Raw genomic sequence first — 57,671 nt, 5'->3', positions numbered from 1 at the left:
CCTTCTCTATCTTGCCTTGATACGTTCCATCCCAATTTTGACCAAAATACCAGCCAATTGATAACTGATCATCAGTGCCTTTGATTTTCAAAATTAAGTCGTATTCTTTCTGAAACACTTCAATTTCATCAGGATTTACCAACATGTTGATTGTATCAATATCTGCTGGCTGGCTATTTCCTTCAACAATCACATCATGTCCATAACCCTTTCCAAAGATATACGTGTCACTGCCTTGATCACCATATAATCTGTCATCTCCAGCACCTCCATCCAATATGTCATCGCCGCTATTTCCAAATAATTGATCATTTCCAGATAAGCCATATATATGATCATTGAATCCTTCAATACCATACAAATAATCATCATCCTGTGTTCCACGAGTAACGACATGTTCCTCTAACTTGGATTGATCCCAATTAGTTCCATCTTCAAATATAATGCGTTCAATCTTGTGTATATATACACCCTGTTCATTTTGCTCAAAGTAAGAACGAATGTTAATCTGATCCGCTGTATCTTTTATTTGGATAATGAGATCACCATATTTTTGAAACACCTCAATATCGGAAGCATTCGCCAATATTTTCAGAGTATCTATATCACCTAGCTGCTTATCATTTTCAAAAATCAGATCCTGTCCATAACCTCTACCAAAAATGTAAGTATCACTTCCAGATCCACCATATAATTGATCAGTCCCTGCACCTCCATCAAGCCAATCAGAACCGTTCTCTCCAGCTAAAATATCATCGCCTGATCCTCCATACAATTGATCATTTCCCAATCCGCCATCCAGAACATCATTACCTTCCGTTCCTTGTAATACATCATCATTTTTTGGGGGAAACTCAATCTGGCTTTGATTCCATATAGTACCATCAGCAAAAATGATCTGGTCAATTTTATGTGAGTACTGATCCTCTATAAAATAAGAATCAATACGTAATATATCCTTAGTGTCTTTTATAGTAATGACAAGATCATTTGAATTGCGCGAAACTTCAATATCTGAAGGATTGACAAACAGTTTTACAGTATCAATCTTACCTGTAGAATCGCCTGATTCGAATATAGTATCATTACCATAGCCACGGGCAAAAATATACGTATCATTTCCAGAACCACCATAAAGATAATCATTGCCTATTCCGCCATCCAGAATATCGTCGTCTGCTCCTCCTTCTAAAATATCATCTCCACTTTCTCCGCTAAGATTATCTTTGCCACTATTTCCAGATAATCTATCATTTCCATTACCTCCATAAAGATAATCATTACCTATTCCGCCGTCAATTTTATCGTTCGCATTTCCGCCAAATAATAACACATCATAATTAACCGCAGACTCAATTTGATTTTGATTCCATATAGTCCCATTTGCAAAAACAATTCGTTCAATTTTATGAGAATACTTATCTTTAGTAAAGTAAGAGGAAATATGCAATATATCTTCAGTATCTTTTATATGAATTATTAGATTATCTGTTTCACGCGTCAATTCAATATCAGCAGGATTTACAGATAATTTTATGGTGTCTGTCTTAGCTGGATCATCATCCGATTCGGATATCACATCTTTCCCATAACCTCTAGCAAAAATATAGGTGTCATTTCCATTTCCACCTATTAGAGTATCATTACCTGATCCACCATCCAGAATATCATCTCCCAATCCACCATACAGAGAGTCATTATCAGCTCCGCCATACAACTTATCTGCACCGGAATTTCCAATCAGACTATCATTTCCTTGCTGACCGTATATTTTATCATCGCCTGCGTAACCGTATAATTCATCATTTTCAGATGTTCCTAAAATAATCACTTGTCGCTCAATTTCATTCTGATCCCAGACTGTACCATCTATAAATATTACTCTTTCAATAATATTACGCTGTGATGAGTCCAAACTGAAATAATTCCCAATTTCAATTTGGTCATTTGTATTCTTGATTCGAAGAGCTATGCCGTTCATACTATCTAATACTTCGATATCTTCCGGATTCACTAGCATTTGAATAGTATCAATATCGGCATCATTATCAAAAATAATATCTTTACCGTATCCTCTACCAAATACATACGTATCAGAACCTGCATACTTACTATCGTAAGCACCCAAACCTTCTAAATTACCGTACAGATTATCATTCCCAGATCCGCCATCTAATATATCATTCCCGGATCCGCCATATAGAAAGTCATTATCAGCTCCGCCATACATTTGATCATTTCCGTCTTCACCTAGCAAAATATCATTCCCAGAGTTACCAAATAAAGTATCATTACCTTTTTTTCCACTCAATAGATCGTTTCCATTTAGTCCTCGAATAGTGTTATTGATTTGATCGACTCCGGATATAGTATCGTCCATATAGGTTCCCCATGTAGTAATAACTTGAGAAAGTAAATCTTCTTGATTCCATATCGTTCCATCTATGAAAGTTATTTTTTCTACTGCATTCTGATAGTAAACTCCTTCGAATGTGTATGGATAAAAATAACCAGATAAGCTAATTTGATCTCCTGTATCTAAAATTCTAAAAATCAAATCTCCTTTTTGCTGTATGATTTCAATATCTTCCGGATCAACTAACAGCTTCAAAGTATCCATATAACGAACGTTATCATAATCGTAAATAATGTCCTGTCCGTAGCCTCGACCGAATACATATGTATCCGCTCCACCCTCATTACCTTCTTTTAAAGAACCATTTCCAAATAATTTATCGTTGCCAGATCCACCATCTAATACATCATCTCCAGCGTAACCATATAATGTGTCATCTCCAGAACCACCGGACAACTCATCATTTTTCTCTTGACCCTTCAAAATATCGTTACCATTGTAACCATAAATATAATTTTGAGCTTGAATACCACCTTGTAAACTATTGTTCTCAGAATCTCCAAATACATTTAAATGTTTCATGAGACTTTCTCGATTCCAAATAATTCCGTCTACAAAAGTAACACGCTCAATAGTATTTTGGTATACTGTATTTCCTATTTTAGAAGAAGAAAAATATTCCGGTATACTAATTTGGTCTTCAGTGTCTTTGATTCTAAGAATTAAATCGTCATAACTTTTTAACACTTCAGCTTCAGAAGAGTTTACTAACATTTTGATGGTATCGACAAATGAAGTTGCATCGTAATCATATATTTGATCTTGACCATACCCACGACCGAATACATACGTATCTTCTCCTGAACCGAGACCTTCATCTGTATAATCTCCATATATTTTGTCGTTCCCGGATCCCCCATCCAATGTATCATTGCCGGCTTTACCATATAATCTATCATTGCCAGATCCACCATACAGATGATCATCTTTGTTATCGCCTAACAAAATGTCGTCATTACTATAACCATACAAATAGTTTTGACTACCAGTAACACCTATTAAATAATCGCCGGAATTACTTCCTTCTTGAATTAAATGATTTTTTAAATTAGTTTGATTCCAAACGGTTCCATCAAGAAAAACAACCTTTTCAATAGATCCTTGATAATTATTGGATTCGATGAAATAATTTTGCACACTAATTTGCTCTTTTGTATCTTTGATTCGAAAAACCAAATCGCCAAATTGTTTTAAAATTTCAACTTCATCAGGATTCAACATTAATTTAAGAGTATCGGTATAGTCAGACCCATCATAATCATAAATAGTATCTTCACCATATCCTCGACCAAATATGTAGGTATCTGCACCGTTATACCTTTTAGAATTGTCAGACAAATCATTTGAATTTCCATATAATATGTCGTTTCCGATACCACCATCCAAAATATCGTTTCCGGCACCGCCAATAAGGCGATCATCACCAGCTTTACCTAATATCCAATCATCACCTTCATTTCCATACAATAAGTCATTATTATCTGTTCCATTTAACTGATCATTCTCATTGGAACCTTCAAAAAATTTTGTATTCGAATAAGGAACTTCTTTATAAGCTCGATTCGTAATATCTGAAGAATTCCAAATTGAACCATCATGAAATTTAAGTGAATAATTAAATTGTTTATCTTTAGCGAAATAGTTTGAAATTATCAGCTTATCATTGGAATTGAGTGAAATCACCAAATTATCGTCGTTGATTAATTTTACATCGCTTATAGTTATTTCATCTGAGAACTCTATTATATTTTCAGTATTTTCACTAAACCAAATATAATCGGTTCCATATCCATATCCAAAACGAATCGTATTATGGCTGGAAGATTCCAAAATAATAACATCGTTTCCATTACCACCATCAATCGTATTCTGTCCGCTTCCAGCTCCAAGAGTATCATTTCCTTTTCCACCGATTAAAGTATCGTTACCAGCACTGCCATAAAGAAAATCATTGCCTGCGCCTCCATCGAGCCAATCATTCCCTATGCCTCCATTTAATGTATCATCACCCGCAAAACCTTTAATTTCATCTCCGTTGTCAGTACCATAGAGTGTATCATCAGATTCTGTACCTAATATAGCGGTATTAAACAGACTGGCAACATATGCTGTATCCCATACTTTACCGTTACCAAAAACAATCTTTTCAATAGTATTGGTATTATTCTTAAAATAGTTAACTATTGAAGTACTACCAGTCTCTCCCTTAATTTGAATAATCAAATCATTCTCCTGCTTGGTTAAACTTACTTGATCGGGAGAGATCATGTTATTGATCTGTACGATATCTATATTGACAGTTGCATTGTCATTCTCATAAATTTTATTACTATTGCTTCCTTTATGAACAAGATAAATATCATTGCCTGCGCCTCCAAATAAGGCGTTATTTCCTGCCTGTCCATCCAAAATATCGTCGCCCGATCCACCTAGCAACGTTTCATCTTTATCTGTTCCGTTCAAATTGTCGTTTTTATCTGTTCCATTCATGACTTTTCGATAATTGGATTCAACAATTAAAGCCTCTTCTATACTCTTATGCGAGAAGTAGTCTACAAATTTATCTAAGCCAATGCTTCCAGGCTTATAGAGGTTTTTTACCGTTCTAATAAATTCACCCAATGTAACTAACTGACTACTTGCATCAAGTTGGTCTTGTACCATTTGCAAATCAGCCTGTAAAGCTCCCGTAGTGTTATCCCAGCTAAAATCGATTTGGTTGTACAGATTACTGAGATGAGATTTTGCCATAAGCTGTGCATAAATATGTTCCGTTATTTCTTTGTAGTTTTCTTCAATGACAGCAGCGTTCGCAGTCGAAGAAATATTTCCCTTGGAATTAATGCCATAAAACCGCTCTAGTGCAATAAGTTTTTGGGCATCGATTCCTTGTCCGCGACTTGTAGGATCTATATTTTCTACTTCTGTCCATTTATAAATAATTTTTTGAATAAGTTGTTCACGAGCAGAAATATCGTCATTAGTAATGAAGTCTTGTACCCAATCTTGCAAATGAAGGCTGGAATCTTTCAATATAGCTTGATGCAACGAATGAACATTTCCAATTCCTGCAATGTCGGGCAACATTTCAATTTCTTCTGTTTCGTTTAACAAGGAGACTGGAATTGTATCCGAGAGATCCAGATCAAATTGAAACTCTGCCAATTTGGGCTGACTAGTATTGTTGCTCAATGTATAATTAGATGTCCTTAACTCCTTGTTACCAGCATCTTTTTCATCACCTATAGCTTCGCCATAATCAAGACTTAAAGAAGTAATGCCCGATTCGGTTAGACTGGATAATTCACCCTCATCTACAACCCCATCTGAATCTATATCTTTCCAGATTTTAAGTTCATTAAATGCTGCATCTTGTTGATTGATATTACCATCACTGTTAGTATCAAGATCAATTAATGCTTCAAAACCTGTAGTGGCTTGATTTCCATTTCGTAGTCTAGTTCTCTCTCCAAACAGTTCGGTTCCGTTGTTAATTTGTCCGTCACCATTTAAGTCACGTACAAGCAAGCCATCTTCGTTATTAACCCAACCTGTTTTTTCGGAAAATCCATCACCGTCATAATCGAAATATATACCTTCATCGACTGAGGATGTCGAAATACCATCTCCGTTTAGATCTAGTACTAGAGGATCCATTATTGCTGCTTTACTACCTGTGATAATAGTAGTTTTAAACGGCTTTTTAAATGTATTAGAGGCAATATTTGTAAAGTCATATGATTCAATCTCTCCATTATTGATAAATAATAGCCGCTCAACATGTCTGTCTTGTCCGTTACTCAACTCCCAGCTTTTAATTGTAATTTTATCAATGTTTTTGTAAGTATTGCCATGCTTTTTGGGGAAGTAAATCATAATATTTATTCCCTTAAGTCCATATTTACCAGATGAACTTATAGGAGTCACAAAAAATTTAAATCTGGCTTCTTTTATTGTATATCCATAAATTTTTAAAGTGTCATTAAAGTTTCTGCCATATTCAACAATTGTATCAAAACCATCTCCCTTATGAAAAATATATGTATCATTTCCTAGTCCTCCCTCTAAAATATCAGCTCCAGTACCTCCATCCAGTACATCATCCCCTTCACCACCAGACATTTGATCATTCCCAGATCCACCGCTTAATACATCTACTCCTATTTCTCCATTAAGAAAATCATCGTCCGCGGCTCCAGTAATCTCATCATTTCCATTCCCACCATACACTGTGTCTGATCCATCATTTCCTTGTATTCGATCATCTCCATCGTTACCATATATAATGTCATCACCATCATATCCAATTATCATTTCCGAAGTGTTTCTACCATTCAATACATCATTATTATTGTCATATCCATATACTTCATCATTAGAGAATATTCCTGATTTATTCATATAATGTCCAAATGAATTAAAATTATTATGAATAAAAACAGGACCTACTATTGATTGAGTTGAATACTTTTCGCCTTTTGTATAAGAATGAGGTAAAACTGTATGCTTACCAAAGTGTATTCCTAAACTAGCATCCTTACCATTTAGTACATCTCCTGAAGTAGAGTAGTGAAAGACAGGGTAGTCTTCTCTAGCTCGAGAAAACATTGGGCGTTCACCATCTGCATTCCAAGCCCCAGCAGAATTAAAAACTACAGCCTTACCGATTTGATTCAAAGGGATTACAGATTTTCCATTTTCACTAATATCGCCTTCAATAGCAGAAACTAAGGTTTGTTGAGCAATTTTTCCACCTAACGAATGTCCAGCAAAATTATATTTATATCCTAAATAATCTGCTGGCATTTGTTTAATTACTTCTTTGACCCATTCTTTCGCTGCTTTAGCCTGGGTCGTATTCCAACTCAAATCTGTATTTTCTAAGGACCAATCTGATAAACTATTTGAACCTCGAAAAGCAAAAATAACTTCTTTGCTTTTCGTATTGACATAAGCACGGCTAAAGAATCCTTTTCCAATTGCTTTTTGTTTAAGCGCTATCCATCCCCTCGTATTATCTTCACTTTCAAAGTTTTTTGTAATAATAACTACCGCTGGAACTTCGTCCTCATAACAATTCTGAGCAAGCTTTAAATATTCTAAATCACTAGCCATTGTAATTCCTCCTAAAATAATTTAGTTTTCACCAAATGATATTTGTCTTTCTTTTATAATCGTATTACTAGTCAATGTTGAACCTTTCTCATTGTCTAAAACAGATGATGGGAAAACTAATTTCTCAAATTCTCTTTGAAATTTATTTAGGTCTGCATAATACTTTTTATCATAAAAATGTATATTCATTGACAAACTTTTAATTTTTTTGTTCTTTAATTCGCTTACCAATTCATTTATTAAATGATTGTATTTTGGAATTTCTTGTTTGTTTACTAGATAAGCTATTTGAATATCTACTTTAGACAATTGTGGGTGTTTGATTTGTGCTTCTTCAAAATCTTCTGTTATGTTTCCGTATTCTCCAAGTAGGTAACTTCTTCTAATAATAAATGCAAAACCTGGTGATTTAATATAATCATCAAGAATTGGTTGAATAATTTCTACTGATTGTGTGTACCATTTAGAACTTAAATAGGTGTCCTCATAATTCTCGGTACTGCGAATACCTCTTGAAACATTAAATTTAATAGACGGTTTTTCATCAGCTGATGCAGTAAGAAAATACTTTTGCATTAAAAATTCTTTTCTAATAGTTTTAACCGTAAATTCTTCTTTATATTTTGTTGTTAAATATTGATCTGTTTCTTGTATAGCTTTTTTCAACTGAAAATTTTGAATTAACTGATATGCAACTACACTAAGAGCAATACAGCAAAAAATTGCAGCCATTAAAAAGATCCTTTTTCTCACAATTATTCTCACTTCCCTTCTCAGCAAATAATTCAAATACTAATCGTTGTCAACAAACTCTCATATTCTCCCAGCCGCACATAAATTCTTGCTTTTGTATACTTCATCAGACTCGATGAAGAGAATGATTTTATACTCTCTCCCAATGGAATACCGTTATCGGAAAGTTTGGCTCCAATATTATATACATAATCCGTTGTATCTCCCTGTTCATTAACAAGTTCGATTTTTACACTGTAGTCATCAATAACATGATTGAACTCAAATCCTTTACTTAGATCAGCATAAACGCTGTATTGAACACTTACCCCAGACGTGATGTTGGCTGAAATTCGCTTAATATCCAGTTTGTATGGGCCAATATGCAGATCGCTGTTCGATGTACTATTCGTTGTATTTACCGTATCAGGTATAGCAAACGTGGCTGCTTTTATATAAGCAGAAGCACTTCCGCTACTCGTCATCAATGAATTATCAGATACAGCTTGCCCAATAATTATTTTTACATTGCTGTTAAAAACTCCTTTGGGCAGAACAGAAGTGGCAGAGAGCAATGTTTTACTTTGATAGGCAGCACGCGTATCCGGACTTTTGATTTCAAGCGGATAGTAAATATCGTCTGTAGTCACAAGATACGCCACTAGTTTGCCTAACGCGGTACTTCTTTTATCTTGATTTCTTTGTACCATTTGAATCTCGATTAGATCCTCATCTTCACTTGAATATACAACCGTTTGCTGAAACTTTACCTCTGACTGATTGCCAGTTGTTTCGATTAGATAAGGTTTTCCTTTACCATATGTCTCAATTGGTAATATATTACTGACATCTATCTGTAAACCAATATCCTTTTCACTGTCTCCGGCTTCTTGCAGATAAAGATCAATTTGTTTGATCTTCGATGAATAAGGAACCTCTGCTATAATTTGATACGATAAAGTATCTTCATTTAGTGAAACAACATTGTTTGCATTTATAATTTTGGCTTCAAGCTTTGTTTGTTTATTGACGCGATATACAGCGTTGAATTCAGGCAAGGTTAATGAATCCTCTCCTGAACTCGTAATTTCTACATCTGTTACTAGCAAGTCTTTATCGCTCATCGGCAAACGATAAGTGCCTTTGACTTTTCCAAGATAATCTCCTTGTTCTGTTTTGAGATCAAATACAGATGATGGACTCACTTTGATTTCATCTAAATTATTCAAGGAAAATTGTGCAATTGGAATTACAAATTCTTCTTTACTGCTGAATGTTTTCTGTTTTAGCTGTATATAGGAGGTTTTGATCTCCAATTGAGAAGGAACTGAAATACTGAATTTGATTGTGGTTGTAGCCTGCGGATCCAGTTCAACTTGTTCATTCGTTAAAATCTCACCTTTGTAACTGCCAATACTAGGAATATCCAGACTGGTTGCATACGTTGGCAATGTGTACGATAAATCGCTTGTATTTTTGATTAAGTATGTTCCATTTATTAATTGTTTTTTGCCACTTTTTGATTCATTTACGGTTTGCAATTGAATCAATAACGATGTTCCATCTTCTTTGGTATATTGAACACCTTTAAGATTTGAGGCATTCAATCCTGTAGTTGATTGCTCGTCTTTGTGGAATGCTGTAACAGGATAATAGACTGGAGATTTTTCATCACTTGATAAGACCTCTGCCAGTATAACCTTAAAAGAATAAGTCCCTTGTAATTTAGGTACATCCCCTGCAAGCTCGACATTTAATGTTTCACCAGGAAGGATTTTTGTTTTCTCATCATTGACTTTGAAGTCTACTTTATAACGCTTTGAACCGATTACATAAAAACCTGTTAAAGTTGGTAGATTTACTGATGTATCATTTTCATTTTTTAAATGCAATTTCATAGCTATGGAATCCTGGCTATTTTTACGCATGACGTATAAAGGCTCGGTAGCATCTACTTGAATAGAACTATCATTCAACAAAATGCTTTCTTGCAATTGTTTTGAAACTGCGATTTCTTGCCAGTTGGTGGGTGAATCTATATTAAATACATACTCAACAGCATAGATGGACTTGTCATCTTCTTTGATTTCACTGGCTATAACCAATTGCATTTTTTGACCTATTTTGCCTTTAGGTATTGCAGTATACAATTTAACTTGTTTATTTTCATTAGAATCAATACTTACGTTTTGCTCATCACTGCTGATTGTTAATTTATAACGCGAACCCGAATCTGTTTTCAAAAAGTAGCTATATTCCGGCATTGTCACCGTCGAATCATCTTGATTATATATATTAAAATCAAGAGTTATATAATCTTTTTTCGACTCTTTACTCCAATATACATTTCCTGTATGGAGCAAGGTTTCAATCCCGTTCATATTCGCCAGCTTTTGAATATGTAAAGGCGTTGTTTCTTGATAGGAAGCAGGAATTTTTAGTGTACCTATCTTCTTTTTAAAATTATCGTATTTTATATTCCATTCTGTTATTTCAAATTTCATGTTGGGCAACGTTGCTTTTCCTTTAATTAATCCATAGTAAACAACTTCGGTAGACGATCTTGGTGTGATAATCGTTTTTGTTTTCTCATCAAGCAATTTTGATGGTAATGTGACTCCCTGGGCTGTTGTGATTTTGACACTGTATCTTGCCAGATTACTGTCTAGATTACTGTTATTGGTCAATTTCAATTTGAATGAAACAACTGATTGATCACCCCATTTTTCCAGATGGGGTTCAATGATTTCAAGTATATTTCCATTACTTTTGATTTGACCGATTGCTTTTGATGTTTTGATTGAATACGCATATGCTTCAGATGGAAGCAGGGTAGGTATACTGCTGGATAACAAAAGCAGTATAAGTACCAACTTCATTATTTTATTTATATTCATATTTATTCCCTCACTTTTAACGTAACTTGAAACTTTCTTCTGTAGCTTTGGCAATCGGAGAAAGGAAGAATTCAATAATTCTTCGTTGGTCTGTCTTCACTTCTGCTGTCAATGACATTCCGGGAGTAAGATGAATGGGCAACCCTCTGGAGGAATCCATTGAATCAATACTTACAGCAGCTTTATAAATAGGACCCAGTTTCTCATCATCGAAAGCATCCGGACTAATATGTTCTATTTCCCCATATAGATATCCGTATTTCTGAAATGGAAAAGTATCGACTTTTAAAAATACTTGCTGTCCTTTTTTTATAAACCCAATATCCTGATTAGAGATGGTAGCTTCTACAACTAATGGTGTATCTGTCGGTACAACAGATATAAAAGACTGTGCTGGAGATACGACACCACCTACTGTTAAGGATGAGATGCCGTGTATCGTTCCATTTACTGGAGATTTTAATTGCTGCAAATTATATCTTTTTTGCGCTTTAGTTAATTCAGTCGTCAGATTTACAATGTTCTTTTCCGCTTCAACCATTAAATCCAAAAGGTCTTTTTTTCTTTTTTCTGTAAGAATAGTTATATTTTTTTCGGCTTCAGATATGGCATCTTCTGCTTGTTGAATTGTTGTTCGTTGTTCAGATATGTTCTGTTCGGATTTGTAGGAACTCATGTCTTGTTCAAGCAAGCTATTCAAATCTGTTTGTTCTTGTCCCTCTGTATTATCAGCTTGCTTCACTTCTTCAAGTTCACTATTTTTTTGCAATGTTTCTAAAGAAGATTTAGCATTGCTAAGGTCTTTCTCTCTCTGTGCAACAACAAGTTCAGCCGCTTGGTAACTGCTATAGTATTCTTGCTCTCTAGCCTGTCGTAATCTTTTTTGCATATCAACAACGGAATTCATTTCAGGCGATTGTGCTAATTCGTTACTTGGTTCATAAGTTACACCATTAAGTTCGGCTTGTAGCATTTCTCTTTCGATCATTGCAATCGTTCTCTCTTTTTTGATACCATCCAGATCAGCTTTGGTAGACGTAGAATCAAACGCAACCAGCAATTGACCTTTTTTTACCTGTTCTCCTTCTTTGACATAGATAGCTTTAATTGAGGATTCTTCCATTGGCTGTAATACATTGGTTCTTCCATCCGCTATGACTTTTCCTCTGGCGGAAGCTACAACATCAACTTTACCCAAATAAGACCATATTACAGTTGCTGCCATAATTAATAAAATAGTCCATATCAACCACCTTCCAAGTGGTTTTGGAGGCGTTTGTTCCAACTCCATAGCATCTGGCAAAAATTCATAATCCAATTTATCTTTCTTTGTAAATAACATGACTAATCCCTTTCTTGCTGGGAATATAGATAACGATATAATCCCTGTGCCTGCATTAGTTGCTGGTGGCTACCAGACTCGACAAGTTCGCCTTTATCCAGTACTACAATTTTGTTGGCAGACATAATCGTTGATAGACGATGAGCGATAATGATTACTGTTCTGCCCTTACAAATATGCTTTAAGTTGCTTTGTATTATTCTTTCCGATTCATAGTCGAGTGCAGATGTAGCCTCATCAAATATCAAAATACGAGGATTTGACAGTAGTGCACGCGCAATAGCAACACGCTGTTTTTGACCTCCTGATAAAGAAGTGCCTCGTTCGCCGACTACCGCATCGTATCCTTCCATTAGCTCGGAAATGAACTCATGCGCTCCTGCGAGTTTTGCAACATTTACGATTTGCTCAATAGTTGCTGCTGGATGATGGATCGCAATATTTTCTCGAATAGTTCCACTAAACAAATAGTTCTCTTGTAATACTACACCCACTTGTCGGCGTAGCCATGATGGATCTGCCATAGATAGATCAACTCCATCAATCAATATGCGTCCTGATTCAGGAACATACAAACGTTGTATTAATTTGGACAATGTACTTTTCCCGGATCCACTTCTACCTACCACTCCGATAATATTTCCTGCATCCATATCCAATGAAAGGTTACGCAAAATTTCGGGACCGTTAGCTTGATATCTAAAAGTCACTTTTTCAAATTTGATTTGCCCATTAATGCGAGGCAATGTAGCTTTTGTTGTAGACATGCTCGGTTCAGGCTGAATAGAAAAAATATCCTTTAACTTACTTATTGAAACACCTGTTTGTTGAAAGTCCTGCCACATTTGAACAAGGCGCATAACTGGATCACTTACACGACCAGCTAACATTTGAAAGGCGATCAATTGCCCTACTGACATACTACCTTGTAATACAAGATGTGTACCATACCATAATATAGCAAGAGTACTCATTTTTTGAATAAGTTGTCCTATAGATCCTGCTGTACCAGATAAAATAGCTAGTTTGAAATTCGATTTTATGTAGCTCGATTGAAGGTTTTCCCACTTTTTTTGAGCTAAAGGTTCCAATGCGAAAGATTTAAGCGTTTGTATTCCTGAAACAGCTTCTACGAGATAAGACTGCGAATCTGATCCCTTTTGAAATTTTTCTTCCAATCTGTGCTTGATTAACGGAATAAAGATAAGCGAAAGAAGAATAAATAGAGGAATAGAAGCTACAACTACCATAGTCAGCGAAGTACTGTAGTATAGCATAACGACAATATAAACAACCATAAAAAAAAGATCTAATACTGCTGTCAACGGCGTTCCAGTAAGAAACTGTCTAATGTTCTCAAGCTCACGAATCCTAGCAATGATATCACCTGTTCGCCGATTTTCGAAGTATGCCAGTGGAAGTCGAAACAAATGGTTGAACAATTTTACACCCAATGTAATATCAATTCTGCTTGTAGTATGGGTAAATACATAATTTCTCGCCAAATTAATAACGAATTCAAATAGCATAATCAAAATCAAACCGATAACCAACACATTGAGTGTTGCGATTCCTTGGTGAACAAGTACTTTGTCAATAATAACCTGCGTAAATAATGGCGCAATCAATCCGAACAAATTCAATAAAAATGATGCAATCAATATTTCGATAATAAGTTTTTTGTACTTCCATAAAGCAGGTATAAACCATTTGATGCCAAATTCTGTTTTCTGTGGATCAGTTTGTTCTTTTGGAGCAAAGAGGATTACCTTTCCAGTCCATACATTCATAAGCTCTTGATCTGTAACTGGAGTTGGTTTAGATTGTAGCGGATCAAAGATTAAAAATTTTTTACCGTCTTCACTGGCTTGAGCCAATACAATAAATCCATTTTCTTTCGTAGATAATATTGCTGGTAAGCGAAGTTTTGATAAACGTGGAAGTTTTAAAGAAGCAATCCGACAGCGCAAACCCAATTGTTTGGAAATTTTTTGAATATCCATAAAGGATGTTTCGTTCTCATGAATTGCAAATGCATGTTTGATTTGTTGAGCATCTGCTGCGATGCCATGAAAATTTGCAATAATCAGCAAACATTGAAGACCCGAGTCTGTTTCGACCTTTGTTTTCTCTTTTTGTATATCTTTGTGCAATTGTGTATTTGATACCATTTTATACATCCTTACCCCTTTATTGTATAAGCGTATGTTAGCATATGAATTATTGACTGTAAATAAATTTAATTACTAATGAGTAATATTAAAATCTAAAAATATAACTTAAAGCCTGCCCATTATTAAAAATGGGCAGGCTTTCGGGAAAAATAAATTACTTAATGATAAGCAGCTACTATTTAAGCAAGACTACAGTATAAGAACTCGTTATCAGCTTGCCATAATGAGTGAGGTTAATGTTGACATAATTGTTCTTAAACTTTCCTATAGTTTTGAATATACGGTTTACAATGACTCCGTCGATATTCAAATCAATCTGGAATCCAGCTATACCCTGAATAAGGTCTATGATAAAGCGCTCAATCCAGCGACTTTTCAGAATTTTGTCGGTAACTTATATAATCGCTATATTTTTTTATTATAGACGGATACAAGATAATTGAATATTAGTAAGAGCTACACCTTTTTCACCATTGCAACCGCCCTACTATATCTCGCATTACATGCTTTGTTCTGTCATTCTAATGTGACCGTAATCAGACTAAATACTAATCTCTTTTCGGCACCTTCCGACTCTTTTGGCTTAAACCTGATATTTGTGCAAATAAAATATTCTTCCACTATTACCCTATTTTCAAAAAAGCGTATCAATCTACGTCTGTTCAGTAATAGATAGAATAGACCAAATAAGCGCATCAGAGAACGATTCTTTTACAGACCTACACCTATTGGAATGAGATGTAATCCTGCTTCAGCATCATGCCGTACAAGCACTTCTACTCCATAGATATCCCGAATAAGATCATGAGTAATCATATCGCCCGGTACTCCGCTGGCTATAATCGCACCTGCTTTCATCGCAATCAGATGATGACTGTAACGAATCGCTTGATTGATATCATGAAGCACCATCACAATAGTCAGTTGATGTTCTTCATTTAAGCGATGAATCAATTCCATGATTTCCAACTGATAATACATATCTAGATATGTGGTTGGTTCATCCAGAAAAAGAATCGGTGTGCGCTGCGCAAGTGCCATAGCAATCCAGACCCGTTGCTGTTCTCCACCAGACAATTGATCCAATGTGCTGAATCTTTTTTCGTGTAAATTAGTACAATCTAACGCCCACTCTATCGCTTGCTCATCTTCTGCTTGTAGTGAACTAAATAGTGTACGGTGCGGTAATCGACCAAAGCTAACTAATTTTTCAATCGTTAGATCCGCAGGTGCTTCATTTTGCTGATGCACAACCGCTAATTTGCGTGCTAATTCTTTCGGTTTGTATTGAGCAATGGTTTTGCCATCTAATATCACCTGTCCAAGACGAGGTACCGCATTATTAGACATCACATGCAGTAAGGTGGACTTGCCGCATCCATTGGGACCGATAATTGTTGTAATTTTCCCTGGCTGAATCTGTGCATTGACTTGATGAAGACGATCAATACGACGATCATATGAAAAAGTAATATCGTTAACGTCCATAGATACGGTCACTCCTTGTAATGAGGAAAATAAGAAAAGGCCCACCAATAACCGCCATAATAATCGAAGCTGGAATTTCATTAGGAGCCAGTACCGTTCTTCCAAGCGTATCAGCAAGCAACAATAATAAAGCTCCTGCGACTGCGGAAAAAGGAATTAGCCACTTATGATCCGATCCAACAAGTTGGCGTGCAATATGAGGGATCAATAATCCGATAAATACAATCACTCCTGCGATTGCAGTAGCTGTAGCCGCCAAAATAACCGCAATCACAGAGATCAACAATCGAGCACGGGTAACATGGAGACCTAGATTTTTCGCTGTTTTTTCTTGTAAGGCTAGAAAGTTACACCATGAATACACTAACATGGCAAGAATTAATCCTATTCCACCATATATTAAAATGATCTCTACATCGACCCACTTTTTCATAGCTAATGTTGAAGTGGTGACTTGGTTAATACTGGTGACTGCATAACTTCCTCGATAATTAAAAGATTGCCCCAGCCCTGAAAAAATAGCGTTCACTGCAACACCGATTAAGATCAATCGAATCGGATGCAGTCCCGATTTCCATGAAAACCCGTATACCATGAAGCAAGCCAAAGCCCCACCAAAAAACGAAAATAAAGGCATCCAAAAATATAAGGTTGGAAATAGAGTCACTGCAATAAGTGAAACTAATGCGGCTCCAGAAGATATGCCAATCACTCCTGAATCGGCTAATGGATTCTTCATCACTGCTTGCAATAATACACCAGCTACGGCTAGTGCTGCGCCTGCCATCATGGCTACAATAATACGAGGCAATCGTAAGTCTCGTACAACATTGACCTGATTATCATTGCCTGTCCATAATCCTTGTATCAGTTGCCATATCCCTACTTTGAGACTGCCCGTCATCGCTGAATACAGAACAACTCCGATCAGTAGCGCACAGACAACTATAAAGCTCCATAGTCGCTTACGATTCTGATGAGTATATGCAGTCTGCTCACTTTTAGAAGAAGATGGATTTGAATATTCTGTAGATGGTTTAGCTATCATTTATAACATCCTTCTTGTCATAGATTAGGAAGAGGGATACATCATTTGCAGTAATTCATCTAATGCTTGAGGAGCGGACAGGCTAGCTGTAGTTCCAAACAAAGGTTCTGGCAGATCATAGACTTGTCCTGTTTTAACCGCATTAAAATGTTTCCAAATATCATTCGTTTTGAAATCTTCATCGAACATTTTTACCACTTCTTCAGGCATCCCATGAGCCGCTCGCAAAATAATATCTGGATTCGACTTTTGCAAATATTCTGTATTGGACGCTAAGTATTCAACACTTTCTCCTTGGACTACATTGGTTCCACCTGCAATCTTCACAAGATCACCGATATACGAATGTTCAGTAGCCACAAGATAACTTCCCGGCACACCTAGCAAAATCAATACTTTAGGAGAAGGTTTGTCTGCTACAGTCTTTTTCACTTCAGCTACTTTGGTCTTTAATGTATCTGTGATTTCTTTTGCTTTGGTTGTGCGATCAAATTGCGTTCCCATTTTCAAAATTTCGTTTTCCATTTTTTCCAGACTTTCAAAATCCAAAAATTCAGCATTCATATTCAAATCTTTGAATTTGGGTTCCAGATCATATTGTAGCGTTGTGACCGACAATACATCTGTAGGTTGTAAAGATAATACTTTCTCCATATCAGGGCTCATCGGGTTACCCACATCAGGAATATCTTTATATTGTGGAGGTAATGTCTTGGTACTGGTTGGTTTGCCGACTAATGGAAGATCCAGTGCAGCAGTAATCTCAGTAATAGCTACAGTTGTTGCTACAATCCGTGCAGACGAAGCGGTATTCGTAGACGTATCGTGGGTAGCTGTAGATGGCCCTGCTTGAGCGCCTGTCGAACATCCTGCTAATACAAGAACAAGCATCCATAACCAAGCTAAACGTTTCACTTATTTCCCCTCTTTCTATGGTTACTGCCTTAAATGCCTACAAGTCCTGGCACAATTGCGCCAAGACTCACAGACTTTGTTGCTTATCTTTATGAATTTACTGCTCTTTTTTACTGGACAGATCAAATTGGAATTGTACGCTATACCAGTGATCATACGCCACACCACCGATAACTAAGCCCGGTACAATGACATGGGTGTATGCACTGATTTTTTGAGATAAATCATTCACTTCAAATTGCACCACACGCTGATCACCCGATGTTGAGATCACTTCTACATCTTGCAAAGTGCCATTTTGCTTCACTTGTAGAACAGGCATCCAGCTACTTTTATCCAGTGTAATTTGCGCAAATGTTTTACCTTCTTTTTGGATCAAAGTCGCTTGTTTGTTCACATAGTCATTCATAACGGATAATTCGTTGCTTTGATCTTTGTATACTTTATAAGCTATTTTGTATTTTTGTTCTGTTAATTCTGCTGGTTGTGTTTCTTGAACAGGTGCGGTTACTGTGGGCTCCATTCCCTTTCCTTTGAGCGTATTGCGATCAAAGAGGATTTGCCCGCCCATTTTCTCATCGTTCAAATAACGATCCGGCATAGACACTTGACTGAAAATACTTAACTTCTGTTCCAAGTCAGGCACTTCAAAGGTAACGGTACGTGCGTTACTTGTTGTTGTATTGGCTACAATCGTTGGATCGGTATATTTCCCTTCAAAATCAGTCTGGAATGTAGGTACAGCCTGACTATTTTCGATTGTAATTGTAGCGTAGACTTTGCCATTTTTTGCAGTCAGATGTGCAGTCTGATCTACATAATCAGCAAGAATCGAATCCTGTTCACTACCATTTTGTAAAATACGATATTGAGCGGTATACTCACCATCTTCGATAGTATTGGTTCCTTTTTCTACTGTGGTTGTCGTCTCGGTTGTATCTTTGGTGACCTTAGCCGTATCAAATTTAAATTCAAAATCATAGACTGTCTCATTGTTACTATCAGTAGGAGTACTTGCTATACTAACTCCACTGTTTGTCACTAACTGTGCAGCAATATTCTTTTTGAAATCAGCTACACTAAAACGCACCGTTTTGGTATTCGCTTGTTCATCTGTTGCTGTTACTTCTGCATCGGTATAGATGCCGTTGTTGCTAACACGTAATGCTTTGACTTCTTTGGCATCTTGAAGAGTTACGACCACATAACGTTGATCTCCTTCAACCACGAATTGCGCTGGCTGATCTTTGGATATATAACGTTGTACAGGAGATACTGCATCCGAAGATGAGTTAGGTACAAGCACCTGGAATGGCATATTGTACTTCCCGTTGCTTAATTTATCGTAATCAAGCGGGATCACAGGTGTAGATGTCGCCGAAGCTTTCGGTTCTTCATACGGCCCCAGTGAACCGAATTTAAAATCGACATTGTACGTATGATCGTATACCCCTAAACCTGCAACTTCACCTAATGGAATCACTACATGGGTATTGACTACGATTGTCTCTGACAAGTCTTTAACAGCAAATTGAACAACACGTTGATTGCCACTGGTCGAAATGACTTGTGCATCGCTACCGCCTACTTTAAATGTTTTGATCCAATCGCTTTCTTTTAAAGTAATCTGGACATACAGCTTGCCTGAACGCTTGATCACTGTAGCTGGTTTGAGTGTATATTCATCCATTACAGATAACGTTTTTTCTTTAAACTTATAAGCGGTAAAACCAGCACTATATTTCCCGTCTGCCATTTCATTCGGGTTGGTTGGTACTGTTGGTGTAGTTGGCTCTTCTGGTGTAGTCGGAACCAACGTCATATTCGCAAGATCGAACTTGAGGCGAATCGGATAATCGGCTTCGTATACAGAACCTGCATATGATGTTTTGATATGCACTTGAGCATTCAATGGACGACTCGGATCGGTCACAGGGAATGTAACGACTCTTGTATTTGCTGTTGTGTCTTCGCTGATCACCTCGGTATCCGTCAGTGTGCCATTTTGCTCTGTTTTAAACGTAGTAATCACCGAGCTATCTTTGATCACATTGAGAGATGCCTGATATTTACCATCGACTGCGGTCAACGTGACTTTGGAATCAAAATAACTACCCATTGTCGATACAGCATCTGTGGTGGATTTTAATGTAGACATCGGGATCGTGTAGGTTCCATTGTCGATGACCACAGGTGTTGGTACTGTTGGTGTTGTCGGTTCTGGCAATTGAGTACTATCAAATTTGAATTGAATCGTATAGTAATGATCATAATCAGGCACAACTTCAGGTGGGATCACCACATGAGTATAGGCGTTTAACACAGGATTCGTTTTGGATAAATGACTGGCTTCAAATTGAATGACTCTTGTGTTCGCTGCTGAATCAGTCGAAATGACCGTGACATCGGTATAATTCTTGCCACCATTGCCATCGACTTGTAACGATTTGATCCAAGCACTATTTTTCAGTGTGAGTTGGATATACTTTTTCTCATTTTTGGTAATCAATGTAGCTGGTTTTGTCACATATCCATCCATTACCGATATTTCGCTACTGTTATCTTTAAATACTTGATAATTCAGTGTCGTTGAACTATCCGGTATAGGTGTGATCACTGGGGCAATCTTCGTTGTATCCCATTTGAATCGAATAGGATAATCCGATTCGTATACTGAACCTGCATACGATGTTTTGATATGCACTTTAGCGTTCACTATACTTTCTAGATTAGCGATAGGGAATGTAACTACTCTTGTATTCGCTGTTTTATCTGCACTTACTATACTTGTTTCGGTGAACACTCCATTTTGCTCTGTTTGGAGTGATGTGATCACAGAACTATCTTTGATAATATTCAAAATCACTTCGTACTTACCGTTTTTGGAGACTAATATAGCCGGACTACCAAAATAATTAGCCATAGAAGACGCATCATCTGTTTTTTCTTTTAGCGTCGCAAAAGTCAGACTATATTGCCCATCTGCTAACGATAATGGAATCGAAGCTGGGTCAAAGCTCAATTGAACCGTATGCCATTCATCATAAGCACCCATATTCGGAATCGTGCCCGCTGGAATCACCACATGCACTTTGGCATTGATCACAGGATTGGTTTTGGATAATGAATTGGCTGCAAATTGTATCAATCTTGTATTCGTTACTGTGTCTGAAGAAATGAGATCAACATCCGTATAGTTGCTGTCTTTATCTACATCCGTCTGTAAAGCTTGAATCCAATTGCTATTTTTCAACGTCAGTTGAACATATTTTTGGGAGCCATTTGTGATTAGTTTAGCTGGTTTTTGCAAATAGCTATCCATCATTGATGTTGTAGCTGTTCCATCTTTTAATACCGTATATGCAATAGCAGTCTCCGTTCCTGTAGCCGGTTCAACCGGGATCACAGGCGGTGTCTTGTCTATAACTTTCAAAGTGGAAGGATTCAGAGTGAGACGTTCATTGTTAGACATTTCGTTAAATGTGTAGTTAATATTGATTTCTTTGGTTAGATCGTATACGTCAAATGCAACTGTACCTTTTGTTGTACTTCCAGATGCTAATGTGATCTGAGCATCATGGGTTTGCTCATTTTGAGTGGCTTTGAATTGGGTAAATAGATAGGCATTATTACTCTCGAAGGAGAAATGATAATGGCCGTTGTCTATCGTTAATTGACCCGGATTGGTCGCATTTTCTGAAGATTTGAATACATTGGATGCTACTACTTTTCCAGAAGCATTCGTACGCATCACTTGATATGCAATCGTATATTCGCCATCTGCATACGTATCATAGGTAGCAGACGTCACTGAAGGATCATGAGATTGTACAGTAAATAATGGTTTTGCTGTTTCTGTTGTAGGGGTTGTTGCCTGAGTTGTAGTCGTGGACGTTGTGTCTGAAGAAGAATACGTATCGCCAGTTACACTTGATCCTGTTGCACTGCTTGATGATGAAGAATCTGTCTCTTCTGCAAATACAGCTGATAACGTCGGAGATACCAACGATAACATCATCAAAAATACAGTACATACGATCAAATAAGTTCTAAATTGCCTTTTCAATGTATATGATCCCCCTGTTAATAAAATAGACTTCTCTGGAACAAGATTGTCCCAGAGAAGCAATATCCTTTTTTTCTATACATGATTCGTTAAAATGAATACTTATACGCTATCTTCATCAAACAAGTATTGAACGGTATACGTATGGTCATACGCAACACCTGCAACAGATGCTGGAACGACTACATGAATTTGTGCGTTCAATTTAGTAGATAAATTGCTCACCGGGAATTCAAATGTTTTGGTATCGCCACTTGTTGTTGTCGTAGCTTCAACATACGTACCATTTTGCTGTGTTTTGAACGATTTGATCCAGTCTTTGTGCTTCAATGTGACTTTGACTTTAGCTACGCCATTTTTGACAATCAAAGTCGCTGGTTTGACAGAGTATTCACCATTATCCATATAAGAAGCATTGTTCGTTCCATCCGCATATACGGTGTAATCAATACCATACGTACCATCTGGAATCGCTGCATGTGCCGATTTAGCAGATAACGGAGCTAGTACTGCGAATACTAGAGCCACCATCATTACCATCGTGATTACTTTTTTCAAAGAAAACTTCTCGACTGTATTTATCATCATATTCATAGTTCCATCCTCTTTTCTATCCATAATGTGATGTGAAAATAAATCCATATTTCGAACTATTCATGTTCATCTATACTTATCTACTGCACCTCATATGCCAATAGAATAGTATAGCGTGACGCATTAGATGCTGTCTGTGTCGAATTGCAGTTGTACGTTATATTTACCTGTGTAATTAATCACAGGAATTTTGATTTCTGCATAAGCATTCACTTTGCTGTCCAAGTCAGCTACAGGGAACTCCACTACTCTTGTGTTCGCAGACGTATTCGTGCTTACTACAGTAGCGTCTACCAATTGACCATTTTGTTCTACTTTAAAAGCTGTAATTAAGTTACTGCTTGTGATGGTCAAACGCGCTGTATTCACACCATTAACAACAGTGACTGTAGCAGGCTTCACTACATAGCTATCCAGACGAGACGTATTTTCTGTACCATCTGCTAATACTTTGTAATCTACGCTGTACGTGCCATTGGCTAGAGCTGCATGTGCCGATTTAGCAGATGATGGAGCCAATACTGCGAATACCAAAGCCGCCAAGATGATCATCATAAATACCTTTTTAAAATCCATTTTTTCCATACGGTTCATAACTGCGTTCATTCTTCAACACTCTCCTATAGGTTTAATTTTATTTTTTGATCGCTTTCAGACTTTTTTGATCTAAAGCTAAGCGAATCGTATAGTCGTGATCATAGTTGTACGAACTCACTGTTACATGAATTTTAGATACAATTGGATTTTTGATATCTGCAATCGGAAATTGCACAATCCGTGTATCTTTTTTACTGTTACTTTGAATGACTTTCGTATCCATTATTTTACCTTTGTATTTCACTTTGAATTGCGTTGTCCACTCACTATGATTGAGCTGCACCTGCATCGTTATTTTCCCATTTTTAACATATAACTTGGCAGGTTTTTCAAAGTAATCATTTGCCATCGACACCGAGTTATTCTCCGCCTTTAACACATCATACTTGAGGGTATATGTACCATTCGCCAGTCCTGAAGAAGAAGCTGCTTGTGTGATTGATACAGGCTTCATCCCTATCATAAACAGACTCACCATCAAGATTGAAAGTACAAGTACGGAATATCGTTTATACATATGGACAGCATTCCTCCTAATTATTTTAAATTTAATTGATTATCATTCTCAATTGAGAATTAAAAAAGAAGCTCGCTATGAGCTGTCGTCTCTCTCCTTTCACGATACAGAATCGCAAAACAAAGTGGATACAACTCCGATATTAGAGCAACCTTCCAGTGCTTGTCAATACGTTAATATCATCATGAAATCTGTGATATATGAATTTTAAGTATCTATTTTCAAAAAGCTTTTCCTATATATGCGATCAAATCAAGTCTGTATTTCATTTCAAAAATGTGGAAAAAAATTATATTTTACGTTGACAAGTTAATTGATATTCATTATCATTTAGTTAAAGTTTAATTGAAAATGATTATCATTTGCAGTGCGAATGGTAATTAGGAGGATACTCATGAAATCATCTTTACTCTGGTCATCTGCTGTTCTTCTACTCGCAGTAACCGGGTGTAGTTCATCTGCATCAACAAATGTCGCTACTCCTTCTGCTATTGCCGCTACTACACAGACGACTCAATTTACTATAACTGACTTTGCTCAACGACAGATTCCATTTGCTCAGTCACCACAACGTATTATTGCACTTAGTAATGGGGATATGGATATTATCTATGCGTTAGGTGGTCAAGTGGTCGGTCGACCCAATTCCAATGGCCCTGCGGTTGTTCCTGCTGCTGAAGAAGTCGAACAAATTGGTTCCACTCATGAAGTCGATCTGGAAAAGATTACTTTTTTACAACCTGATGTAGTTCTTGGAAATCATCCAATGAATGAAAAAGATATTCCTGCCATCGAAGGAATCGGTTCTAAGCTTATCTTAACAGGTGCTAACTCGATTCAAGACATTCAATCCCAAATTACATTGTTTGGACAACTATTACAACAAGAAGCAAAAGCCAAACAGCTCAACCAACAGATACAAGATCATATCCAAACATTAAGTCAGTCCGCTTCTACCACTGCTAAGCCTAAAGTATTGCTGGTCTATGGAGCACCTGGAACCTATATGGCGGCTCTACCCAATTCATTAAGTGGAAATATTCTTGAAGTGGCAGGCGGGAGCAATATTGCAGCCGATCTACCCGGTCTACAAAATTTCCCGCAATATGCACAGTTGAATACCGAACAGGTCGTTCAAAGTAATCCTGACTACATTATGATTATGACGCATGGGAATACAGATGAAGTTAAAGCAGGCTTTTTGAAAGAAATGCAAAACAATCCGGCATGGAGCAGTATCAAAGCTGTACAGAACAATCAGGTTGAAGTGCTTCCCTCTCATCTATTCGGGACAAATCCTGGAACCAAAGTAACACAAGCGCTGGATTTGATTCATCAAGCTTTGTATCCGGTATCTCCATAAGATGAACAAACAGCAACGTAATCGCAGGCGATGGCTTGTCGCTATCCTTTTGCCTATCTTATCGCTGATCGCTTGTCTGTACGGTGTCTTATATGGATCGATCTCTATTCCACTGCGTGAAGTAATGCCTATCTTATGGGGGCATGAACCATCGGCTTATCGCACCATCTTAATGGATCTACGTGTACCACGTGTCATCATTGGTTGGTTAGTCGGAGCTTGCCTGGCTACTGCTGGAGCACTGTTACAAGGTGTTATGAAAAATCCTTTAGCTGATCCAGGCATTATTGGTGTCTCTGCCGGTGGTGGAATCACAGCGATGATCACGATGGTCATGTTACCCCAATTAAGCTATCTACTTCCGATAACGGCTTTCTTAGGCGCTTTTGTCACTGCGGTACTGATCTATTTACTTGCTTGGGATCGCGGAGCTTCGCCGGTAAAAATTATTCTAGCAGGGGTAGCCGTCAATGCTCTGCTTGGTGCATTAACCAACGGCATCATGGTGATCTATAGTGATCGGGTACAAGCTGTTCTTCCGTGGTTATCCGGTGGACTGAATGGGCGAAGCTGGTATCACCTCGAATTTGTGGCTCCTTATGCTGTAGTCGGGTTGATCTTATCGTTATTCGCTATCAAGCCTGCCAATATACTATTGCTTGGTGATGACTCGGCTCAATTGTTAGGGCAACGTGTCGAAATGAATCGTTTGCTTATTATTTTATTATCTGCATTTCTAGCTGGAGCTGCGGTAAGTGTAGCAGGATTGGTCGGATTCGTCGGACTGGTAGTTCCTCATATGATTCGGCTGATGATTGGCGAAGATTATCGCTTCCTTCTTCCCTTCTCGATGATCGGTGGTGGCACACTGGTTGTATTTGCAGATACTGTAGCACGTTCATGGTTCGGCTCTATTGAATTACCGGTTGGCATTTTACTCGCTGTTATCGGAGCACCCTTCTTTTTATTCCTTTTGAAACGCAAAGGGAGGTTCGGTCTATCATGATAGAGGCGATTCATCCTTCGACTATTACAGCAGCCATTGAAGGCAAACAACTTAGCCTTGAAAATGGTCATTTTCTATTAGATCAGATTGATATCTCGTTACCTAAAGGTCAATTAACAGCAATTGTAGGTCCCAATGGTTCTGGTAAATCGACTTTGTTGCGATTGCTCACCAGACTGCTTAAACCTGATCGCGGACAGATTCAACTACTTAATCGTCCAATGAATACATATTCTCTGCGAGAATTATCGACAACGATTACGATGTTACCGCAAATGAAAGAAATGCTTCCGCAATTGACTGTTCGTGAACTGATTGCTTACGGCCGAATGCCTTATAAGCGAAGCTGGCAAAGATCCTATGATTCAGCAGATACAGACATGATCGATCAGGTGATGCACTGGACAGGAATTGAACATTATCAAGATCGCATGTTCCATACTTTATCAGGAGGTGAACAACAGCGTACACGAATAGCGATGGCACTGGCTCAACAGACTGAAATTTTGTTATTGGACGAACCGACTACGTTTCTCGATATTGCTCATCAATTTGAAGTGATGGATATGTTAAGACGGATCAATGCAGAATCCGGTCTAACGATCGTGATGGTACTGCATGATCTGCAACAAGCAGTCGCTTATTGTGATTATATGATTGCACTCAAGCAAGGCAAAGTCGCTACGTCGGGTATTCCAAAGCATATTCTCACCGCTCAATTCATCCAAGACATTTATCATATGCAAGCACAAATTAAATTTGAGGGTGGTTATCCGGTTATTTTACCTGTAATCCCCCATCATCAATCAGGAGGTCATTGAATATGATTATCGTAACAAACACTTCTAAATTAACTAAAGGTAGTGCGCACTTGTTGATAGAACGGTTTGATAAAGTGGGCAAAGTGGAATATATGGATGGGTTTCTAGGGCTTGAAGTATTGGTCAATCAGAGTAGCAAAGAATTCGAGGAAGTCACAATCAGCACACGTTGGGAGTCCAAAGAAGCTTTTCAAGGATGGACTAAAAGCGAAGCTTTCCGTGAATCCCATGCTCATGGTTCTACGCCAGATTATATGATCGAAAATAAAATCTCTTTTTATGACGTAAAGATAGTACGTAATCCGATTCAAGTTGAAAATGATCAAGCTGTCGTCTAAATTCAAATGATCCTTTTTGCACAACTCAAATAGGTATAGTTGATTTACTCCAAACAACCCTTGCTATCATCGAAGGGTTGTTTTTGATTTGTTTTCATTAGAGGCATTACGTTATATTTAAGATAATCTACGGATAAGATACATACTTGATATCCTAAAGGAGCATGATATGAATGAGTTCAGAGATTCTAGATTATTTGCAACCGTATAGTGCATTATCTATAGAAGCAAAAAATAGTTCTCTGCCGATCCAAGCACAGGATAGCCCTTATTCTTTACTTATTATTCCTGATGATAATATCGCGGAGATCATGGAAGATACGCTGGATGAGTACGATTCATTAACCGATTATGTCGATCAACAGTTAGCACAGGTTGAGCAGATGAATGTACTGGATACATTTCGAACATTAGTCAGTCATCAATTACTTTATACCGATATCGCTGATCAGAGTGAACAGGTACAAAGTATGGATTGGGCATCCTTGTACCATACCTACAGCAGTCTATGGGAAATGCCTTTGATAGATGAGTCATTGATTCCAAGTAAAGTGACTTCTTTATTACCTGATCTACAGGCAAAAAGTGAACATACAGATGAATGGATCCAGTTGCCTTTACCTGCGGGCAAAGAATATACAGCTCCACTGATGGTTCCGATGGGTGGATTCAATGAATGCCCTGTTCCTCTTTTACAAGCGTCTTTATTTCAATACTGGCAAACCAAATATAAGGCTATCCCGATCGTTGTCGATGAAAGTATGTGGATTCTGCAAGCACATAGCCGACCACAAACCGATCAAGAAGCACTACAACTGGCTCAAGAACATTTTATCTTCTGTTCTTATGTACTGGAATCCTTTGATTCGATTGGAGAATATGCTAGTTATTTGCAAGAGCAAGAGTTCTGGTATTTCTGGTGGGATTAACAAAGAGTCAATCATAAGTACCCTTTTTGGGGTACAATATGAAGATGGTATTATATTAAATTTAAAACAAATGGCACGCTACTTGATGTCATTTGATTCCTAAGGAGGGTATCTACAGTATTATGAAAATCACTTCGATTGAACCTACGCCAAGTCCGAATACGATGATGTTGCATCTGGATGAGCAATTACCTCATGGTATCCGTAAAACATATACATTAACTAATGAACGCTCTGCGCCTTTATTTATTCAGCAAATGCTTCATATTGCAGGGGTCAAAAGTGTATTCCATACTGCTGATTTCGTTGCTCTAGATCGCAAAGCAAGTGCAGATTGGTCTGATATTCTAAATGAAGTCCAAGCACAGATGGGGCAAGAAGGAATTGAAAATAAATTCGAAGTGCCGACAGATCTTTCCGGTGAGCACTTTGGAGAAGCAGAAGTATTTGTACAATTTTTCCGTGGGATTCCGATGCAGATTCGAGTGAAATCGGGAACCAAAGAAGAACGTATTGGTCTAGCCGATCGATTTGTTCAAGCAGTTACCGAAGTGGCTGTAGCGACAATGATCAAAGAACGCAAATTAACCGACTATGGTGTGCGCTATGGTGAACTTGCTGATATTGCGCGTGAAGTTGAACAAGAAATCGAAGCGGCTTTTCCAGAAGATCGATTGAAAAAAATTATTGAACAAGCGATCTCTCATGGAGCCAGTCAGGAAGAATTTGTAGAACAACGTCGTGAAATGAAAGCAGACGATATCGCTGTAGCTCTTGAAGATCCAGACTGGCGTGTTCGTTATGCGGCTTTTGATCTGTTGCAACCAGACGAGCATAGCCTACCCTTGATTGAAAAAGCGTTATTCGATGAGAAAATGCAATTGCGTCGTCTAGCCGTGGTCTATCTCGGAGATCTCAAAACACCTGAAGCAATGGAGTTACTATACAAAGCACTACAAGATAAATCGGCGGCAGTTCGTCGTACAGCTGGGGATACTTTATCTGATATTGGTGATCCAGCAGCTACTCCAGCCATGCTCACTACACTGAAAGATAGCAGCAAATTAGTACGCTGGCGTGCTGCACGCTTCTTGTATGAAGTAGGCACTGAAGAAGCACGTGATGAATTAGAATTAGCTGTAGAAGATCCTGAATTTGAAGTGAGTCTACAAGCCAAAATGGCGCTTGAACGGATAGAGTCAGGTGAACAAGCCGCAGGTACGATCTGGCAACAAATGGCGAAAAGTCGTGCCAAAGATAACGGATGATTATTGTGATTACTCGTTCTTCATAAGAGCTTCATGATATAAGTGGTTGTCAAAAACAAAGACTAGACGTATACTGGAAAACAGTCATCTTATTAATGACACTAATTGCATAATAATTGCCTCATCACACAATATCCGATGAGGTAGAGGTCGCAACTATAATGAGTCTATTTGGAGAAAGCGTTAGAGCCGCTGTTGATCCCAAATAAAAAGGTATCGTTGCCGAAGTATACGTAACGCTCTTCTGTTACTTATGCTGGGACTGTGTCCGAAAGGAACAGGACTGTCACAGTGAACCATCTTCGGATGTGTCCTGTGTTGAGCTATCTTTACAAAGGAAAAGTATGGTGCGGATCATAATTAAAGGATCACGTATATATACGTGGTCTTTTTTGTTGTGTTCTTGCGTTTGTCTGCTTCCTTTATCTATTCTCAGCATGCGTTGACATGCTTAATTCAGTAAGGAGTGTATCTAACTATTATGGCATCTTCATCTTCTCCATCCTCACCACCGCGTGAACTCAAAGCAGGTCTACGTGCAAGACATATGACGATGATCGCTTTGGGCGGTTCGATCGGTACCGGTCTATTTCTCGCCAGTGGTGGCGCCGTCGCTCAAGCAGGACCGGGCGGCGCACTACTCGCTTATGCTTGTGTCGGAATTATGGTGTATTTCTTAATGACCAGTCTCGGTGAAATGGCAACCTATCGTCCTGAATCGGGTTCATTCAATACGTATGCCGCTCGTTATGTCGATCCTGCATTTGGATTCGCCATGGGTTGGAATTTCTGGTACAACTGGGCGGTCACGATTGCAGCGGAATTATCTGCGGCAACAATTATTATCAAGTATTGGTTTCCGGAGAGTTCTTCTTTTATCTGGAGTCTATTATTTCTAGCTGTCATCTTTTTGCTTAATATTTTATCAGTCAAAGGGTATGGAGAATCAGAATACTGGTTTGCGATGATTAAGATTGTCGTTGTTATTCTGTTTCTTGTGGTCGGTGTGTTGATGATCTTCGGGATTCTAGGTGGCAAAGCTGTAGGATTCAGTAACTTTACGATGGGCGATGCCCCTTTTAATGGAGGATTGTTAGCCTTTATCGGTGTATTTATGGCGGCAGGGTTCTCTTTTCAAGGGACAGAGTTAATCGGAGTTGCGGCGGGTGAAAGTGAAAATCCACGCGAACATGTACCAAAAGCGATTCGTCAGGTATTCTGGCGTATTCTGATCTTCTATATTTTAGCGATTCTAGTGATTGGATTAATTATTCCATATACAACACCTTCTTTATTGAATGGTGATTTAACCGATATCGGAGTGAGTCCGTTTACACTTGTTTTTGAAAAAGCAGGTTTGGCTTTTGCCGCAGCAGTCATGAATGCTGTTATTCTATCTTCGGTTCTATCCGCAGGTAATTCAGGTATGTATGCTTCAACTCGTGTATTATATGCTCTGGCTAAAGAAGGCAAAGCACCACGAATGTTCGGTCAATTGAATCGTCGTGGAATTCCGCAAAATGCGTTGTTGTTAACGACTGCTGTAGGTATGCTGGCATTTCTAGCTTCGTTGTTCGGTGATGGTATTGTGTATCAATGGTTACTCAATGCTTCAGGGATGTGTGGCTTTATTACATGGCTTGGCATTGCAATCAGTCATTATCGCTTCCGCCGTGCTTTTTACGCTCAAGGTAAAAGTATGGATGATTTACCTTTCAAAGCAAAATGGTTCCCGTTCGGTCCGTTATTTGCATTTATCTTATGTGCGATTGTTATTCTCGGTCAAAGTCTGGCGTATATTACACCAGAAGCGATTGACTGGAAATCTATTTTTGCTTCTTATATTAGTGTTCCATTGTTCTTGATCTTATGGCTTGGATATAAGTTAATCAAAAAAACAAAAGTGGTGCCTTTAACCGAATGTGACCTGAATAGTGGGCCTCATTTAGATAAAAAGTAATCTTATCGCATATACTGTGATTGAATAAAAAAACACCTTCCACTCTCTAATGACAAAATCGCTAGAGAAGTAGGAAGGTGTTTTTTTAATGTGTGCTTCTGAAATTCTTTTTTAAACTAGTGTATGTTCAGAACCATCGCATGACATCATTTACAATTACGTTATTGGTTTCACCTATTTTGATATGATAACGTGATCTGTTCTTTTATTTTACGTTTAAATCATAAAGTTAATACGTAGGCCAACCGCTGGAATCCCAATTAAGATCACTGATTAACAGCTTCGGTGCACCATTATCATTGGCATCATAAGCATGACGAGCAATAATATTGTTACCGACGATGTCTTCACCGCCTGGACCTTTCCATTGAGCATTACCACTATCTAGAATTGTACCACCACCATTAAGCATATTCACACCATTTTTATCAACATAAGGCCCTGTAATATTGGCGGAACGTCCATAGACGATTTTGTACGTACTGTTTACACCTTTACAGCAGTTGTCGATAGAAGCGAACAAATAGTAGTATCCATTACGGTACGTGATCGATGGCGCTTCGATAGCCCCACCATTGTTAGGACGTGCCGCAATCGAAGTGATGCTACCTGTTGGTTTCATCGTATTTTTGTCGAGCTTGGTTAATTTAAGACCACTCCAGAATGAACCGAAAGCTAACCAAGGATTACCAGAAGCATCAATAACCAATTCAGGATCAATGGCATTGTAATCATTAGAACCTTCAGTCGTGCGTAACACCAGACCATCATCACGCCAGCTACCTGCACCAATACTGCTAGCCGAAGCAAGTCCAATTGCAGATGTATTCGAACCAAATGACGAAATCGAATAGTACAACCATGTGCGACCGTTATATGTTTTTACGTCTGGAGCCCAGACATCATTTGCTGCTTGCTTAGGTACGTATGTTTTCCACCAAGCTGGAGGAGATAAGAATACTTGAGGAACACGATACCAGTTCGTACCGTTATCGGATTTCAACACTTGAATACCTTTTCCAGTCGAAAAGGTGTACCAACCATTTCCTTCTTTAATCAGCGATGGATCATGTACGCCTACATCACCAGATAATGCCCACGGTGCTGCAAAAATTTTACCATTTGGTACAAAAGAAAAAAGAAGTGCTGTTAAGGTCAACATTAGAACTAATTTGCTTTTCAGCTTCATATTAATGATGTTCGCCTCCTGCTTCCGAAGTCCGCTAAACGCTACATACGTATCGCTCAACGCCTATCTTTAATTATAAAGCGCTTTCAATTATGTACAATATAATATTAAAGCAACTTTAAACCTATCCATTTATTTGTATTTTTATGTATATTTAGTTAATGTATTTGTTAATTAAATAGCTTTTATATTAATAAATAAACAAAAGAATATAGGACTCAAAAAGTATATTCATTGTTCAAATTTTATAGACATTCTACAAAGTATAACAATACCGAATTAACATTTAGCTTTTTATATCGGATACCGTCCCTTATTTTTCTAGAAATGGAGTGCTTTCTATACCTAGTATGCTCCTTGCTATCTAACCTTATAAATCATACAAAAAAAGGATCGGTTACTTGCTCCGATCCTTGCTTGTGTTTATATTTTTATTTCCAAGATAAATTTACTTTAAGATCATTTGAACTACCTAGCGATTGTACCGTGTACGAGATAGACTTGATTCCTACAGCAGATAGGCGACTTAGATCGCTTTTCAAACTAGTTATATTGCCATTGTAACGAAACACCAATGACGATTGTCCGCTTGCTTTAGCATTTTTCACTTGCTCTTTAAGGTCTACTGCTGAATTCACAGCTGCTGGTGAATTATCTACAGCATAATTCAAGTTTTGCTCCAATTGCTTGTAAAATCCTGAAGTATCCCCACCGGATGCAATCAATGTGTTCAACGTATCTTTGTAGGCAACAGTTGCCGCAGGATATGTTTTGGTCCAGTTATGATCTTGTTTCATCTGAGCATCTGTACGTAGATAGTAATTGGTATCTACTCCATCACCTTGATCGGGCAATGGATCATCCCATGTTGTATCCATGTGATACCAGTTACCGTCAATATTGACAAGGTTCCAAGCATGAAGTTCTCCGCCTGCTGTACCTTCAACAATTTTATTTTCTACACCTGCTTGTTTGAGCAATGCGTAACTGAGTAATGCATAACCCTGACATACGGCTGTACCGTCATATAATGCTTCATAGGCTGTATAACGAGTATACGTTTCATCATATTTCAAATGTCGTACGACCCAATCATGAATAGCTTTAACTTTCTGGTGATCATTCATGCCTGGCGTAATAATCTGTGCTACGGTCTGAACGACTTTGTCATTCACATATTTGGTCTGAGTGACAGTCTCACGGTACTTCATATCTACAGTCACTAACGCTGAATATGCATTACTACGCCATGTAAGACCATAACTGTCTAAGATGTACATCGTGTACGGATCTTTTTCTAACGCTGTCTCAAATGAGTCTTGTAACATAGATTTCAACTTAGCTGTACTTCCTTTGTACGTAAAAGTCACCTGTGCATCACGGTTCATTAATCCTTTGTACAATTGATCAACGATATCTGACGTACTATTCACCGTAATCTGTGAAGTAGCTGCATACGCCGTATTACTGCTAAACGAAATAGCTGGAACAGCAGAGAATACTAACGTTCCTGCTAAAAGGGTCTTCACCCAAAGTTGACTTGATCTATTCATGCAGACGTAACCGCCCTTCATCGTATGGGTAATGGGTGAAACCAATAATAGTGAGTGAGCAACTTAGCAATAACAAGCCTAATCATCTTCTAAATGATGTATCGATGATATCAGCTTGGATCATATTCTATAACCTTAATTATAGTAGTTATAAACTGGATTGTACACAACCGCATATATAAAAAATATATGTATCCATTTTTATATTACTAACCCATAACGTTACTCTATAATCCTTATCTTAATTATCGGTTGTAGAAGCCTTTTCGTTTACAGATTTGAGCCAACTTATAGGTGTTTTCCATGCACGTACATTTACTTTTCTTGTCGAAGTCTTGCTGATTGCCAAAGTTGGCGTTAACGCTTTGACTCTAGGCTCGGCATGCTTCACATGTTCATCTAAAAATGGAAGCACTTTTGCCCAGAAATGCGGATCTTTTTGCGAAGAACTGTGTCCGTTTGTATCTACAAATAAAGTCTCTATCGGTGGGGTGACTTGTCCCATCACAAATTCCAGTTCTGTTGGCGGAATAAAGCGATCCCCGCGAGAATGGATCATAAGAATCGGCAAATCAGCTTCTTTGCGTGCGGCATTGATCGAGAATACTGTATTTTTCTGTTGGTATTCTTTGAGCGAAATATGAGAACGGTAGAACCAGATTCTTGGAATAATATTCGCCATTGGAAATAGTGGTAGACCCCGTCGCTTAAATTCAGCTTCCAATACACTTTCAAATTGAGCTGGCATCGAATCTGTAATTACCGCTCGTACAGGTAATCCATATGGAAGCGACAAAATCGTACCGAGTCCCCCCATCGAATGCCCCAACACGCCGATCCGCTCCGGATCAATCTCAGGGAGCGTAAGCGCATAATCCAGCGCTGACAATATATCATCACGAAATGTATACGCAGAAGGAGCTTCAATCGGATCACTATGCCCGTGGCTACGCGCATCATACATTAAGATCGCATAGCCTGCTTGCCATAACGGTTCAATATAACGAAGGACACGCGAACGATTGGAACCCCACCCATGAGCAATAATCATCAGTGGCGAAGATGTAGGGCTAGCTTCGCTATGATTTTGATGTTGTTGATTTGCTGTATCTGCCGGGTTTACTTTATCTTCTTTAACCATAGAAGGAATAAACCACCCTTGAATATTCAGTCCTTCACTGACGAATTCAATATCTTGATAAGGCATAGCAGGTTTGCGCTCGACTGGAATACGTTTCGGTGTTTGCGCTTTAACCGCTGTATTCCATACCATTCTTGTTCCAGCAAGTGCTAATACTGCACCACTTACCCCACCAATCAACCAGTACCGTTTATCCATTAAGGTTCCTCCTCTTTTAATGTAAAAATCATATATCTTATATTTGAAGTATATACCAAAAAATATTCTTTTGACTCTCATTGTATTATATATATTATTACATATATTATATCATGAATATGTATATCTACTAAATTCAACTTCAAAGAAACACTTTTTAATTTATTAAAATTTCTATTAAAAATGACTTCTTTATAATAAAGAAGTCATTTTTGGCTTTAAATTAAAGTCTATGTTATTCACGCGGTAAATTTAAAAGATTATCTTTCGTTGTATCATTACTTTCTGAACGTACGTATTTTTCATTATTATTTTTTACTGGGATAAGTTTAGGATAAGGCGAAATATTTACTTTAATTTCAGTATTTGGATCATTCGACAAAAAATCATGAACAGCTTCTTTTGTATAAAATCCATTTTCGCTGACACCTTCTAAGTAAATCGAATCAATTTCTGTTAAAATATTCGAATCATGTTTTCCATTTTTCATTTTTATTTTAGTAGCTTTAATCAAAATAACCCCTCCTTCATAATTTATCATCCCAAAAATACCACAAAATTACATTTTATTCAATTATAAATTAAATATTATTTACCCTCGAAAAGCCGCCAAACGTTTATTCAACTCGGCTGTTTGTCCATAAATATCCTGATAAATGGAAAATAACTGATCATACTTTTCAGCTCGTTCTGGATCAGGTTGGTATGACTTCGCCGGACGTAAGAAAGCTGCGGCACACTCCTGCAAAGATGAGAACCATCCACTGCCATAAGCCGCCAGCATAGCCGCTCCCATCGCTGGCCCTTGCTCATTTTCTAAACGAACAATTTCGGCATTAAAGATATCTGCTTGCATTTGTAGCCATGTCTCATTCTTTGCTCCACCACCGATCGAGACAACAGAAGTAATGGTTTTACCTGATTCACGTAAAATATCAATCGATTCACGTAGTGAAAATGTAATGCCTTCTAATACAGCCCGCGCAAAGTGCGGTAATTTGTGCACGGCATCAATCCCAATAAAGCTTCCCCGAATATCAGCATCTGGATGAGGAGTACGCTCCCCAACAATATAAGGGGTGAATAACAATCCTTCTGCCCCTGCATTTACATTATTGATCCCCTGCAATAACTGATCAAATGAAAGGTCTTTGCCAAATGCACTTCGGAACCACTCCAAGCTATAACCCGCCGCAAGTGTTACCCCCATAATATAAAAAGCATCTTGTTCACTATGATTGAAGAAGTGGACTTTACCTGCAAAATCCAAATCTTTACGTTCTTCATAAGACAACACGACTCCTGATGTACCGATACTGCACATCGTCTGTCCTTCGCTTAGAATCCCTGCGCCGATTGCCCCGCAAGCATTATCTGCTCCACCACCATAGACGCGTGTATTTACACTAAGCCCTGTCTGTTCTGCCACTTCAGGCAACAATGCACCAACATCTTCAAATGATTCAATCAGACGCGGACACAATGACATAGGTAAATGGAAAGCAGAAGCAATCTTCTCACTCCATTTTTTCCCTGTTACATCTAACAACAATGTACCTGCCGCATCTGAATAATCCATCGCCAGATCGCCAGTCAATTGATAACGTACATAATCTTTGGGAAGCAAAAATAAACGTGCCATTTCCATATGCTCTGGCTCATTTTCCTGTACCCATAAGATTTTGGGCAAAGTAAACCCTTCTAACGCGCGATTACGAGCAATCTGCAATAATTCATCGCCTAGCGTCTCTTCTATCCGGCGACACTGCTTACTAGTACGGGTATCATTCCACAAGATCGCTGGACGAATGACTTGATGATCTTCATCCAACAACACCAACCCGTGCATTTGCCCCGAAAAGCTTAACCCTTCAATCTCATCAGGCGATATCCCTGAAATTTCGACTAACCGACGTAACGACGTTAGCGTCCCTTTAACCCAATCTTCTGGGCTTTGTTCACTATACCCTGCTTTGGGCTGAGATAACGGATACGATTCAGATGTCTCATAAGCAATATTCCCCTGCTTATCCACCAACACCGTTTTTACCGCACTCGTCCCCAAATCGACCCCAATCACATAACTCATCTTTACCCCTCCTTGTACGTTTATCTTATATCGATCCAAAAAACCAAAAGCATTTTCCCAAAATGCTCACCTCATCAAAAATGCCTCCCTCCCCACAAGGGAATAAGGGAGACATGCCTTTGACCTTATCTTTTGCTCTAATCTTATATCTTAATCTGCAGACACCACACGCTCAAGCGAAGAGAATCTATTCTTCTGAAAGAGCGAAGCGCTCGCCTTTAAGGTTGGATATCGACTGCCTAGCAGTCTAACCAAGATATCCAACCTTACCAGCGACGACAAGAAGAATAAATTCTCGCAGCGCCTTAAATCCAGCACACTGCACCCACTATTTTCACAAACTAATCCTTAAAGTGTCTCCGTTATTCCGTCACCAAATACTGATTAAGAATAGATTTCAAATACTCTTCGCGCCCTGATTCATTAGCACGAGGACTTTCATTATTCAGCGCATATTCTGCAAGGGAAGATAATGTGGCTTTACCACTTAATACATCTGCTCCAATACCTTCTTGGAAACTGCTATACCGTTTGTCGATAAAGTCCTCGAACACACGATCTTCGATCAGACGTGCTGCTGTAGTTAGACCTTTGGCAAACGTATCCATCCCTGCGATATGAGCTAAGAATAGATCTTCTGGCTCAAAGGAAGGACGACGGACTTTGGCATCAAAGTTAACCCCGCCTTTGCCTAGACCTCCATTTTGCAACACTTCATACATCGTTAACGTTGCCGCATATAGATCAACCGGGAATTCATCCGTATCCCATCCGATCAATAGATCACCCTGATTAGCATCCAGTGATCCCAACATACCGTTAGTACGCGCTATCCGTAATTCATGCTGGAAATTATGACCGGCAAGTGTCGCATGATTCGCTTCCAAGTTCAATTTGAAATCTTTATCCAGACCATTTTTTTGCAAGAAAGCAATCGTGGTTGCCGCATCATAATCATATTGATGTTTGGTTGGCTCTTTTGGTTTGGGTTCGATCAAAAACTGTGCATCAAATTGAATTTCTTTGGCATAATCGATCGCCATATGGAACATACGCGAAATATTATCTTGTTCCAGTGCATAATCTGTATTCAATAGCGTCTCATAGCCTTCACGACCGCCCCAGAACACATAGTTTTCTGCTCCTAGACGTTTACCCACTTCAAGACCTTTTTTGATCTGAGCAGCGGCATGAGCGTACACATCTGCATTACTTGTCGAAGCCGCACCATGCATAAAGCGCGGGTTACTGAACATATTTGCGGTATTCCAAAGCAATTTTTTACCGGATTGCTTCATATATCCTTCTAAAAGGTCGACAATCGTATCAATATTGCTGTAAAATTCTCGCAAGCTATCTCCTTCAGGAGCGATATCCACATCATGGAAGCAGAAGTAAGGCATATCTAGCTTATCCATCAATTCAAATAGAGCTTCTGCACGAGCTTTGGCAAGATCAAGACCTGTATACGAATCCCAAGGACGCACTGCTGTATTCACACCAAACGGATCAGCTCCACCTGCAACCATCGTATGCCAGTAAGCCATACCAAAGCGCAAATGTTCTTCCATCGTTTTACCAGCGATCACTTGAGTCGGGTTATAAAATTTAAAAGCATATGGATTTTTGGATTGAACACCTTCGTAAGTAATTTTCTCAATATTTGCAAAGTAAGCCATCAATAAAATCCTCCTCTTATCATTCGTATGGAGATTGTTACAAAAATCTCTTTTAGAGCGGCTTAACAAGCAGAGAAGGTGCGCCTAAAGTAGATCATCTAACAATCATTGGGCAGAACCATATTACTATTATGACCAAAAAGAAATCGTTTACATCGCTATCCTAACATATATGATATACTTTGTCTATCGGTTAAACAAAGTTAGTGAATAGTCATCTGAAAGGAAGAAAACCATGAAAATCACAGGTGATCAAGCACTGGTCAAAAAAATAAATAAATCGCTCGTGCTCGATAATATTCGCCAATATGCTCCACTCTCACGTACCCAAGTATCGCAATCTACAGGTCTTAACAAAGCGACCGTTTCCAATCTAGTGCAGGAGCTAATCGATGATCAACTGGTGCTAGAATCCGGTCAAGGACAATCCAGTGGCGGACGCAAGCCACTCATTTTACTATTTAATAAAAATGCAGGCTATGCCGCAGGCGTCGAGATTACAGTGAATGAACTTATATTGATTTTGACTAATCTGGAAGGTGAAATTATTGCCAAATCGACAGCCTCTCTAGTCAGTCATCAAGTCTCAGATGTGATTGCGCAATTACAAGCAGAGGTAAATATATTATTGCAGCATCTGCCTGATTCGATCCACGGAATTGTAGGTATGGGTGTAGGCGTACCGGGTATGGTGGATGAACAGGGAAATGTATTATTTGCGCCCAATCTAGGATGGGAAGGTGTGGCTTTGCGGGAGCAATTAGAACATCTTTTTCAGATTCCGGTGATTGTCGATAATGAAGCGAATGCGGGGGCACTCGGGGAATTACAGTTTGGCGCAGGTAGACAAGCACAACATCTGGTCTATGTCAGTGTAGGCACAGGAATAGGATCAGGAATTATTATTGAAGGCGAATTGTACAAAGGCTCGCGCGGTTATGCTGGGGAAACAGGGCATATGTCTGTGGAATCTTACGGTCTTCCCTGCTCTTGCGGTAGTCAGGGATGTTGGGAGTTGTATGCTTCTGAGCTTGCTTATGATCATTCGATCAAAGAACCGATTCCGGGTAGTACGACAGCCGATTGGGTCAGACGTGCTGAATTCGATGAACCGGAAGCCCGAGATTTATTTCAGAAAATAGGGGAGTATCTTGGTATCGGGATAACGAATCTGGTCAATGGGTTCAATCCTGAATTAGTCATTATCGGTGGACATATGAGACAAGCAGAACCTTGGATCGATCCTTACCTACAAGAAGTAGTATCCAGACGCACCTTGCCGTATCACCGACAAAAATTAATGATTCAATATTCTGAATTAGGCGATCAATCGACTGTAATTGGTACAGCGTATATGGCAGTTTCGCAATTTCTAGGTCGGGTCAAAGTATCGATTTAATAGAGGTCAGACACATTTTTGATTAATTTTGGTATCAATTGTGAATTATTTATCTTAAATTTGACGTAAATTTGCCTTATTTTAGTGTAAAATCAGTTGCTCTTTCGGTCTATAATTTCGTTATGTGTTATGCAACACGAACGAATGTGAAACGGAGAGAGCTACCATGAATCTGTTGGGAACTGCCGACATTTCGCTGCCTTTTTACGTAATGTTGTTTTTATTTTCTTTTATTATCGTGCCATTAGTCAGCCTGAGTGTGTTTAACTTCTCACAAGCAAGACGCAAACAGGGCGTTTCCTTTTTGATTGCCGGTTTTGGATTCTTTATGATTTTTCGTGCGGTGACCCAGTTTTTGTTTTAGATACCACCTTAGTACTTGAATGAAAAAAACTTGAATAAAAAAACGTGATATCTGCTCAAGCAACTAGAGCTCATTTTTTGCACAGTATGATATCTTTCCTTTGTTATTATTGTTGCAGTCAACATCAAAAAAACGGCAACCCTTTATCCGGGCTACCGTTTATTTTTTTGCTTATTTTATGCTTCTGCTAAAGCTTTGTTGAATTGAGTCATATTCATACCCATGATTTTGTATTCGCCGATCAATGTGACTGGAACTGCGCGTACACCCATGTTCCAAGCTTCTTCTGCATATTTTTCTTCCAATTCGATATTACGCTCTTCGAACTCAATACCTTTATCATTCAAAAAACTTTTCACCTGCTTGCAATGTGGGCAGTTTGTACTTGTATAAACGATCGCTTTTTCCATAATAATGTAACACTCCTTTGATTAAATTAGATTATGTAGATAGCAGAACATGAAGCGATTCTGCTATCTGTATACGTTATATATGTGAAGTTAGTGTAGATATTAACCCATAACGACTTCTTGATGTTCCAAAGCTTCAATAAATTTCTCACAGTCCATTGCAGCCATACATCCACTACCTGCTGCTGTAATCGCTTGGCGGTAACGAGTATCTTGCACATCACCACAAGCGAACACGCCTGGAATATTCGTTTCTGAAGTACCTGGATTCGATACGATATAACCATTGGCATCTGTCGTCAATTGATTATTTAAGAAACCTGTATTCGGATGGTGACCAATCGCTACGAACACGCCATGTGCAGGAATGATTTCTTCTTGTCCTGTGTTGTTGTTCATCACTTTAAGTCCTGTTACACCGCTATCGCCAGCAACGACTTCAAGTGGGTTTTGGTTCAAAGCCCATTCGATTTTGTCATTAGAACGAGCACGATCTTGCATGATTTTGGAAGCACGCAATTCTTCGCGACGGTGAACCAGTGTTACTTTAGAAGCAAAACGAGTTAAGAAACTAGCTTCTTCTAGAGCAGAGTCTCCTCCACCGACAACTACGATTTCTTTACCACGGAAAAAGAATCCATCACACGTTGCGCAAGTACTTACACCACGTCCGATATTATCTTGTTCATTTGGAATACCCAAATATTTAGCAGTAGCTCCTGTAGAAATGATCAATGTCTCCGTCACCAATTCGCCCATGCCTTCGACTTGCAATTTGAACGGACGATCTGCCAAATCTACACTATTGACCCAACCAGTACGGAACTCTGCTCCAAAACGCTCTGCTTGTTTGCGCATGTTGTCCATCAATTCAGGACCCATAATTCCATCAGGGAAGCCCGGGAAATTTTCAACTTCTGTAGTCGTTGTTAATTGTCCACCCGGTTGTGGTCCTTCGATAATGAGTGGGCTAAGATTAGCACGAGCAAGATAGATAGCGGCTGTAAGTCCAGCAGGACCTGTTCCAACAATAATTGATTTATACATATTGAATTCCTCCATATTTTAAGATGAGTATGATCTCCACACTCAAATGATTGAGTATATGATAATAAAATAAGACATTATAGATAATTTTTACAATTAATTGCATGCAATTTATAATCATTCTAAACTACTACCAATTATGAGGAAAATGGAGCTTATAGTCAAATGAAGTTTTCATGAAGGATACTTTCATTTATAACAAAAATATAATAAAAAGCCTGCATACTTCAACAATAGAAGTCTGCAAGCTTCGTGTATTACACCTATAAAATGAGGATTAATCTTTATCTAAATGGTGATGAATCGTTCCCCAGCCATAGCCTGCTTCTGGAGACATATCTTCAGGCATACCGGGCAAAATCAGACCGCCATCTACACGCAAATTAATACCTGTGATATAAGAAGCTTCTTCTGAAGATAACCATGCTACGGCTTCGCCAATATCAGCTGGTGTTCCCATACGACCCAGTGGAATTTTGCGACCTAGAGGTTCTTTAATCGCATCTTGTTCCAGTCGATTGACCGTAGCCCCCGGGCCTACACAATTCACTCGTATCCCATAAGGAGCAAATTCAAGCGCAAATGAAGAGGCTGAGCGAATAAGAGCTGCTTTCATCCCTCCGTAGATACTATCTGTAGGGTAAGCCCGTTCAGCACGAGAAGAAGTAATAAAGATAATATTGCCTGCAATTTCTTGATCAATCATCGCTTGAGCTGCAAATTTGGAAGCCAGTATCGGTGCACGATAATTCAGATGAATCGAGTGATCCAGATTCTTCATTTCCAAATCAAGCAAGGCTGAACCGATCCCTCCACCTGCATTGTTCACCAGTAGATCAATACGTCCGAAATGCTCTAACGTCTGCTTCACAATCGATTCCGGCTGATCCGGTTGAGTCAGATCGGTCTGAATGGCAAATGGCTGTGCTCCATAAATATGGGATAATTCTTGAGTAACGTTATCAATATCATCCGAGTCTGAATGATAGGTAAGTGCAATGCGATATCCTTTATGAGCAAGTACTTTGGCAATGCCTCGTCCAAGCCCGATCCCTGCTCCAGTAATCAATGCTACTTTCCGATTGCGATGATGTAGTAATTGAGTCATGATATCCTCCTTCTTGGTATTCCTATCTGCTTCTTCATATAGCTGTTAAGAAGAATTAAACATGAACTTAAAGTATGAAGCTTATCTATGACGATAGCAATCATTTAATATTTTGCCACATTCTACAAAAAAAACAGCCTTAGGATCAAGGCTGTTCTTCAAAATATATTTAAAGATGGTAAATAAGATCTCTATAACTGTTTAGATAACCCTCTCATAATATAAGGGCGAACAATATCTAACAATAAGTCGGCATGGCTATTCTTCTCCAACCTAAACCATTGATAAGTAGCACTATAAATTGCTGAACTTGTGATCGCTGCTAGAATCTCTATATACTGATGATTTTCCTTTTCTTTTGATAATATATCTTCAATTGTTTTTTGTAGCATACCTTTGATTTGGCTATCTACTAGAGTAGCAATTGATTTGGAATCCAGCCTGCATGTCTGATGAAAATCTACAATGTAACGATAAGTAAGCAAGATGATCTGGTCTCCTATTTCTTCTGTCAATGCCTCTGCATGTATTACCTGTTCAGGAATCATCTCTTTGAAAGCTTGCTCTATAACCTCATCCAGTAGTGCATATTTATCTTCATAATGAGTATAGAATGTAGCACGATTAATCGTAGCTTTTTGAGCAATATCTTTTATCGTTATCGACTCAAATTGAATACTCTGCAACAACTCTATGAAAGACTCTCGAATTAACTGTCTTGTACGCAAAACTCTCGGATCTTGTTGTTTTTCCATATCATGAACACCTTCTTAGACATCAGACTTCAGAATATGTTGTTTATACAACTTTTCACTGCATCTGTCGATTGAAATCATCATTAGACAACACTATTATTTTATCAGACAGATATGGCATGAGCAATCTGTAACTATGATTTGCAGAGAGGGAGAATGTAATTGAATATAGCTAAAGATAGAATCTTGATATTTGGCGCTGGCGTGGTTGGCAGTATATATGCACTTCGATTGGCTCAGTATGGAGTAGATGTTACTGTATTAGCCAGAGGCGAAAGGTTAAAAGATTTACAACACCATGGCTTGCGATACAATGACAGCGGAACGATCAAGCACATTTCTATCCCAACGATTGAACAGCTTGCTGACGATGATATTTATGATTTTATCCTTGTTCCTGTACGTTATGATCAAGCCGAGTCTGCTCTTGCTGTGCTTAAAAACAACCAGAGCCAAACTATTGTTACCCTGACTAACACTGTTGGATATGATGCGTGGCTTGATCTTGTTGGTGATCGATTACTGCCGGGGTTCCCGGGTGCAGGCGGAGATCTCAAAAATGGTGTTTTATATGCCCAATTTAGCACTGAAAAGCATCAAGGAACTATTTTTGGTGAAATAGATGGAACACAAACTGAAAGAGTAACCCAGCTTGCTCAACTTTTCAAATTAGTAGATTTACATTACGATATCCAGTCAAATATTCAAGCTTTCCATATTTCGCATACTGCCATAGCTATTGCTAATAAGCATTTCTACACCAAGGATGGAATCGTAGATATCGACACTGCAAGAAATGAACAGACATTACTCCAGATAGCTACAGCAATCAAACAAAATCTTCGTTTGGTTGAACAAGCTCATATTCCGATTATTCCAGCCGAAACAAAGATATTAACAGAATGGTCAGATAGCCAAATTATTTCCTTGTACCAGCAGATGCTAAATGATGCTTTTATTATGGATGCTATACTTGGCGATCATGCAGTCAATCAGAAAGCAGAAACCTTATTATTGCAGGAAGCGTTTAACCAGACATTAGCTAGACAAGTCTATTAACTCAATAGATTTTCGCCATTTATTTTACATTTATACAAAAAGAACAGCCCTTGATATACGGCTGTTCTTTCAGAGGAGGAAATCGAAAAATGGTAGTCGATCACCTATTAAGATTGTACGTTTTGCCAGATTTGACGCATATATAATGAAGCTTGTGGAAGGTCTTCTAACGGTACACCTTCCAGTGAAATATCGATATGTGGCTTATACTGCTTGAGCAAGCGGAAAAATAACGGATAATCCAGTATACCGGTGCCTGCTGTACGATAAGGCTTACTACCATCTGGTGCAAAATCAAAATCTTTCGCATGGATTAACAACATACGATCTGCTAATTGTTCAAATGTATCTCGTAAAAATGCTTCTTGATTCTCCAGATGCTCTATTTTCATCATATTACAAGGATCAAAAAGCATTCCAATCGCTGTTGTAGGAATATCTTCTATTAATTGAGTCATTAGCTCAGTCGAGTGAAGCGTATGATCAGCAACAGGTTCTATTGCCATATGTACGCCCCATTTATCTGCTTCTTCTGCTAGTTCAGACATGGTTTCTTGTAGAACACGCCAACCCACTTCAGCATAACGTTCTGGCTCGGATGCTTGATATGTCGTATATCCGCCTGTTTCCGTAGCGACCATACTACAGCCAAAGTCACGTGCATATCGTAAATGTTCTTTGAATCGTTCGATGCCATGACGACGTTCACTAAGATCAGGATGAACAGGATCAATATAACAACCCAGTACAGCAATCCGTACACCCTGACGATCAAACTGTTCAGCAATATGATTCGCAAGCCCCGGGCTTAATCGACCATTAGACGTATCGATATCTGAGATCGCTTTGGCAAGTGCTAACTGAACCGAAGTGAATCCACCTTCAGATACTTTAGCAGCTAGTTCGGTGAGCGGTAATTGTCCATAGATATGTGCAAGTACTCCTTGTTTCATCATCACACTGCCTTTCTTGGGTTCATTCTAGCATCTACATTCTGCTGAAATTAATGATGATAAAGTTCCAATTAACGCGCCATCCATCCGCCATCTACACAAATAACATGCCCGTTCAGATAATCAGACGCTTTGGATGCCAAAAAGACGACCGGTCCTTGCATATCTGCGGCAGTTCCCCAACGACCGGCTGGTATACGATCTGTAATCGCATCGAATCGTGCAGGATCAGCAACAATCGGTGCTGTGTTATCAGTCAACATATAGCCCGGTGCAATCGCATTAATCTGAATCCCTTTGCTTGCCCATTCATTGGCTAAGGCTTTGGTAATGCCTGCTACACCATGCTTACTTGCGGTATAACCCGGTACATTAATACCACCTTGATACGATAACATCGAAGCTACACTGATAATTTTACCGCTTCCTTGCTCAATCATATGGCGACCAACCAATTGAGATAGATAGAACACCGTCTCCAAGTTGATATCAATCACATCTGCAAAATCTTTCCACGGATGTTCAACCGCTGGAGCACGTCGGATAATCCCTGCGTTGTTAACCAGAATATCGATTTTCCCTTTAAAAGCTAACGCCTGATGGACTACATCTTCTAACGTATCATGCTTGCTTAGATCCGCTTCGATCTCAAGCGCTTCACGTCCTAAAGCTTGTACTTTATCAACCGTATCTTTACTACTCGAATACGAGACCGAGATAATATCTGCGCCTGCTTGAGCAAGCCCTAGTGCCATTCCTTGTCCTAGACCCCCGCTTGATCCCGTCACTAGAGCTACTTTACCCGTCAAATCAAAACTATTCATGAATATAATCATCCTCTCTTCACAAGCGAATTACTTTAAGCGATATCCAGTGGAATATTAGATTGTTGGAAATGAGCTACTTGCTCGGTAGACAAACCGCTATCGGTAATAATCATATCGAGCTGTTGGCAAGTCGCAAATGTCCACAATGCAAATTGTCCGAACTTTTGATGATCGACCACACCATAGACGTGTTGCGCTGTTTCGACCAATGCTTTTTTGAAAGGAACCAGATCACCGGTATAGATCGACAATCCAAATTCAGGATGAAGAGCTGTCGATGATACAAATGCTTTGTGAATATTAAGCCCCCGTACATACTCTACCGCTTGCGAACTGATCAACATATTTCGTGTCCGTTCTCCGCCCGGTACAACCAACCGTACTTGTTCACGCTTCGCCAGTTCACTTAAGATAAATAGATCATTAGTGACTACGGTTAATGGAAAAGAAGGCAGTCTTTTGGCGATCTCAAGCGTGGTACTGCCTCCATCTAACGCAATAATATCGTTCGGTTGAATATAGCGAAGAGCTCGCTCTGCGATTTCTGTTTTTTCAGGCATATGCTTAGTATTCGTCCCTTGACCGGATAGAATACCATATTGATCATTCTGTGCCAGAACCGCTCCGCCATGAACACGAGTTAATAATCCCATATCTTCAAGCTTGGCTAAATCTTCACGAATCGTTTTACCAGTTACATTCATCATCTCACTCAATTGACTAACCGTTACTTCTTGATGAGATATTAATATTTCCATAATGCGTTCATGACGCTTTAATGCACTCATAATTCCCCCGTCCCTTCCAGTATCATTCCGGAATGGTTTTGGGTTTATTTTAAATCTTTCATAGCAACCGCGTCCATATCATCGAACGTTTGATTTTCTCCAGCCATTGCCCAGCAGAATGTATAATTGCTCGTACCGACACCACTGTGGATCGACCAGCTTGGAGAAATCGCTACTTGTCCATCACGTACAACAAGGTGTTTGGTATTTTGCGGTTCGCCCATAAAGTGGAACACAGTCGCATTCTCATCCAAGTTGAAATACAGATACACTTCTGAACGACGGTTATGAGTATGACAAGGCATTGTATTCCACATATTACCGGGAGCAAGTTCTGTAATCCCCATCACTAACTGACAGCTTTTGATACCGCCTTGATGAATATATTTATAAATGGTACGCTCGTTCGATGTTTTGATATCTCCCAGATGACTAGGTGTAGCATCTTCTTGCGTTGATTTTACGGTTGGATATTGATGATGAGCTGGTGTGGATACAAAGTAAAATTTAGCAGGTTCACTACCACTACCTGAAAAAGTAACTTCTTTGGTACCCAGTCCAATATATAAACATTCTTTAGCAGCTACTTCATATTCCTGACCATCTGCGGTTACTTTACCGGGAGCTCCAATATTGATAATCCCAATCTCACGACGCTCTAAAAAAAAGTCTGTTCCAATATCTTTAAGATTTACTTCTAATTTGATCTCTTTGGACGCAGGAACAGCCGAACCTACAATATAACGATCCACATGGCTGTAAACGGTTACAAGTTCATCCGTTTGAAATAAAGATTCGATCAAAAATTCTTCACGTAGTCGATTGGTATCAAAAGATTTCACATCGTTCGGGTGAGACACATAGCGGTTTTCCATTAATAGTCATCCTCTCAATAAGTGCAATTTTTTATACTTTACGTTCATATAAGTTCATTTTAGTTCATATCGTTCATTTTGTGAAGAGATTAATCTTACTTTTTGGATTTTTTTTCAAATTCGTTGATATAATCCTAATTCCGTTGATGGTAAGATCGACGATAGATGAACGATTTGCTGTTCATCTATTCTTCATATTGATCTGATATGATAGTTTAAGCACTTGGCATACTATTTCTAATTACATTTAAAGGAGCGTTACAATATGGTACGTATTTTGATCGCTGATGATGATCCTTCCATTTTGGAATTAATTCATATGTATTTAAGCCGTGAAGGATATAGTGTGCATACCGCACGAGACGGCAAAGAAGCATTCGATATGCTTAGCAATGGCAAATGGGATCTGATTATTCTCGATGTGATGATGCCTCATATGGATGGGTGGCAACTGACTCAAGATATTCGTCGTTATTATGGAGATGTACCGATTCTACTGGTCACGGCTAAAGGGGAATCTGAAGATAAGATTAAGGGATTCCGCTTAGGAACAGACGATTATTTAGCGAAGCCTTTTGTCGCAGAAGAATTGGTGATGCGTGTCAAAGCGTTATTACGACGCTATCGTATTTTTTCAGGAGAATCCCTTTCTATCGGCAATGTAAGACTGGATGCTTCGACCAAAGAAGCTGATACGAATGGCAGTCTACAAGCGTTACCTGCCAAAGAATTTGATCTATTGTATACACTTGCTGGATTCCCGGGGCAAATCTTTACACGTGATCAATTGATCGAGAAGATCTGGGGACATGATTACGATGGGGATGAGCGTACGGTCGATGTGCATATCAAGCGTCTACGTGATCGTTTTACAGAAGCAAATGGATTTGCGATCCAGACGATTAGGGGCATTGGTTACCGGATTGAGGTGAAATAAGTTTGAAAAACATATACAGTCAACTTGTGCTTACTTTTATCGCAGTCGTCGTCGCTAGCTTTGTGATTACGTTACTGATGTCAGATTGGGTATTTCAAAGGCAACAAGTTAACTTTGTAGAAGATCGCATTTTGACAGATGCCAAGTCTATGGCTGAGATTCAATCTTCTATTCCCAAAAATATGATTCAGAAATATCTGGATAGTCAAGGCGGACAGATGCAGATTGTCGTTATAGGAGCAGATGGAACAACCTACCGTTCAATTGGTGATGGCCCCGGAGGTCCACCTGGTCTTTCTCCACCTCCTGTGCCTCCGACGCCTCCGGATTCAACAACAGATACAGATACATCGGATCATTCGAGCAAACCCAAGCCAAAGCTTCCAGCAGATCCTTTGAATCAATGGAATATTCCAGAAACAATCAAGCAAGAAGTATTAAATGGTCAAATCTATCATCCTGCAGCTATACCGACTACCAATACCGAAGTGCCTAGTTTTAATCTCTCACTGTTTAATACTAAAGATGAAAAAGAACCTCGTTATGTAGGTGTACCCTTTGAACGTGATGGTCAAAACTATGCTCTTTTTGCTCGCCCAGCACCCGGTCATTTTGTCAATCAGTTTAATCGGTGGATGATTCTGGTCTTGTCTGTCATGTTAGTAATTGGTGTGGTGTTGTTTTTATTTGCAGCACGCTTAATTGCCAAACCTATTGCCAAATTGTCTGAAGCGACCCGGCGTGTAGCCAAAGGTGATTATCAAGTTCGTGTGAATCTACGGCGCAAAGATGAGATTGGTGAATTAAGTCGTAACTTTAACCGAATGATCGGAGAACTATCTAAGATTGAAGCGATGCGCCAAGAATTTGTATCCAATGTATCGCATGAGATTCAGACTCCGCTTACCTCTATTCGTGGTTTTGCAGGTGCTTTGCGAGATAGTGCTTCGCCTGAGCAAGTTCGGCATTTAACGATTATCGAACAGGAAAGTGAACGTTTATCGAAGCTCAGTAGTAATCTGTTGAAGTTAGCTTCGTTAGATGTCGTGAAGCTACACATGGTGCCTTTCCGCCTTGATGAACAGATACGGATGTCTGTTGCTTCTTGTGTGCCTCTTTGGACAGAGAAAAATATCGATCTTTCGGCGGATCTCGATAAGATCACATTTAACGGTGATGAAGATTTACTCAGTCAGGTCTGGATTAATTTACTGTCTAATGCGATTAAGTTTACACCTGAACAAGGTAATATTTATATGACGCTTACTCAAGATCAACAATGGATCAAAGTATCGGTGCAAGATACCGGTTGTGGGATCACTCCTGAGCATTTAGAACATATTTTCGATCGCTTTTACAAAGTCGATACTTCGCGTACTTCTGTGACAGGAGGGAACGGATTAGGGCTATCGATTGTGCAGAAAATTATTGGCTTACATGGCGGACGCATCGAAGGAAACAGTGAAGATGGACAAGGTACTACAATGACTGTCTTTTTACCGCTAACCCCTACATGAGGATACAAATGTATCTATCTTTTTGAGATCATTATACTTTCATGAAATTTAAAAAATCTTTTTACCGATTCAGGCTCTACTGATCTGTTATTCATCAAGCGAGAAATTCCTTGTTCTTTAAGGGTTTCTCGCTTTTTTATATGGAATTATAGCAATCTTTAACCGCCTTTAAGGGAACGTTCATTTTTTGTTCATAAAGCCTTGTTATATTTTTTACATAAAGTTGCACAGACGTGATACACAAAGGAGGATATACAGGTGAAAGAATCCCGCATTCGAAGGATAGATCCCATACTAGCTATACTGGTTATACTAGCTGCGGGTCTTTCGCTATATAACATTAATCAATCAGGTGATCTGAACAGTTACTATACTGCTGCTATAACAAGCATGGTGCAGAGCTGGCATAATTTCTTTTTCAATGCTTATGATCCAGGTGGATTTATTACGATTGATAAGCCTCCTGTCGCTTTTTGGCTTCAAGCAATGAGCGCCAAACTATTTGGGATTCATAGTTGGAGCTTGGCCTTACCTTCAGCACTTGGATTGGCTGGATCGGTCATTTTACTATATCTGATCATCAAGCCTCACTTTGGAGTTACCGCAGCACGAATAGCGGCTTTGATCTTAGCTTTAACTCCGATAGCTGTAGCTGTCAGTCGCACCAACAATGCAGATAGTACCCTTGTATTCTTCCTAATGCTAGCCTCTTATTTTTTATTCAAAAGTGTACGTAGTGGAAAATTACTCACCCTATGTATAGCATTTGGACTGGTGGGTGTAGGATTCAATACAAAAATGCTTCAAGCGTTTATGGTTCTTCCTGCTTTCTATCTGCTTTACTGGTTCGCTCGCAAAGGGCAATGGAAGCAAAAAGGGCTTCATTTACTAACCGCCAGTGTATTATTGGGAGTGATCTCGTTATCGTGGGCAGTCATTGTGGATGTCACTCCTGCGGATCAACGTCCTTATGTAGGGAGTAGCGGCACATCCAATTCTGTACTTGAATTGGCTCTCGGGTACAACGGTATTAGTCGTTTAACTGGAGAATCTGGTGGTGGTGGCAATATGCCTGCTGGTACACCTGATAGTCGTCGTAACAGTAGTACTGCCAGTGCTGTAAATAGTAAAGATGCATCGTCGACAGCGAAAGCTTCAGCAGACACATCTCAGTCTACAACAGCTACAACACTATCTGATCAGGCAACACAGACAACCGCTTCGAATACAGCATCTACTCCAACCAACGCTATAAGCGGAACTGCTCCACCACAAAGTGGTTTTGGTGGCGGTAATGATGGAGGAAACGGACGATCTGGCGGTGGTGGCATGGGTAGTTCTGGAGGTAGTAATGATGCTGGTGATGCTGGTGTTTTTCGACTTTTCAGTACAGCCAATGCTGGACAAATCGCATGGTTCCTTCCTTTAGCTTTATTAAGCGCGCTGATGTTATGGATTCAACGGCGTGAGCAACGACATATCATTTTATTCTGGGCAGCATGGTTAGCGCCTATGATTCTCTTTTTTAGTATTGCAGGGCATATACATCGATATTACTTTATTATGATGGCTCCTGCGATTGCGGCTCTGACAGGTGCAGCGATCGCTCATCTATGGCAAAATATACACAAGCACTGGTTGACGATATTTATGTTTGTCGGTATCGCTACTGGATTATATATCACTATTTCTTTAGATCAAATGGTTCTTGGGATCGCAACTGCTGTGATCGGTGTTATCGCTTGGGTGATTGCGCTTCGTACTCATCGCATGACATCAACCTTATCTTTGGCACTTACTCTGGTTGCTTTATTGGTAGCTCCTGCTTACTGGTCGATGACTCCAGCACTTTATGGTGGCAATTCCACACAACCTTCTGCTGGACCCGAACTATCAACATCCAGTGGACGCAGTAACAGTAGCAGTGTTGATGAAGGTTTGATTACTTATTTGCAACAACATAATACAGGTGAAAAATATCTAGTTGCTACTTCTTCTTCTCAGACAGCAACGCCTATGATTCTAGCTACAGGCTCTCCTGTTATCGCATGGGGTGGGTTCAAAGGCTCTGATACTGCACTGACTACTACTCAATTAGAGGCTCTGGTAGCCGATGGCGAACTCAAATATGTAGTTCTGGGTGGCGGTATGGGTAGCGGAAGTTCAGACTTAACCACATGGGTGCAAACACATGGTACTGTTATTTCACAAAGTGAATGGAGTGCTGAGGCTACAACAGCAGTAGATACAGTATCTTCAAGTTCTCAGCGTGGTGGCGGTGGAAGAAGTTCTCAACTTACATTATATGAATTACATCAATCTTAACTTTATGGTCTGTCTCTATAAGATCAAGGTTTATCTATAAGGAGGAATGAACTATGCGCTATTCAATCGTTGTACCTGTATATAATGAGGAAGCCGTTGTTCTGGAATGTTATCGTCGTCTGACTGAAGTGATGCAACAGACTCATGAATCGTATGAATTAATTTTTGTAAATGATGGAAGCCGTGATCAGACCGCTTCGATTGTTAATCAACTTTGTGCAAGTGATGCTTCTGTGAAATGGATCGACTTTTCCCGTAACTTCGGTCATCAGATTGCGATCACTGCCGGGATGGATCATGCTCAAGGTGAAGCAATTGTAGTCATAGATGCCGATCTTCAAGATCCACCCGAGTTAATTTTGCAAATGATTGAGAAATGGAAAGAAGGCTTCGATGTTGTCTATGCCACTCGGGCAGAACGTAAAGGTGAAACAGGCTTCAAAAAATGGTCAGCTTCGATGTTCTACCGCACACTGAACAAATTAAGCGATATTGATATTCCATTAGATACAGGTGATTTTCGCTTAATTGATCGTAAAGTATGTGAAGCAATGAAAACAATGAAAGAAAACAATCGCTTTGTTCGTGGTCTTGTGAGCTGGGTCGGATTCCGTCAGACTTCGATCAGTTATGTACGCGAAGAACGGTTTGCAGGTGAAACTAAATATCCACTCAAAAAAATGATCCGCTTTGCATCAGATGCACTGGTTGCCTTCTCGCTCAAGCCTTTAAAATTAGCCAGTATTCTAGGTAGTGTTGTATCGCTATTCAGCTTCTTTTATCTAATTTTTGTACTTGCTCAGAAATTATTACACTTCTCTACAACACCCGGTTGGGCTTCAATCGTTGCAACGATTTTATTTTTAAATGGAATCACGTTAGTTATTCTTGGTCTTATCGGTGAATATATCGGTCGGATCTATGATGAGGTGAAGCAACGTCCTTTGTATCTGATACAACAGACTCGAAATTTTACGCAAGAACAACCGCTACCTGCTCATGAATCCTTACCAGAACAACATCGTGTCGTAAGCGAACAACGTCATGCTAGTTTCTAAATTGTTTGCGAATCAAGCGGTTCGCTTTGCTACCGTCGGCGTCTCCAATACAGTAATCGACTTTATCGTATTTATGCTATTACAGAGTTTTACTGGCGTTGTAGCCGCTCAATTTATCGGATATGGTGCAGGTACACTCAACAGTTATCTATGGAATCGACGTTGGACATTTGCACAGGGCACTGGTTGGGATATTCGTGAAATGATTCGCTTTTTACTGGTCAATATAGCAGTAGCTACGGTTACAGCGTGTGCAATTAGTCTGGTTGCTGATCATATTCCTGTCTGGATCGCCAAAATAGTAGTGACTATATTCGGTCTCGGTATCAATTATACTGTCAGTAAATTATGGGTATTTCGTTAACAAAGGTCGATATGTATAGCAATAGATTACAATACGGATATCAAAAAGAGCTTATGTAGGAGGGAAAAAGATGAAAGTTCACAAAGCAATTATACCTGTTGCAGAACTTGGCATACACCTTTTACCATCAAACCAAAGCTTAACCTAAAGAAATGCTACCAATTTTCGATAAACCTGCTGTTCAATACATTATCGAAGAAGCAGTAGCCAGTGGAATTGAATCTATTCTGAGTGTAACCAGATGTGGAAAATGTTCGATTGAAGATCATTTTGACCATTCGATCGAACTCGAACTTGATCTCGCTGCTAAAGAATAACAGCTTTATTGGAAAAAGTGAAATCCGATCTCTTAACTTACAGACATTCATTATATTAGTCAAAAGAAACTTTTAGTAGGACATGCGATTCTATATGCTAAGCAGTTTGTTGGCAATGAACCTTTTGCTGTATTACTTGATGATGACCTTATTGTCAATGAAGTTCTCAGTCTACAACAATTATTGAATCATTATATCTATCCACCGACAGCAATTTTAGGTTTACAACATGTGCCTTATGAGCATACACATAAATATGTATAGTTGCTTCATCGGTGACACTGAAAATCCGCTATTGGGTTATTTTAGTAAGTGATACCGTTGAAAAACCAAATATCGAAGATGCCCATCTGATCTAGCTGTCATTGGGCGTTACATATTACTGCCTAAAATTTTTGATTATTTGGAAGATACCTTACCTGGCAAAGGTAGAGAAATCCAATTGACTGATGCTATCTCCGCCTGCCTTGAATCTTCAGCGTCTTGAACTTTGTAATGAAGTAAAAAAGTATTTGCATTAGTTACATGCTATTTCTAATATTCATAAATAAAATAAGAGAGGTACCATCTTATTTTAAATGAAGATAATAGCTCTCTTATTCATTAATCATTTACTTTTAACTCTTTAATTAGTAATATATTACTATTTGAATATATTATAGGAGTGATATTTATAATTAAATTAAGTGAAATCATTACTGAAGAGTTATTCTTAAATGCATTTAATATTTGTAAAAATTATGCAGAAGAAAATTTTATACTTGATATAAATTTTAGGTTACTTCAAGATATTTTAAAAACCACTTCTGAAGAAAAAATGTCACTTTTCTACAAAAAATTTATAGAAACTGATTTAGTTCTTTCAATTCCAGAATTTTATAGTAGTGATATCATCTTTATTCCAAAAGGAATGACTTCAGTAAGAGAATATCGTTTCTTTTCACTTTATTCTATAATTCTTTATAATGCTATTGGTTTATTATTTGTAGAGTGCACTCATGATCTATTAAAAGAAATACATTTTTCAAAAAAGAATATTTTTGCTTATTACCCTACTACATTTTTGAAAGAGAATAATGAATGGAAAGCCAATAATGATTATAAAGAAAATTATTCAAATTTTTTAGATAAACTATATGAGCAGATAACTGTTGGAGATGTTGTTCTTAGATTAGATATAACTAATTATTTTGAGGATATAAAACATCGTTTACTTATCAATATGCTAAAAAAATTCTCTATACCTTCTATTTTATCGAAATATAATATAAACAGCGTAACACAGGAAATTTTAGAGTTTTATTTTGCGTCATTAATGGGAAAAAATAATGCTATACCTCAAGGAAGAAAAAATTTTCTTTCTGATTATTTAGGATATCTTTATTTAGTTCCATTTGATGTTAATGTTGCTTCCTTAACTAAAAATAAGAATTTAAATTTTAAAAGTATGATTCGTTATGTTGATGATATTTTTATAACATTCACTCCAAACATTAATTTATCAAAAAAAGAAATTCTTAAAGAACTTCTTGTAATTGAACAACTTATTAGCAGTTGGTTTTATGATAATTTGTTTCTTTCTATTAATTCTTCAAAGACAAAAAGAAATATAATCGATTCAGAAGATAATAGGAAAAAATATTTAAAATTCACTAAAAAAATAGTCTCTGATCCTCAATTAGCTCAACCACAAGTCAACAATCAATTTTATCCTCTTGTTCATTTTAAAAATTCGTTAAGAAAATTAAAATTTAGAGAAGTTAATGAATTTGATATAAAATTGAGTGGGGAAGAAAGAGAAAACCTAAAAGTAATTTTTGATAAAAAATTTCAAAATTATATATTTAAACCTAATGTTTCTCGAGAGTTGATTCTTTTATTGAAAGAAATATCATTTGATTTAGTTGCAGAATATATTAATATATTAATTGTTCTTTTTTCTATGAAATCAAAAAAAGAGAATGTTTTCAGAAATATATTCATTAAATTTTTGCTTACTAAAATAAATTTATTAGACAGACGCCATATTCATATACTCTTTTTAGCTTTAGCTCAATCTATGAAAAACGAAGACAAAAAAAAGATAAAAGCTAATGTTAAAAAAAATAAAACCATTCTATTAGAAAATAATTA

General features: G+C 38.4%; 43 protein-coding genes and 1 riboswitch (1 of these 44 running past the window's edge). Of the genes, 17 read left to right on the top strand and 26 right to left on the bottom strand.

Features of this window, described 5'->3' with window-relative positions; translation table 11 throughout:
• The 12 genes from PaeCFBP13512_RS18985 to isdC form a co-directional block, all read right to left on the bottom strand.
• A protein-coding gene (locus PaeCFBP13512_RS18985) for a calcium-binding protein (RefSeq protein WP_137225332.1) crosses the window boundary here: on the bottom strand, window positions 1-7,531 show its 5' portion. The gene continues 2,441 nt to the left of window position 1, outside the view; 7,531 of the gene's 9,972 nt are visible here — the first part of the coding sequence; it begins with the start codon at window positions 7,529-7,531; its stop codon lies beyond the left edge, outside the window.
• A gap of 21 nt (window positions 7,532-7,552) precedes the next feature.
• Complete coding sequence (locus tag PaeCFBP13512_RS18980; protein ID WP_137225330.1) at window positions 7,553-8,263, bottom strand: hypothetical protein; 711 nt, start codon at window positions 8,261-8,263, stop codon at window positions 7,553-7,555.
• 53 nt (window positions 8,264-8,316) lie between these two features.
• Window positions 8,317-11,160, bottom strand: coding sequence for a hypothetical protein (locus PaeCFBP13512_RS18975; protein WP_137225328.1), 2,844 nt, complete (start codon window positions 11,158-11,160; stop codon window positions 8,317-8,319).
• Between the two features lie 16 nt (window positions 11,161-11,176).
• On the bottom strand, window positions 11,177-12,502 hold the full coding sequence (locus PaeCFBP13512_RS18970) for an HlyD family type I secretion periplasmic adaptor subunit (RefSeq protein ID WP_137225327.1): 1,326 nt from the start codon (window positions 12,500-12,502) through the stop codon (window positions 11,177-11,179).
• A gap of 2 nt (window positions 12,503-12,504) precedes the next feature.
• Entirely contained in the window at window positions 12,505-14,673 is a 2,169-nt protein-coding gene (locus PaeCFBP13512_RS18965) for a peptidase domain-containing ABC transporter (RefSeq protein ID WP_137225325.1), read from the bottom strand.
• A gap of 714 nt (window positions 14,674-15,387) precedes the next feature.
• On the bottom strand, window positions 15,388-16,164 hold the full coding sequence (locus tag PaeCFBP13512_RS18960) for an ABC transporter ATP-binding protein (protein ID WP_137225323.1): 777 nt from the start codon (window positions 16,162-16,164) through the stop codon (window positions 15,388-15,390).
• Window positions 16,154-17,212, bottom strand: coding sequence for a FecCD family ABC transporter permease (locus PaeCFBP13512_RS18955; protein ID WP_137225321.1), 1,059 nt, complete (start codon window positions 17,210-17,212; stop codon window positions 16,154-16,156). The genes PaeCFBP13512_RS18960 and PaeCFBP13512_RS18955 overlap by 11 nt, the downstream gene beginning before the upstream one ends.
• A 24-nt stretch (window positions 17,213-17,236) precedes the next feature.
• Entirely contained in the window at window positions 17,237-18,103 is an 867-nt protein-coding gene (gene isdE / locus PaeCFBP13512_RS18950; protein WP_137225344.1) for a heme ABC transporter substrate-binding protein IsdE, read from the bottom strand.
• Between the two features lie 121 nt (window positions 18,104-18,224).
• A complete protein-coding gene (locus PaeCFBP13512_RS18945) occupies window positions 18,225-22,193 on the bottom strand; it encodes an NEAT domain-containing protein (RefSeq protein ID WP_137225319.1) in 3,969 nt (1,322 codons plus the stop codon).
• Between the two features lie 102 nt (window positions 22,194-22,295).
• Complete coding sequence (locus PaeCFBP13512_RS18940; RefSeq protein WP_069325615.1) at window positions 22,296-22,787, bottom strand: NEAT domain-containing protein; 492 nt, start codon at window positions 22,785-22,787, stop codon at window positions 22,296-22,298.
• Window positions 22,788-22,910: 123 nt separating this feature from the next.
• Window positions 22,911-23,393 (bottom strand): NEAT domain-containing protein, encoded by a 483-nt coding sequence (locus tag PaeCFBP13512_RS18935; protein WP_137225317.1) that lies wholly within the window; start codon window positions 23,391-23,393, stop codon window positions 22,911-22,913.
• A 28-nt stretch (window positions 23,394-23,421) separates the two neighbouring features.
• Window positions 23,422-23,901, bottom strand: a complete 480-nt coding sequence (gene isdC / locus PaeCFBP13512_RS18930) for a heme uptake protein IsdC (protein WP_137225315.1) — start codon at window positions 23,899-23,901, stop codon at window positions 23,422-23,424.
• Between the two features lie 394 nt (window positions 23,902-24,295).
• On the opposite strand from isdC, the gene PaeCFBP13512_RS18925 reads away from it, so the two are divergent.
• The 7 genes from PaeCFBP13512_RS18925 to PaeCFBP13512_RS18895 all read left to right on the top strand — a co-directional run bounded on the left by PaeCFBP13512_RS18925 (window position 24,296) and on the right by PaeCFBP13512_RS18895 (window position 31,586).
• Window positions 24,296-25,264 carry an ABC transporter substrate-binding protein gene (locus PaeCFBP13512_RS18925; RefSeq protein ID WP_137225313.1) on the top strand — a complete coding sequence of 323 codons (969 nt, stop codon included), beginning with the start codon at window positions 24,296-24,298 and terminating at the stop codon, window positions 25,262-25,264.
• A gap of 1 nt (window position 25,265) precedes the next feature.
• Window positions 25,266-26,270, top strand: a complete 1,005-nt coding sequence (locus PaeCFBP13512_RS18920) for a FecCD family ABC transporter permease (RefSeq protein WP_137225311.1) — start codon at window positions 25,266-25,268, stop codon at window positions 26,268-26,270.
• Window positions 26,267-27,091 (top strand): ABC transporter ATP-binding protein, encoded by an 825-nt coding sequence (locus PaeCFBP13512_RS18915; protein WP_137225309.1) that lies wholly within the window; start codon window positions 26,267-26,269, stop codon window positions 27,089-27,091. The genes PaeCFBP13512_RS18920 and PaeCFBP13512_RS18915 overlap by 4 nt, the downstream gene beginning before the upstream one ends.
• A 2-nt stretch (window positions 27,092-27,093) precedes the next feature.
• Entirely contained in the window at window positions 27,094-27,429 is a 336-nt protein-coding gene (gene isdG, locus PaeCFBP13512_RS18910) for a heme oxygenase (RefSeq protein WP_137225307.1), read from the top strand.
• Between the two features lie 173 nt (window positions 27,430-27,602).
• The gene (locus PaeCFBP13512_RS18905) at window positions 27,603-28,358 is read left to right on the top strand and encodes a DUF4253 domain-containing protein (RefSeq protein WP_137225305.1); all 756 of its coding nucleotides are present in this window, start codon (window positions 27,603-27,605) and stop codon (window positions 28,356-28,358) included.
• Window positions 28,359-28,480: 122 nt separating this feature from the next.
• The gene (locus PaeCFBP13512_RS18900) at window positions 28,481-29,626 is read left to right on the top strand and encodes a virulence factor (RefSeq protein ID WP_137225303.1); all 1,146 of its coding nucleotides are present in this window, start codon (window positions 28,481-28,483) and stop codon (window positions 29,624-29,626) included.
• A 136-nt stretch (window positions 29,627-29,762) separates the two neighbouring features.
• Window positions 29,763-29,960: riboswitch (Lysine riboswitch) on the top strand.
• 147 nt (window positions 29,961-30,107) lie between these two features.
• On the top strand, window positions 30,108-31,586 hold the full coding sequence (locus PaeCFBP13512_RS18895) for an amino acid permease (protein ID WP_137225301.1): 1,479 nt from the start codon (window positions 30,108-30,110) through the stop codon (window positions 31,584-31,586).
• A gap of 229 nt (window positions 31,587-31,815) precedes the next feature.
• Here PaeCFBP13512_RS18895 and PaeCFBP13512_RS18890 read toward each other — a convergent pair whose 3' ends face one another.
• The 6 genes from PaeCFBP13512_RS18890 to xylA all read right to left on the bottom strand — a co-directional run bounded on the left by PaeCFBP13512_RS18890 (window position 31,816) and on the right by xylA (window position 39,435).
• Window positions 31,816-32,748, bottom strand: coding sequence for a glycoside hydrolase family 43 protein (locus PaeCFBP13512_RS18890; protein ID WP_241669432.1), 933 nt, complete (start codon window positions 32,746-32,748; stop codon window positions 31,816-31,818).
• 458 nt (window positions 32,749-33,206) lie between these two features.
• Window positions 33,207-34,328, bottom strand: a complete 1,122-nt coding sequence (locus PaeCFBP13512_RS18885) for a transglutaminase domain-containing protein (RefSeq protein WP_161594323.1) — start codon at window positions 34,326-34,328, stop codon at window positions 33,207-33,209.
• 241 nt (window positions 34,329-34,569) lie between these two features.
• A complete protein-coding gene (locus PaeCFBP13512_RS18880; RefSeq protein WP_161594322.1) occupies window positions 34,570-35,667 on the bottom strand; it encodes an alpha/beta hydrolase in 1,098 nt (365 codons plus the stop codon).
• 235 nt (window positions 35,668-35,902) lie between these two features.
• Window positions 35,903-36,181 (bottom strand): DUF3892 domain-containing protein, encoded by a 279-nt coding sequence (locus PaeCFBP13512_RS18875; RefSeq protein WP_206665611.1) that lies wholly within the window; start codon window positions 36,179-36,181, stop codon window positions 35,903-35,905.
• Between the two features lie 78 nt (window positions 36,182-36,259).
• Window positions 36,260-37,756 (bottom strand): xylulokinase, encoded by a 1,497-nt coding sequence (xylB, locus tag PaeCFBP13512_RS18870; RefSeq protein ID WP_137225293.1) that lies wholly within the window; start codon window positions 37,754-37,756, stop codon window positions 36,260-36,262.
• A gap of 362 nt (window positions 37,757-38,118) precedes the next feature.
• The gene (gene xylA, locus PaeCFBP13512_RS18865; protein ID WP_137225291.1) at window positions 38,119-39,435 is read right to left on the bottom strand and encodes a xylose isomerase; all 1,317 of its coding nucleotides are present in this window, start codon (window positions 39,433-39,435) and stop codon (window positions 38,119-38,121) included.
• Window positions 39,436-39,670: 235 nt separating this feature from the next.
• Here xylA and PaeCFBP13512_RS18860 point away from each other — a divergent pair, with 235 nt between their 5' ends.
• Entirely contained in the window at window positions 39,671-40,834 is a 1,164-nt protein-coding gene (locus PaeCFBP13512_RS18860; protein ID WP_137225289.1) for an ROK family protein, read from the top strand.
• Between the two features lie 166 nt (window positions 40,835-41,000).
• Entirely contained in the window at window positions 41,001-41,198 is a 198-nt protein-coding gene (locus tag PaeCFBP13512_RS18855; RefSeq protein ID WP_069325634.1) for a hypothetical protein, read from the top strand.
• A gap of 176 nt (window positions 41,199-41,374) precedes the next feature.
• On the opposite strand, the gene PaeCFBP13512_RS18850 is transcribed toward PaeCFBP13512_RS18855, so the two are convergent.
• From PaeCFBP13512_RS18850 to PaeCFBP13512_RS18835, 4 genes are all read right to left on the bottom strand, one after another.
• Window positions 41,375-41,608: a glutaredoxin family protein gene (locus PaeCFBP13512_RS18850; protein ID WP_069325635.1), complete on the bottom strand. Its 234-nt coding sequence runs from the start codon at window positions 41,606-41,608 to the stop codon at window positions 41,375-41,377.
• Window positions 41,609-41,710: 102 nt separating this feature from the next.
• Window positions 41,711-42,655, bottom strand: coding sequence for a thioredoxin-disulfide reductase (gene trxB / locus PaeCFBP13512_RS18845; RefSeq protein WP_069325636.1), 945 nt, complete (start codon window positions 42,653-42,655; stop codon window positions 41,711-41,713).
• A 277-nt stretch (window positions 42,656-42,932) separates the two neighbouring features.
• Window positions 42,933-43,763, bottom strand: a complete 831-nt coding sequence (locus tag PaeCFBP13512_RS18840) for an SDR family NAD(P)-dependent oxidoreductase (protein ID WP_069325637.1) — start codon at window positions 43,761-43,763, stop codon at window positions 42,933-42,935.
• A gap of 191 nt (window positions 43,764-43,954) precedes the next feature.
• The gene (locus tag PaeCFBP13512_RS18835) at window positions 43,955-44,518 is read right to left on the bottom strand and encodes a TetR/AcrR family transcriptional regulator (protein ID WP_069325638.1); all 564 of its coding nucleotides are present in this window, start codon (window positions 44,516-44,518) and stop codon (window positions 43,955-43,957) included.
• A gap of 162 nt (window positions 44,519-44,680) precedes the next feature.
• Between PaeCFBP13512_RS18835 and PaeCFBP13512_RS18830 the strand changes: the two genes are divergently transcribed.
• Window positions 44,681-45,577: a ketopantoate reductase family protein gene (locus tag PaeCFBP13512_RS18830; protein ID WP_069325639.1), complete on the top strand. Its 897-nt coding sequence runs from the start codon at window positions 44,681-44,683 to the stop codon at window positions 45,575-45,577.
• A gap of 107 nt (window positions 45,578-45,684) precedes the next feature.
• Here the strand turns inward: PaeCFBP13512_RS18830 and PaeCFBP13512_RS18825 are convergent, their stop codons facing one another.
• The 4 genes from PaeCFBP13512_RS18825 to kduI all read right to left on the bottom strand — a co-directional run bounded on the left by PaeCFBP13512_RS18825 (window position 45,685) and on the right by kduI (window position 49,020).
• Window positions 45,685-46,530 carry a sugar phosphate isomerase/epimerase family protein gene (locus tag PaeCFBP13512_RS18825; RefSeq protein WP_193555968.1) on the bottom strand — a complete coding sequence of 282 codons (846 nt, stop codon included), beginning with the start codon at window positions 46,528-46,530 and terminating at the stop codon, window positions 45,685-45,687.
• A gap of 71 nt (window positions 46,531-46,601) precedes the next feature.
• Complete coding sequence (gene kduD / locus PaeCFBP13512_RS18820; RefSeq protein WP_137225285.1) at window positions 46,602-47,354, bottom strand: 2-dehydro-3-deoxy-D-gluconate 5-dehydrogenase KduD; 753 nt, start codon at window positions 47,352-47,354, stop codon at window positions 46,602-46,604.
• Window positions 47,355-47,389: 35 nt separating this feature from the next.
• On the bottom strand, window positions 47,390-48,145 hold the full coding sequence (locus PaeCFBP13512_RS18815; protein WP_137225284.1) for a DeoR/GlpR family DNA-binding transcription regulator: 756 nt from the start codon (window positions 48,143-48,145) through the stop codon (window positions 47,390-47,392).
• A 44-nt stretch (window positions 48,146-48,189) separates the two neighbouring features.
• Complete coding sequence (gene kduI / locus PaeCFBP13512_RS18810) at window positions 48,190-49,020, bottom strand: 5-dehydro-4-deoxy-D-glucuronate isomerase (RefSeq protein ID WP_137225282.1); 831 nt, start codon at window positions 49,018-49,020, stop codon at window positions 48,190-48,192.
• 265 nt (window positions 49,021-49,285) lie between these two features.
• Here kduI and PaeCFBP13512_RS18805 point away from each other — a divergent pair, with 265 nt between their 5' ends.
• The 7 genes from PaeCFBP13512_RS18805 to PaeCFBP13512_RS18775 form a co-directional block, all read left to right on the top strand.
• Window positions 49,286-49,957, top strand: a complete 672-nt coding sequence (locus PaeCFBP13512_RS18805) for a response regulator transcription factor (protein WP_069325644.1) — start codon at window positions 49,286-49,288, stop codon at window positions 49,955-49,957.
• Window positions 49,958-49,959: 2 nt separating this feature from the next.
• Window positions 49,960-51,474 carry a sensor histidine kinase gene (locus PaeCFBP13512_RS18800; RefSeq protein WP_137225280.1) on the top strand — a complete coding sequence of 505 codons (1,515 nt, stop codon included), beginning with the start codon at window positions 49,960-49,962 and terminating at the stop codon, window positions 51,472-51,474.
• A gap of 258 nt (window positions 51,475-51,732) precedes the next feature.
• Window positions 51,733-53,799, top strand: a complete 2,067-nt coding sequence (locus PaeCFBP13512_RS18795; protein ID WP_137225278.1) for an ArnT family glycosyltransferase — start codon at window positions 51,733-51,735, stop codon at window positions 53,797-53,799.
• A gap of 53 nt (window positions 53,800-53,852) precedes the next feature.
• Window positions 53,853-54,857, top strand: coding sequence for a glycosyltransferase family 2 protein (locus tag PaeCFBP13512_RS18790; RefSeq protein WP_137225276.1), 1,005 nt, complete (start codon window positions 53,853-53,855; stop codon window positions 54,855-54,857).
• Window positions 54,844-55,221, top strand: a complete 378-nt coding sequence (locus tag PaeCFBP13512_RS18785; RefSeq protein ID WP_137225274.1) for a GtrA family protein — start codon at window positions 54,844-54,846, stop codon at window positions 55,219-55,221. The genes PaeCFBP13512_RS18790 and PaeCFBP13512_RS18785 overlap by 14 nt, the downstream gene beginning before the upstream one ends.
• Window positions 55,222-55,373: 152 nt before the next feature.
• Complete coding sequence (locus tag PaeCFBP13512_RS23510) at window positions 55,374-55,538, top strand: hypothetical protein (RefSeq protein ID WP_193555967.1); 165 nt, start codon at window positions 55,374-55,376, stop codon at window positions 55,536-55,538.
• Between the two features lie 664 nt (window positions 55,539-56,202).
• A partial coding sequence (locus PaeCFBP13512_RS18775) for a hypothetical protein (RefSeq protein WP_137225272.1) occupies window positions 56,203-57,671 on the top strand: 1,469 nt, incomplete at its 3' end.

Origin of the sequence: Paenibacillus sp. CFBP13512, from assembly GCF_005233705.1 — a bacterium.
GTDB classification, from domain to species: domain Bacteria; phylum Bacillota; class Bacilli; order Paenibacillales; family Paenibacillaceae; genus Saccharibacillus; species Saccharibacillus nuruki.
Note: the sequence above shows the minus strand (reverse complement) of the source record. Positions and strands in the feature narration are given on the sequence as shown.

Bases quoted from the DNA above. Each gene is read 5' to 3' on its own strand.
- PaeCFBP13512_RS18840 (WP_069325637.1), bottom strand. From the start codon at position 43,763: ATGACTCAATTACTACATCATCGCAATCGGAAAGTAGCATTGATTACT.
- kduI (WP_137225282.1), bottom strand. From the start codon at position 49,020: ATGGAAAACCGCTATGTGTCTCACCCGAACGATGTGAAATCTTTTGAT.
- xylB (WP_137225293.1), bottom strand. From the start codon at position 37,756: ATGAGTTATGTGATTGGGGTCGATTTGGGGACGAGTGCGGTAAAAACG.
- PaeCFBP13512_RS18975 (WP_137225328.1), bottom strand. From the start codon at position 11,160: ATGAATATAAATAAAATAATGAAGTTGGTACTTATACTGCTTTTGTTA.
- isdE (WP_137225344.1), bottom strand. From the start codon at position 18,103: ATGCTTGTTCTTGTATTAGCAGGATGTTCGACAGGCGCTCAAGCAGGG.
- PaeCFBP13512_RS18940 (WP_069325615.1), bottom strand. From the start codon at position 22,787: ATGAATATGATGATAAATACAGTCGAGAAGTTTTCTTTGAAAAAAGTA.
- PaeCFBP13512_RS18860 (WP_137225289.1), top strand. From the start codon at position 39,671: ATGAAAATCACAGGTGATCAAGCACTGGTCAAAAAAATAAATAAATCG.
- PaeCFBP13512_RS18890 (WP_241669432.1), bottom strand. From the start codon at position 32,748: ATGTTGACCTTAACAGCACTTCTTTTTTCTTTTGTACCAAATGGTAAA.
- PaeCFBP13512_RS18925 (WP_137225313.1), top strand. From the start codon at position 24,296: ATGAAATCATCTTTACTCTGGTCATCTGCTGTTCTTCTACTCGCAGTA.
- PaeCFBP13512_RS18790 (WP_137225276.1), top strand. From the start codon at position 53,853: ATGCGCTATTCAATCGTTGTACCTGTATATAATGAGGAAGCCGTTGTT.
- PaeCFBP13512_RS18885 (WP_161594323.1), bottom strand. From the start codon at position 34,328: ATGAATAGATCAAGTCAACTTTGGGTGAAGACCCTTTTAGCAGGAACG.
- kduD (WP_137225285.1), bottom strand. From the start codon at position 47,354: ATGAATAGTTTTGATTTGACGGGTAAAGTAGCTCTAGTGACGGGATCA.
- PaeCFBP13512_RS18895 (WP_137225301.1), top strand. From the start codon at position 30,108: ATGGCATCTTCATCTTCTCCATCCTCACCACCGCGTGAACTCAAAGCA.
- PaeCFBP13512_RS18815 (WP_137225284.1), bottom strand. From the start codon at position 48,145: ATGAGTGCATTAAAGCGTCATGAACGCATTATGGAAATATTAATATCT.
- PaeCFBP13512_RS18965 (WP_137225325.1), bottom strand. From the start codon at position 14,673: ATGGTATCAAATACACAATTGCACAAAGATATACAAAAAGAGAAAACA.
- PaeCFBP13512_RS18920 (WP_137225311.1), top strand. From the start codon at position 25,266: ATGAACAAACAGCAACGTAATCGCAGGCGATGGCTTGTCGCTATCCTT.
- PaeCFBP13512_RS18900 (WP_137225303.1), top strand. From the start codon at position 28,481: ATGAAAATCACTTCGATTGAACCTACGCCAAGTCCGAATACGATGATG.
- PaeCFBP13512_RS23510 (WP_193555967.1), top strand. From the start codon at position 55,374: ATGCTACCAATTTTCGATAAACCTGCTGTTCAATACATTATCGAAGAA.
- isdG (WP_137225307.1), top strand. From the start codon at position 27,094: ATGATTATCGTAACAAACACTTCTAAATTAACTAAAGGTAGTGCGCAC.
- PaeCFBP13512_RS18880 (WP_161594322.1), bottom strand. From the start codon at position 35,667: ATGGATAAACGGTACTGGTTGATTGGTGGGGTAAGTGGTGCAGTATTA.
- PaeCFBP13512_RS18935 (WP_137225317.1), bottom strand. From the start codon at position 23,393: ATGAACGCAGTTATGAACCGTATGGAAAAAATGGATTTTAAAAAGGTA.
- trxB (WP_069325636.1), bottom strand. From the start codon at position 42,655: ATGTATAAATCAATTATTGTTGGAACAGGTCCTGCTGGACTTACAGCC.
- PaeCFBP13512_RS18955 (WP_137225321.1), bottom strand. From the start codon at position 17,212: ATGATAGCTAAACCATCTACAGAATATTCAAATCCATCTTCTTCTAAA.
- PaeCFBP13512_RS18905 (WP_137225305.1), top strand. From the start codon at position 27,603: ATGAGTTCAGAGATTCTAGATTATTTGCAACCGTATAGTGCATTATCT.
- PaeCFBP13512_RS18805 (WP_069325644.1), top strand. From the start codon at position 49,286: ATGGTACGTATTTTGATCGCTGATGATGATCCTTCCATTTTGGAATTA.
- xylA (WP_137225291.1), bottom strand. From the start codon at position 39,435: ATGGCTTACTTTGCAAATATTGAGAAAATTACTTACGAAGGTGTTCAA.
- PaeCFBP13512_RS18785 (WP_137225274.1), top strand. From the start codon at position 54,844: ATGCTAGTTTCTAAATTGTTTGCGAATCAAGCGGTTCGCTTTGCTACC.
- PaeCFBP13512_RS18980 (WP_137225330.1), bottom strand. From the start codon at position 8,263: ATGGCTGCAATTTTTTGCTGTATTGCTCTTAGTGTAGTTGCATATCAG.
- isdC (WP_137225315.1), bottom strand. From the start codon at position 23,901: ATGTATAAACGATATTCCGTACTTGTACTTTCAATCTTGATGGTGAGT.
- PaeCFBP13512_RS18915 (WP_137225309.1), top strand. From the start codon at position 26,267: ATGATAGAGGCGATTCATCCTTCGACTATTACAGCAGCCATTGAAGGC.
- PaeCFBP13512_RS18855 (WP_069325634.1), top strand. From the start codon at position 41,001: ATGAATCTGTTGGGAACTGCCGACATTTCGCTGCCTTTTTACGTAATG.
- PaeCFBP13512_RS18850 (WP_069325635.1), bottom strand. From the start codon at position 41,608: ATGGAAAAAGCGATCGTTTATACAAGTACAAACTGCCCACATTGCAAG.
- PaeCFBP13512_RS18825 (WP_193555968.1), bottom strand. From the start codon at position 46,530: ATGAAACAAGGAGTACTTGCACATATCTATGGACAATTACCGCTCACC.
- PaeCFBP13512_RS18960 (WP_137225323.1), bottom strand. From the start codon at position 16,164: ATGGACGTTAACGATATTACTTTTTCATATGATCGTCGTATTGATCGT.
- PaeCFBP13512_RS18835 (WP_069325638.1), bottom strand. From the start codon at position 44,518: ATGGAAAAACAACAAGATCCGAGAGTTTTGCGTACAAGACAGTTAATT.
- PaeCFBP13512_RS18970 (WP_137225327.1), bottom strand. From the start codon at position 12,502: ATGTTATTTACAAAGAAAGATAAATTGGATTATGAATTTTTGCCAGAT.